The organism is Pseudonocardia aurantiaca, from assembly GCF_039526725.1.
GTDB lineage: Bacteria > Actinomycetota > Actinomycetes > Mycobacteriales > Pseudonocardiaceae > Pseudonocardia > Pseudonocardia aurantiaca.
In genome coordinates this window covers 957255-1014147 of sequence record NZ_BAAAJG010000008.1, presented here as the reverse complement: position 1 = coordinate 1014147, position 56893 = coordinate 957255, and the positions used below count along the sequence as shown (strand labels likewise).

Annotated in this window: 53 protein-coding genes (2 of these 53 only partly in view); 24 read left to right on the top strand and 29 right to left on the bottom strand. The window is 73.0% G+C overall.

Annotated features, from left to right (window positions below):
• The 4 genes from ABD143_RS14760 to ABD143_RS14745 all read right to left on the bottom strand — a co-directional run.
• Positions 1-73, bottom strand: the beginning of a protein-coding gene (locus ABD143_RS14760; RefSeq protein ID WP_343977227.1) for a four-carbon acid sugar kinase family protein. 1400 nt of this gene lie to the left of the window's left edge; 73 of the gene's 1473 nt are visible here — the first part of the coding sequence; its start codon is at positions 71-73; its stop codon lies off the left edge, out of view.
• Positions 74-381: 308 nt separating this feature from the next.
• On the bottom strand, positions 382-1134 hold the full coding sequence (locus ABD143_RS14755) for an SDR family NAD(P)-dependent oxidoreductase (protein ID WP_343977454.1): 753 nt from the start codon (positions 1132-1134) through the stop codon (positions 382-384).
• Entirely contained in the window at positions 1131-2063 is a 933-nt protein-coding gene (locus ABD143_RS14750) for a DMT family transporter (protein WP_343977224.1), read from the bottom strand. The genes ABD143_RS14755 and ABD143_RS14750 overlap by 4 nt, the downstream gene beginning before the upstream one ends.
• A gap of 28 nt (positions 2064-2091) precedes the next feature.
• Positions 2092-4542, bottom strand: coding sequence for a WS/DGAT domain-containing protein (locus ABD143_RS14745; protein ID WP_343977221.1), 2451 nt, complete (start codon positions 4540-4542; stop codon positions 2092-2094).
• Between the two features lie 29 nt (positions 4543-4571).
• Between ABD143_RS14745 and ABD143_RS14740 the strand changes: the two genes are divergently transcribed.
• Positions 4572-5708 carry an MGDG synthase family glycosyltransferase gene (locus ABD143_RS14740; RefSeq protein ID WP_343977217.1) on the top strand — a complete coding sequence of 379 codons (1137 nt, stop codon included), beginning with the start codon at positions 4572-4574 and terminating at the stop codon, positions 5706-5708.
• Here the strand turns inward: ABD143_RS14740 and ABD143_RS14735 are convergent.
• From ABD143_RS14735 to hpnC, 8 genes are all read right to left on the bottom strand, one after another.
• Positions 5705-6427 carry a VC0807 family protein gene (locus ABD143_RS14735; RefSeq protein WP_343977214.1) on the bottom strand — a complete coding sequence of 241 codons (723 nt, stop codon included), beginning with the start codon at positions 6425-6427 and terminating at the stop codon, positions 5705-5707. The genes ABD143_RS14740 and ABD143_RS14735 overlap by 4 nt on opposite strands.
• A gap of 71 nt (positions 6428-6498) precedes the next feature.
• Entirely contained in the window at positions 6499-7503 is a 1005-nt protein-coding gene (hpnH, locus tag ABD143_RS14730) for an adenosyl-hopene transferase HpnH (protein ID WP_343977210.1), read from the bottom strand.
• A gap of 3 nt (positions 7504-7506) precedes the next feature.
• A complete protein-coding gene (ispH, locus tag ABD143_RS14725) occupies positions 7507-9000 on the bottom strand; it encodes a 4-hydroxy-3-methylbut-2-enyl diphosphate reductase (RefSeq protein ID WP_343977207.1) in 1494 nt (497 codons plus the stop codon).
• On the bottom strand, positions 8997-10892 hold the full coding sequence (gene shc / locus ABD143_RS14720) for a squalene--hopene cyclase (RefSeq protein WP_343977204.1): 1896 nt from the start codon (positions 10890-10892) through the stop codon (positions 8997-8999). The genes ispH and shc overlap by 4 nt, the downstream gene beginning before the upstream one ends.
• Positions 10893-10911: 19 nt before the next feature.
• A complete protein-coding gene (locus ABD143_RS14715; RefSeq protein WP_343977201.1) occupies positions 10912-11949 on the bottom strand; it encodes a polyprenyl synthetase family protein in 1038 nt (345 codons plus the stop codon).
• On the bottom strand, positions 11946-13376 hold the full coding sequence (hpnE, locus tag ABD143_RS14710) for a hydroxysqualene dehydroxylase HpnE (protein WP_343977198.1): 1431 nt from the start codon (positions 13374-13376) through the stop codon (positions 11946-11948). Before hpnE ends, ABD143_RS14715 begins: the two co-directional genes overlap by 4 nt.
• Positions 13373-14266 carry a presqualene diphosphate synthase HpnD gene (hpnD, locus tag ABD143_RS14705; protein WP_343977196.1) on the bottom strand — a complete coding sequence of 298 codons (894 nt, stop codon included), beginning with the start codon at positions 14264-14266 and terminating at the stop codon, positions 13373-13375. Before hpnD ends, hpnE begins: the two co-directional genes overlap by 4 nt.
• A complete protein-coding gene (gene hpnC / locus ABD143_RS14700; protein WP_343977193.1) occupies positions 14263-15162 on the bottom strand; it encodes a squalene synthase HpnC in 900 nt (299 codons plus the stop codon). Before hpnC ends, hpnD begins: the two co-directional genes overlap by 4 nt.
• A gap of 126 nt (positions 15163-15288) precedes the next feature.
• Here hpnC and ABD143_RS14695 point away from each other — a divergent pair, with 126 nt between their 5' ends.
• Positions 15289-16494: a PucR family transcriptional regulator gene (locus tag ABD143_RS14695; protein WP_343977190.1), complete on the top strand. Its 1206-nt coding sequence runs from the start codon at positions 15289-15291 to the stop codon at positions 16492-16494.
• A 67-nt stretch (positions 16495-16561) separates the two neighbouring features.
• Positions 16562-16777 (top strand): hypothetical protein, encoded by a 216-nt coding sequence (locus tag ABD143_RS14690; RefSeq protein ID WP_343977187.1) that lies wholly within the window; start codon positions 16562-16564, stop codon positions 16775-16777.
• A gap of 152 nt (positions 16778-16929) precedes the next feature.
• Here the strand turns inward: ABD143_RS14690 and fahA are convergent, their stop codons facing one another.
• The gene (gene fahA / locus ABD143_RS14685) at positions 16930-18177 is read right to left on the bottom strand and encodes a fumarylacetoacetase (RefSeq protein ID WP_343977184.1); all 1248 of its coding nucleotides are present in this window, start codon (positions 18175-18177) and stop codon (positions 16930-16932) included.
• A 67-nt stretch (positions 18178-18244) separates the two neighbouring features.
• Here fahA and ABD143_RS14680 point away from each other — a divergent pair, with 67 nt between their 5' ends.
• The gene (locus tag ABD143_RS14680) at positions 18245-18745 is read left to right on the top strand and encodes an Lrp/AsnC family transcriptional regulator (RefSeq protein WP_343977182.1); all 501 of its coding nucleotides are present in this window, start codon (positions 18245-18247) and stop codon (positions 18743-18745) included.
• A 10-nt stretch (positions 18746-18755) separates the two neighbouring features.
• Here ABD143_RS14680 and ABD143_RS14675 read toward each other — a convergent pair whose 3' ends face one another.
• On the bottom strand, positions 18756-19928 hold the full coding sequence (locus tag ABD143_RS14675; RefSeq protein WP_343977180.1) for an oxygenase MpaB family protein: 1173 nt from the start codon (positions 19926-19928) through the stop codon (positions 18756-18758).
• 95 nt (positions 19929-20023) lie between these two features.
• Here ABD143_RS14675 and ABD143_RS14670 point away from each other — a divergent pair, with 95 nt between their 5' ends.
• Positions 20024-20647, top strand: coding sequence for a TetR/AcrR family transcriptional regulator (locus tag ABD143_RS14670; protein ID WP_343977451.1), 624 nt, complete (start codon positions 20024-20026; stop codon positions 20645-20647).
• On the opposite strand, the gene ABD143_RS14665 is transcribed toward ABD143_RS14670, so the two are convergent.
• Positions 20627-22678, bottom strand: coding sequence for an ATP-dependent Clp protease ATP-binding subunit (locus tag ABD143_RS14665; RefSeq protein ID WP_343977177.1), 2052 nt, complete (start codon positions 22676-22678; stop codon positions 20627-20629). The genes ABD143_RS14670 and ABD143_RS14665 overlap by 21 nt on opposite strands.
• Before the next feature lie 137 nt (positions 22679-22815).
• Between ABD143_RS14665 and ABD143_RS14660 the strand changes: the two genes are divergently transcribed.
• Genes ABD143_RS14660 through ABD143_RS14650 form a run of 3 tightly spaced genes read left to right on the top strand, consistent with a single transcriptional unit; the run spans position 22816 to position 26002 of the window.
• On the top strand, positions 22816-23835 hold the full coding sequence (locus ABD143_RS14660; protein WP_343977174.1) for an isopenicillin N synthase family dioxygenase: 1020 nt from the start codon (positions 22816-22818) through the stop codon (positions 23833-23835).
• Positions 23832-25169 (top strand): O-acetylhomoserine aminocarboxypropyltransferase/cysteine synthase family protein, encoded by a 1338-nt coding sequence (locus ABD143_RS14655; RefSeq protein WP_343977171.1) that lies wholly within the window; start codon positions 23832-23834, stop codon positions 25167-25169. Before ABD143_RS14660 ends, ABD143_RS14655 begins: the two co-directional genes overlap by 4 nt.
• Positions 25166-26002 carry an alpha/beta fold hydrolase gene (locus ABD143_RS14650; protein ID WP_343977168.1) on the top strand — a complete coding sequence of 279 codons (837 nt, stop codon included), beginning with the start codon at positions 25166-25168 and terminating at the stop codon, positions 26000-26002. Before ABD143_RS14655 ends, ABD143_RS14650 begins: the two co-directional genes overlap by 4 nt.
• Before the next feature lie 18 nt (positions 26003-26020).
• Here ABD143_RS14650 and ABD143_RS14645 read toward each other — a convergent pair whose 3' ends face one another.
• Both ABD143_RS14645 and ABD143_RS14640 read right to left on the bottom strand, forming a co-directional pair.
• Entirely contained in the window at positions 26021-27124 is a 1104-nt protein-coding gene (locus tag ABD143_RS14645) for a Gfo/Idh/MocA family protein (protein ID WP_343977165.1), read from the bottom strand.
• Entirely contained in the window at positions 27121-27864 is a 744-nt protein-coding gene (locus ABD143_RS14640; RefSeq protein ID WP_343977163.1) for a sugar phosphate isomerase/epimerase family protein, read from the bottom strand. Before ABD143_RS14640 ends, ABD143_RS14645 begins: the two co-directional genes overlap by 4 nt.
• A gap of 125 nt (positions 27865-27989) precedes the next feature.
• On the opposite strand from ABD143_RS14640, the gene ABD143_RS14635 reads away from it, so the two are divergent.
• Entirely contained in the window at positions 27990-28973 is a 984-nt protein-coding gene (locus ABD143_RS14635) for a LacI family DNA-binding transcriptional regulator (protein WP_343977160.1), read from the top strand.
• Positions 28973-30496, top strand: coding sequence for a mannitol dehydrogenase family protein (locus ABD143_RS14630; RefSeq protein WP_343977158.1), 1524 nt, complete (start codon positions 28973-28975; stop codon positions 30494-30496). The genes ABD143_RS14635 and ABD143_RS14630 overlap by 1 nt, the downstream gene beginning before the upstream one ends.
• Before the next feature lie 102 nt (positions 30497-30598).
• On the opposite strand, the gene uxaC is transcribed toward ABD143_RS14630, so the two are convergent.
• Both uxaC and ABD143_RS14620 read right to left on the bottom strand, forming a co-directional pair.
• Positions 30599-32050 carry a glucuronate isomerase gene (gene uxaC / locus ABD143_RS14625; RefSeq protein ID WP_343977156.1) on the bottom strand — a complete coding sequence of 484 codons (1452 nt, stop codon included), beginning with the start codon at positions 32048-32050 and terminating at the stop codon, positions 30599-30601.
• Positions 32051-32090: 40 nt separating this feature from the next.
• Positions 32091-33428, bottom strand: coding sequence for a Gfo/Idh/MocA family protein (locus tag ABD143_RS14620; RefSeq protein WP_343977154.1), 1338 nt, complete (start codon positions 33426-33428; stop codon positions 32091-32093).
• Between the two features lie 185 nt (positions 33429-33613).
• On the opposite strand from ABD143_RS14620, the gene ABD143_RS14615 reads away from it, so the two are divergent.
• The 4 genes from ABD143_RS14615 (at position 33614) to ABD143_RS14600 (ending at position 37449) form a co-directional block, all read left to right on the top strand.
• On the top strand, positions 33614-34930 hold the full coding sequence (locus ABD143_RS14615; RefSeq protein WP_343977152.1) for an ABC transporter substrate-binding protein: 1317 nt from the start codon (positions 33614-33616) through the stop codon (positions 34928-34930).
• 70 nt (positions 34931-35000) lie between these two features.
• A complete protein-coding gene (locus tag ABD143_RS14610; protein ID WP_343977149.1) occupies positions 35001-35930 on the top strand; it encodes a carbohydrate ABC transporter permease in 930 nt (309 codons plus the stop codon).
• Positions 35930-36832, top strand: a complete 903-nt coding sequence (locus ABD143_RS14605) for a carbohydrate ABC transporter permease (protein ID WP_343977146.1) — start codon at positions 35930-35932, stop codon at positions 36830-36832. The genes ABD143_RS14610 and ABD143_RS14605 overlap by 1 nt, the downstream gene beginning before the upstream one ends.
• A complete protein-coding gene (locus ABD143_RS14600) occupies positions 36829-37449 on the top strand; it encodes a YesL family protein (protein WP_343977143.1) in 621 nt (206 codons plus the stop codon). The genes ABD143_RS14605 and ABD143_RS14600 overlap by 4 nt, the downstream gene beginning before the upstream one ends.
• A 205-nt stretch (positions 37450-37654) precedes the next feature.
• On the opposite strand, the gene ABD143_RS14595 is transcribed toward ABD143_RS14600, so the two are convergent.
• Positions 37655-38236 (bottom strand): M23 family metallopeptidase, encoded by a 582-nt coding sequence (locus tag ABD143_RS14595; protein ID WP_343977140.1) that lies wholly within the window; start codon positions 38234-38236, stop codon positions 37655-37657.
• Positions 38237-38674: 438 nt separating this feature from the next.
• Here ABD143_RS14595 and ABD143_RS14590 point away from each other — a divergent pair, with 438 nt between their 5' ends.
• A complete protein-coding gene (locus ABD143_RS14590) occupies positions 38675-41347 on the top strand; it encodes a LuxR C-terminal-related transcriptional regulator (protein WP_343977136.1) in 2673 nt (890 codons plus the stop codon).
• Between the two features lie 130 nt (positions 41348-41477).
• Here the strand turns inward: ABD143_RS14590 and ABD143_RS14585 are convergent, their stop codons facing one another.
• The 3 genes from ABD143_RS14585 to ABD143_RS14575 form a co-directional block, all read right to left on the bottom strand.
• Complete coding sequence (locus tag ABD143_RS14585; protein ID WP_343977133.1) at positions 41478-42089, bottom strand: superoxide dismutase; 612 nt, start codon at positions 42087-42089, stop codon at positions 41478-41480.
• 66 nt (positions 42090-42155) lie between these two features.
• Positions 42156-42476: an STAS domain-containing protein gene (locus ABD143_RS14580; protein ID WP_343977131.1), complete on the bottom strand. Its 321-nt coding sequence runs from the start codon at positions 42474-42476 to the stop codon at positions 42156-42158.
• Entirely contained in the window at positions 42473-44080 is a 1608-nt protein-coding gene (locus ABD143_RS14575) for an ATP-binding SpoIIE family protein phosphatase (protein ID WP_343977128.1), read from the bottom strand. The genes ABD143_RS14580 and ABD143_RS14575 overlap by 4 nt, the downstream gene beginning before the upstream one ends.
• 134 nt (positions 44081-44214) lie before the next feature.
• Here ABD143_RS14575 and ABD143_RS14570 point away from each other — a divergent pair, with 134 nt between their 5' ends.
• Positions 44215-44445: a hypothetical protein gene (locus tag ABD143_RS14570; protein WP_343977125.1), complete on the top strand. Its 231-nt coding sequence runs from the start codon at positions 44215-44217 to the stop codon at positions 44443-44445.
• Complete coding sequence (locus ABD143_RS14565; protein WP_343977122.1) at positions 44345-44797, top strand: aromatic-ring hydroxylase C-terminal domain-containing protein; 453 nt, start codon at positions 44345-44347, stop codon at positions 44795-44797. The genes ABD143_RS14570 and ABD143_RS14565 overlap by 101 nt, the downstream gene beginning before the upstream one ends.
• On the opposite strand, the gene ABD143_RS14560 is transcribed toward ABD143_RS14565, so the two are convergent.
• Positions 44784-45656 (bottom strand): LysR family transcriptional regulator, encoded by an 873-nt coding sequence (locus ABD143_RS14560; protein ID WP_343977119.1) that lies wholly within the window; start codon positions 45654-45656, stop codon positions 44784-44786. The two genes, ABD143_RS14565 and ABD143_RS14560, sit on opposite strands and share 14 nt — an antisense overlap.
• 95 nt (positions 45657-45751) lie before the next feature.
• The gene (locus ABD143_RS14555) at positions 45752-45922 is read right to left on the bottom strand and encodes a hypothetical protein (protein ID WP_343977116.1); all 171 of its coding nucleotides are present in this window, start codon (positions 45920-45922) and stop codon (positions 45752-45754) included.
• 16 nt (positions 45923-45938) lie between these two features.
• Between ABD143_RS14555 and ABD143_RS14550 the strand changes: the two genes are divergently transcribed.
• Genes ABD143_RS14550 through ABD143_RS14535 form a run of 4 tightly spaced genes read left to right on the top strand, consistent with a single transcriptional unit; the run spans position 45939 to position 48849 of the window.
• Positions 45939-47129, top strand: coding sequence for an MFS transporter (locus ABD143_RS14550; RefSeq protein ID WP_343977113.1), 1191 nt, complete (start codon positions 45939-45941; stop codon positions 47127-47129).
• Positions 47130-47187: 58 nt separating this feature from the next.
• Entirely contained in the window at positions 47188-47973 is a 786-nt protein-coding gene (locus ABD143_RS14545) for a hypothetical protein (RefSeq protein ID WP_343977110.1), read from the top strand.
• Positions 47974-48007: 34 nt separating this feature from the next.
• Positions 48008-48214: a hypothetical protein gene (locus tag ABD143_RS14540; protein WP_343977107.1), complete on the top strand. Its 207-nt coding sequence runs from the start codon at positions 48008-48010 to the stop codon at positions 48212-48214.
• The gene (locus ABD143_RS14535) at positions 48211-48849 is read left to right on the top strand and encodes a PHP-associated domain-containing protein (RefSeq protein ID WP_343977104.1); all 639 of its coding nucleotides are present in this window, start codon (positions 48211-48213) and stop codon (positions 48847-48849) included. Before ABD143_RS14540 ends, ABD143_RS14535 begins: the two co-directional genes overlap by 4 nt.
• Before the next feature lie 95 nt (positions 48850-48944).
• On the opposite strand, the gene ABD143_RS14530 is transcribed toward ABD143_RS14535, so the two are convergent.
• The 3 genes from ABD143_RS14530 to ABD143_RS14520 are packed head-to-tail and all read right to left on the bottom strand — an operon-like array spanning position 48945 to position 53211.
• A complete protein-coding gene (locus tag ABD143_RS14530; protein ID WP_343977101.1) occupies positions 48945-49838 on the bottom strand; it encodes a DNA/RNA non-specific endonuclease in 894 nt (297 codons plus the stop codon).
• Position 49839: 1 nt separating this feature from the next.
• Positions 49840-50904: a S1 family peptidase gene (locus ABD143_RS14525; protein ID WP_343977098.1), complete on the bottom strand. Its 1065-nt coding sequence runs from the start codon at positions 50902-50904 to the stop codon at positions 49840-49842.
• 21 nt (positions 50905-50925) lie between these two features.
• Positions 50926-53211, bottom strand: a complete 2286-nt coding sequence (locus ABD143_RS14520; RefSeq protein WP_343977095.1) for a hypothetical protein — start codon at positions 53209-53211, stop codon at positions 50926-50928.
• Positions 53212-53355: 144 nt separating this feature from the next.
• Between ABD143_RS14520 and ABD143_RS14515 the strand changes: the two genes are divergently transcribed.
• The 3 genes from ABD143_RS14515 to ABD143_RS14505 all read left to right on the top strand — a co-directional run bounded on the left by ABD143_RS14515 (position 53356) and on the right by ABD143_RS14505 (position 56160).
• On the top strand, positions 53356-54480 hold the full coding sequence (locus ABD143_RS14515; RefSeq protein ID WP_343977092.1) for an LLM class flavin-dependent oxidoreductase: 1125 nt from the start codon (positions 53356-53358) through the stop codon (positions 54478-54480).
• The gene (locus ABD143_RS14510; RefSeq protein WP_343977089.1) at positions 54477-55094 is read left to right on the top strand and encodes an FMN reductase; all 618 of its coding nucleotides are present in this window, start codon (positions 54477-54479) and stop codon (positions 55092-55094) included. The genes ABD143_RS14515 and ABD143_RS14510 overlap by 4 nt, the downstream gene beginning before the upstream one ends.
• 523 nt (positions 55095-55617) lie before the next feature.
• Positions 55618-56160, top strand: coding sequence for a dihydrofolate reductase family protein (locus ABD143_RS14505; RefSeq protein WP_343977086.1), 543 nt, complete (start codon positions 55618-55620; stop codon positions 56158-56160).
• 22 nt (positions 56161-56182) lie between these two features.
• Here the strand turns inward: ABD143_RS14505 and ABD143_RS14500 are convergent, their stop codons facing one another.
• Positions 56183-56893: the 3' portion of an acyl-CoA dehydrogenase family protein gene (locus tag ABD143_RS14500; protein ID WP_343977083.1), read on the bottom strand. 471 nt of this gene lie beyond the right edge of the window; the window shows 711 of its 1182 coding nt (coding positions 472-1182); its start codon lies off the right edge, out of view; the stop codon is at positions 56183-56185.

Below are 56893 nucleotides of genomic sequence, written 5' to 3'. Positions count from 1 at the left end.
GTCGGACGGGCGGGAAGCCCGCGGTGAGCTCATCGAGCGGCACGGCCGTCACGTGTGTCCCTCGGCCTGCCACCCGACCTCCTCGGCGGATCGACCTCAGATATCTGATGTGTTGGCAGTGAACCGTGTGGGAGCCTCCGCCGTCAAGTCGATCAGCAGCCGCCGCGCGGGCCCGGCGCGGTGGGTAGGTGGAACGCACCCTCGTTGCAGGCCGCGCGGGTACCAAGCGGGTCACCCGGCTGGAGGAGAACGCCGCTGCAGCCGACCTCACGCTGAGCGGCGAGCAGCTGGCCCGCCTGGACGCGGTCCAGCCGCCGGTTGGCGACCGCTATGCCGACATGAGCCCCGTGAACCGCTCACGGTGTGAACCGGTAGCCGCGATCACCGGGCGGGTGGGTCGAAACGGCGCGACAAGCGGGCGAACGTCGCCGGTGCCGCTCCGTGCACCCGCGCGCCCAGCGTCAGCCAGCGGGGCACGAACACCTCGGCCTTGCCCCCTTCGACGGCCCCGACCAGCCCGGCCGCGACCCGCTGCGGCGGCACCATGCGGGGGAACCGGCGGTGGTAGGCCGTGCCACGGCGGCGGAAGTACTCGGTGGCGACCACTCCGGGGAGGACGGTGGTGACGCCGACGCCTGACTCGAGCCGTACAGCGTCGGCGAAACCGCGCAGTCCCGCCTTCGTGGCGGCGTAGACCGCCTCGTTCGCCACGCCGATGGCGGCGATCGACGCCACGAACACCACGTGCCCGTCCGCTGCGCGCAGGGTGGGCAGGAGAGCCCGGGTGAGCTGCACGGGGGCGCCGAGATTCACCGCCATCAGCTCGTCGACGGTCGTCGCCGGGGTGTCGGCGAGCGGCCCGGCCCAGCCGATGCCTGCCACGTGGATCAGCAGCTCCACCCAGTCAACGGCCGCCTCCGCCACCGACTCGACGCCGCGGGCCGTGCCCAGGTCGGCGACGACAGCGCGACCTCCGGTGCGGGCCCGCACCGCGGCGAGGCGGTCCCGGTCGCGCCCGACGAGCACCAGCGGGCAACCCATCGCGGCGAGCCGCTCGGCGACCGCGGCTCCGATGCCGGACGACGCGCCGGTGACGACCGCGTTGCGTCCCGCGACCCGCGTGCGGCGGCTCAGCTGGGCGCCATTCGGATGCGCTGTGCGCCGGGCATCTGCTCGGACTCGTCGAGCCGGTGCAGCAGGTAGGTGCCACGGGCGCAGATCAGTGCGATCCCCGCCACCACGACGGCGGCTCCGATCGCCGCTCCGGCCAGATGTGCCGGGGAGGTGTCGATGCGCTCGCCGATCCAGCTCACCCCGACGAGCACGCCGACCACCGGGTCGGCACTCGTGATCACGGCGACCGCAGGCGAGACGAGCCTGCCCTGCTGGAAGGTGTTCTGGCTGAGCAGGAAGCCGATCGGCCCGATGATGCAGACGACATAGAGCACGGGGTGGCGGAACGGCTCGTCGAGCCCGATCCGCAGCTGCCCGGTGACCACCTTCATGAGCCCGGCGGTGACGCCGTAGAGGATGCCGGTGGAGAGGGCGAGCGCGAGCACCCGCGACGGGTGAGTGACGATGGACGCGTAGATCAGGCAGCCGACCGCGACAACCGCGAGGCCGATCGCGAGCGGCATCCCGGACGCGATGTCGATGTCGGTGTCGGGCCCTACGGCGACGGGCCGCGCGAGCAGCAGGAACATCGAAAGGCCCGCCGCGCAGAAGAGGGCACCGAGCATCGTGAGGAGGTCGGGGCGGCGGCGGGACATGAGAGCCGTGAAGACCGCGGCGAACGCCACCCCCGTGACGAGCAGCGGCTGCACGACCGCGAGCGGCCCGAACGCCAGCGCCACGAGCTGCAGCACGAGCGCGCCGATCGTGGCCACCAGCCCGATGAGCCACATCGGGCGTTTGGTGAGGTCGACCAGCAGTCGCGGGCTCAGCGTCGGGGCGAGCTCCACCTCTTTGGTGGCCCGCTGCTGCGCGGCGCTCGCGAGTCCGAAGCCGGCGGCGCCCAACACGGCGGCCGGGACAGCGATCGCCAGCGTCGTCCCCGGGTCCATCCGCCACCTCCGCCCGATTGCTCGTGGGTCAGCCTCCCCGCGGAGGATTCCCGTCCGTCACTTGCGATACAAGCGCCAAAGACGCCTTTATGCGATCGGGTATTCCCTCGATCTCGCGTAGCAGGCGAACGTCACCAGTAATGCCGATCGCGGTTGTGCGTCCCCAGTGCATCGCGCCGATGGCCAGGCCGACGCCGTCCGCCAGCGGCAGTACGGGGTGCACCTCGACCATTGGCATCCCCCTGACGTGCAGTTTTCGCCGCACACCGGGCATGACGGATGCGAGGAGGTGGAAGAACCGGTGCCCGTATATGCGGCGCACCAGAAGGGCTTGCAGGCGTCCCGGCAGCAGGCCGAGCAGTGTGAGCACAGCCGCTGCGCCCTCGGGCTGGCCGGCGGAGGCTCCGTCGGCCAGCGCGCTGGCGACCCTGGTCACCCGCTCTGCGGGTGGCATCGCTCCGGTCGGGAGCTCGACCGACACCGCGGCCGTCCGGTTGCCCGGGGTCCGGCTGTCGACGTCGGGGCTGGTCCGGGTGGTCAGCGGCACCATCGCGCGCACGCCGGCCGGAGCGTGTCCGCGCTCCGCCAACACCCCGTGCAGCGTCTCGGCCACGACCGCGAGCAGCAGCACCGTCGTCCCGACGCCGTGCGCGCGCGCCGCCGCCCGCACCCGCGCACCGTCGAGCAGCACGCTCATTCGCCGGTGCGCCGGGTCCACGATCGGCCCGGTGAGCGGCGACCCGCCGGCCGCCCCGGCCAGCGCCAAGCTCCCGATGCCACGGACCACCGTGAACGCCTCCCGGGCCCGGTTCCGCCGCGCGGCGCGGGCCCGGACCGGTGCCGGGACAGCGCCGGCGCCGCACTCGTCGGCGAGCAGCCGGACCAGCGCGTCGGTGACGGCGAGCCCATCACCGAGCACGTGGTGCACCTTTGCGAGCACACCCGCCCGCCCCGCAGGACACTCCCGCGCGATCTGCAGTTCCCACCCCGTCGTGAACGGATCGACGGGGTCGGCGAAGAACGCGGTGACGGCGTCGTCCCACGTCTGGTGGTCGCCCTCCGGGCCGATCTCGACGACCCGGGCGCGCAGGTGCCGCCGGGGATCGGCGCCGTCGGTCCGCCAGCGCAGCGCATGGCCGGGGCGCGGGCGGGCGAGCCGCCTGTTCAGCAGCTCGATGTCCGGCACCCGGGTCCGGATCAGCTCGGCGAGGTGCGCGGGCAGGTCGTCGGCCGCGCCGGGGGCCAGGACGATCCGCGTGCCCACCTGCTGAGGCACGGCCGGGGTCGCGGCGTGCAGGAACAGCGCGTCCTGCGCGCGTAGCCGGGGACCGGACGCCGCCACGGGGGGCGCGAGGTCGCCGAGCGTCGCCAGGTCGGAGGCGAGGTCCGTGCCTGCGAACCGGTCCCGCAACCGGCGGGAGACGGCCGCGCGGCGGGCCGGGTCGGTCAGGGCGGCCACCTCCGCGGCGAGGTCGGCGGGGGCCGGGCAGATCCGGGCGAGCCCGGCGTCGGCGAGCAGGGCGGCGTTGGCGCGGCCGTGCCCGGGGATCGGTGCGAACAGAAGCAGCGGGCGCGCGCAGGCCAGCGCCTCCAGCGCGGTGGCGCCCCCGGCGTTGGTGACGACCACGTCGCACTCCCGCGTCGCAGCGGCGGGGTCGTCGACCCAGTCCACCACCCGCATCCGGGCGCCGAGCGGGTGGCTGCTCGCCACGCGGTCGAGGCGGGCGCGCACCCCCGTGTTGCGTCCCGCGCTCACCAGCACGTCCGCGCCCGCGTCGAGCACCGCGGCGCAGGCCGCCGGGACGTCGCCGAACGCGAGGGACCCGCAGGAGACGTACACGAGCGCCCGTTCCCGGGCCGGCCCCGGCGGCGGCGGGGCGAAGCTGCTGACGACGGGCAGCGCCGTGACCTTGGCCGCTGCGCCCGGTGCGGCGCGCTGGAGCATCCTGGCCGCCGCCGATGTGGTGACGAGGTGCAGGTCCAGCGCCGCGTCGGCCCACAGCGGGTGCGGCGCGGGGTCGGCGACGAGCGCGACCGCCGGTACCGGGAGTCGCCCGCGCCTGCGCAGCCACCCGAGCCCGGTGATGCCCTCGGGGAACGTGGCGACGACCAGGTCGGGCCGGTGCGCGGCGATCTGCCGGGAAACGCCCCGCCCGCTCCAGGCGCCGATCACCGCCCGCGTGCCGGCGCGGAACGGGCGGACGTGCCAGAGCAGCCGGAAGTACAGCTCGTAGAGCAGGGGCAGCCGCCGCGTGCAGGTGGCATAGACCGCCGCGAACAGCTTGCCGGTGCCCGGGCCCATGCCGTCGAGCGTGTCGGTCCACGTGACCTCCACGCCCGGCCACAGCACGCGCGCGCGTTCCTCGACGGCCCGGGCCGCGGCGTGGTGGCCGGCGCCGAGGCTCCCGGTGACGAGCAGGATCCGGCGGGGCCTGACCGATCCGGTGGTGGCGGTGGGCAGGGCAGGACCGGTCGTCATGGTTGTTCCTCGGGCGGTAGTTTTCCGGCGTGGACGGACGTGCCGGGCACCCCGGCCGGGTGCTGGTGCTGTCGGCGTCGGTCGGAGAGGGGCACGTCGCAGCGGCCCGCGCGGTCGCGGCTCGGATGCGGCGGCTGTGGCCGGACGCGCAGGTGCGCGAGGTCGAGGACACCGGGCGCGGCCACGAGCGGCGCGACCGGCTCCTGCGCACCGCCTACGAGCTGACGATGCGGATCACGCCGGGTCTCTACGGCGTCGGCTACGACATGCTGGTGCGCCACCCGCGGTTCGCGGACCTGTGCAAGCGGGTCACGGCTGCCCTGCTGGGCCGGGCGCTGGCGCCGTTGCTGGCGGCCGAGCGGCCCGACCTCGTCGTGTCGACGTACCCGATGATCTCCGGCGGTCTGGCGTGGCTGCGCCGCCGCGGCCGGCTGCCGGCCCGCGCGGTGGCGCTCGTCACCGACGTCGCCGTGCACCCGTACTGGGTCTGGCCCGACCTGGACGAGACCTGGACCCTGCTGCCCTCCTCCCGTGACCAGGCCAGGGCACAGGCCCCGCTGGCGGACGTGCGGGTGGCACCTGCGCCGGTCGCCCCGCGTTTCCGCCCCGGCGACCGGCAGAACGCCCGCAACGCGCTGGGACTGCGGCCCGACGCCATGGTCGTGCTGGTCACCGGTGGGTCGCTCGGCTTCGGTGGGCTCGACCGGCTGACGGCCGCCGTGCTCGCGGCGGGCGACGAGGTGCAGGCCGTGGTGCTGTGCGGGCGCAACGCCCGGCTGCGCACGCGGCTGCTCGCGCGCAGGCTCCCGGGGTTCAGGCTCGTGGTGCGTGGGTGGACCGACCGCGTGGCCGAGCACATCACCGCCGCGGACGTCGTGCTGACCACGGCCGGAGGGATGATCGCGACCGAGTCGCTGGCCGTCGGGCGTCCGGTGCTGTTCGCGGCTCCGGTGCCCGGGCACGGCCGCGCCGGGGCGGAGATGACGGCGGCGGCGGGGCTCGCGCTCGTCTGCCCCGAGCCCCCCGACGTCACGACGGCGGTGCGCCGCTTCCTCGACGATCCGCGTGAGCTGGCGCGGCTCAGCCGCCGGGCCGCCGAGTTCGGCGGCCGGGACCTCGACGCGGAACTGGCCGAGCTGGGCGCCAGGGCCCGCGTTCGGCCCTAGACCGCCACCGGCGCCGGGGGCGTGCCCATCCGCAGCCGGATGCCGAGCCCGGCGAGCGAGCGCCGGAACCACCAGAGCGAGAGGCCGATGCCCAGCGCCACCACCGAGTACGACCCGGCGGTGGAGACGATCAGGTAGTTGCCGACGGTCTGCGTGGTGAGCACGGCGAGGGTGGTGGCGCCGTTCACCGCGAACACCAGTGCCCAGAGCAGCGACACCCGGCGGAAGAACCGCTGGATGCCGGGGTGGCCCGTGACGGTGTCGGGGAACGGGCAGAAGTCGTCGGCGAGCTTGGCCAGGAGCGGGCGCTTGAGCCCGAGCGTGACCAGGAGCAACAGGGCGAACACGAAGTTCTGCACGGTGGGCTGCAGGAAGTACAGGAACGCGCTGCCGGTCCAGAGCCCGATGACCGTCCGGGCGGTCAGCAGAACCGTGCTGAGCACCAGCACAGCGGGGACCCGGCGCCGCCGTGCCACCCGGCTGCCCAGCGCGAGCACCGACCAGCCCAGTGCTCCGCACAACCCGGCGTCGAAGCCGGCCTGCGTGAACAGCACCCAGAACAGCGCGAGCGGGATGAGCGTGGACTCCAACAATGGCCGCCCCGCGTGCCGCACCAGCGACCCGATGGAGGGGATGTGGATGGTCATGCGGTGCTGCATGCGGCTGTCCTGCTCCTCGGGCTCGGCGCGGCGTCGACGCAGTGTACTGACGGCGGTCACGAGGAGATAACGGCTCGTGTGTCCGACGCTGTCCGCTTCCGAGGCCCCAGGCCCCACTTCCGGGCACGCGCTCAGCTGCCGGCGGCCGCCCGGATCGTCTCCCGCAGGGAGCCGAGAGTCGCGAAGACCGCTGAGGGTTCGTAGCCACAGTGGGCCATGCAGTTGGCGCACCGTTCGTCCCTGCCTCGACCGAACGCCGACCAGTCGGTGTCCTCGATGAGTTCCCGGTAGGTCTCAACGTACCCGTCATCGAGTAGGTAACACGGGCGCTGCCAGCCCAGAAGGGAGTACGAAGGGATAGCCCAAGCGGTGCAGTCGAAGTCGACCTTTCCCTCGAGGAAGTCGAGGAACAGCGGGGAGTGGTTGAGCCGCCACTTGCGACGCCGCCCGCTGGAGAAGGCCTTCCGAAACAGCTCCTTCGTCTGCTCCACGCCAAGCCAGTGCTCCTGGTCGGGTGCCTTCTCGTAGGCGTAGCCGGGGGAGATCTGCATGTTGTCGACGCCGAGCTCGTCGTTGAGATAGTCCAGCACGTCGACGACGTCCTGCGGAGTGTCGGTGTCGAAGAACGTGGTGTTGGTGTTGACCCGGAAGCCCTTCTGCTGCGCCAGCTGGATGGCGGCGACGGCCTGGTCGAACACCCCGTCCTTGGCCACCGACTCGTCGTGCCGCTCGCGCAGCCCGTCGATGTGCACCATCCACGCGAAGTTCTTGTGCGGGGTGAACCGGTGCAGGTGCTTGGGCAGCAGCACGGCGTTCGTGCAGAGGAAGACGATCTTCCCGCGGTCCAGCAGCTGCCGCACGATCTCGTCGATCTGCGGGTGCATCAGCGGCTCGCCGCCCGCGATCGAGACCATCGGTGCGCCGCTCTCCTCGATGGCGCCCACGGCCTGCTCGACGGGCATGCGTTGCTTCAGCAGGGACGCAGGCTGGGCGATCTTCCCGCAGCCCGCGCACTTGAGGTTGCAGGCGAAGAGCGGTTCCAGCTCGACGAGCAGCGGGAACTTCTCGACGCCCTTGATCTTCTGCTTGGCCAGGTAGGCGGCGAGCCGGATCGACTGGCGCAGTGGCATGGCCACGGTTTAGCTCACTTCCTTGGGAAGGGTGAATCGGACGTCCTCGGTGCCGGTGGTCGTCGTCGTGACGGTGGCAGGGCCGAAGCCGGACAGGCAGGTGACCAGCTCGTCGACGAGGTGGTCGGGGGCCGACGCGCCCGCGCTCACGCCGATGCGGCGCACGCCGGCGAGCCAGGACAGATCGAGCTCGCCCACGTCGTCGAGCAGGTGTGCGGTCGCACCCTCACGAGCGGCGACCTCGGCGAGCCGCTTCGAGTTCGACGAGTTGCGGGAGCCGACGACGAGTACGAGGTCGGCGCCTGCGGCGACGGCGCGAAGCGCCCGCTGGCGGTTCGTCGTCGCGTAGCAGATGTCGCCGCGGCGCGGCGCGGTCAGCGCGGGGAAGCGCCCGCGGAGCACAGCGGCGATCTCCTCGGCCTCGTCCACGGCGAGGGTGGTCTGCATGGCGTACGCGACGCGGGCGGCGTCGCGGGGCTGGACCGTGGCGGCGGCCGCCGCGCTCTCCACGACCACCACGTCACCGGGGGCCTCACCGACCGTGCCCTCGACCTCCTCGTGGTCGGCGTGCCCGATCAGGAACACCGTGTCGCCTCGGCCGGAGTAGCGGCGCACCTCGGCGTGCACCTTCGTGACGAGCGGGCAGGTCGCGTCGATCACCGCGAGGTCCCGGGCCGCCGCCTGCGCCCGCACGGCGGGGGCGACGCCGTGCGCGGCGAGCACCACCCGCGCTCCCCGCGGCACCTCGTCGATCTCCTGGACGAACACCGCGCCGCGCTCCTGCAGCCCGCGCACCACGTGCGCGTTGTGCACGATCTGGCGCCGCACGTACACCGGGGCGCCGTAGCGGTTCAGCGCCCGGTCCACGATGTCGATCGCACGCTCGACGCCCGCGCAGAACGAGCGGGGCTCGGCCAGCTCGACCGTGCGCTCCCCGGTGGCGGCGAGCCAGTCGCGCAGCGCGGGTGCGGCCCGGCGCAGGGCGCGCAGGGCGACGATCCCGCGCACCGGGGTGCCGGGGCGCGCGAGCGGGCGCTCCGGGGTGTCGACGATCGCGCGGACCACCGCGAATGGCCCACCGGCGGCCGCGGGCGCGAGCCACGCGGACTCCATGTCGGCGGCGAGCGCCCCGCCGGCGCGCGCCGCCTCGCCGGCGGTACCGGAGACCAGCGCGGGGCTGGAGACCACCGCCCCGACGTGCACGGTGAGCCCCAGCCTGCGCAGGGCCGCCGCGAGCGGCACCGCCGTGGGCACGGGGACGGTCCCGTCGGGCCCCCGGACCTCGTTGGCCACCACGACGTCACCCGCCCGCAGCCCGGGTGCGAGCGCCCCGGCCACCCCGGCCACCAGCACCGCGCGGCTGCCGCCCGCGCCCAGGTGGGCCGCCGCGGCCGCCGAACGCTCCCGGCCCATCCCGGTCGGCATCACGGGCACCGGCCCGACCCGGCCCCGGAGCGCGTACCGCTCCACAGCCAGTGGCGCGCAGACGACCGTGGGCCTCACCCGTGGGCCCCGTTCAGATACCGCCCGAGCGCCGAGACGGGGAAGACCATCCGGTACAGGTGGTAGTTGATGTAGAAGGCGCCGGGGAAGCCGGTGCCCGTGTAGAGGGGCTCGTCCCACGACCCGTCGGGCTGCTGGGTGCGCATCAGGTACTCGGCCCCGCGGTCGACGGCGGGGGTCCGCTCGCCCGCCGCGAGCAGCGCGAGCAGCGCCCACGCCGTCTGCGACGCCGTGGACTCGCCGCGCCCGACCCAGGCCTTGTCGTGGTAGCTACGCAGGTCCTCTCCCCAGCCCCCGTCGGGGTTCTGAGCCTGCTCCAGCCAGCGCACCGCCCGCCGGATCACCGCCGACTGCGGGTCCGTGCCCACGGCCACCAGCGCCGGGACCACCCCGCCCGTCCCGTAGACGTGGTTCGCGCCCCACCGCCCGAACCAGGAACCGTCCGGCTCCTGGGAGTCGAGCAGCCACGCCACCCCGCGCCGGCACGCCTCGGTGTCGGCGAGTCCCTCGGCGGCCAGCATCTCCACGACGTGCGCGGTGACGTCGGCCGACGGTGGGTCGATCACCGCGCCGAAGTCGCAGAACGGGAGCGTCGTGATCAGTTGGCGGGTGTTGTCGGCGTCGAAGGCGCCCCAGCCGCCGTCGCGCGACTGCATGCCGACGGTCCAGGTCACGCCGCGGTCGACCGCGCCGCGCAGCCGCGCGGGTTCGGGATGGGCCACGCGGCGCAGGGCGAGCACGACCTCTGCCGTGTCGTCGGTGTCCGGGTAGCCGTCGTTGTCGAACTCGAACGCCCAGCCGCCCGGCGCGAGGTCCGGGCGCTGCACGGCCCAGTCGCCCCGCACCGTGACCTCCTCGCCGAGCATCCAGTCGGCGGCCCGGACCACGCCGGGGTCATCGGCGGGGACGCCCGCGTCGAGCAGCGCGGTCACCGCGAGGCAGGTGTCCCACACCGGCGACTGGCAGGCCTCCAGCCTGCGCACCCACCCCTCCGGGGTCTCCTCCCGCACCAGGAACCCGTCGAGCCCCGTGATGCCCGCCTTCACCGCGGGGTGGTCGAGCGGGTAGTCCAGCACGTGCAGCGCGAGCAGCGAGTACACCCACGGCGGCTGGATCCCGCCCCACGAGCCGTCCGCCTCCTGGCGCGCGAGCACCCACTCCGCCGCCCGGTGCATGGCGAGCCTGCGCAGCGCCCGGACCGGCCGGCGGGCGTAGCGGTGGAGCGCGCCGTCGAGGCGCTGGAAGGCCCCCGCCCACGAGCGCAGCGGCGCGCGCGGCGGGGGAGCCGCACCTGAGCGCAGCTCGTCGATCCCGAACGGGAGCGGGCGGGCCGGGCGGAGGGTGGCCACGACGGTCAGCGGCACGACGGTCTGGCGCGCCCAGCACCCCCAGTCATAGACGTTGAGCGGGAACCACTTCGGTAGGAACACCAGCTCGGGAGGCATGTTCGGCAGGTCGTCCCACGACCACAGGCCGAACAGGGCGAGCCAGATCCGGGTGAACACCCGCGTGCGTTCCACGCCGCCCCACGCGAGCACGAACCGCAGCGCGCGCCGCATGTGCTCGGCCTCGGGCTCGTCCCCGGCCAGCCGCAGCGCCACGTACGCCTCGACGGTGGTCGACAGGTCGCCTGGGCCACCGCGGAAGGTGGCCCACGTGCCGTCAGCGCGCTGCTGGGAGCGGATCCAGCGCGCGGCCTCGGCGGTCTCCTGCTCGGTGCGGATGCCCAGGAACTCCCGCAGCAGCAGGTCCTCGGCGTCCATCGTCACGTTGGTCTCGAGCTCGCCCTTCCACCAGCCCTGCTCGTGCTGCAGCGAGCGCAGGTGCGCGACGGCGGCATCGAGCGTGGCCCGTGGCGTACTGGCCGTGACGTCCGGCGCGGTGAGCGTCATCGAAAGAGCCCTCCCCACACTAAAACTCGCGGTCGGTCAGGTAGCGGCCGAGCGCGACGAGCTCGGCCAGTGGTCGCTCGGGTAGCTCCGCCCCGGCCAACGCCTTCTCCGCGAGTGCCATCCGCCGTCGCGCCTCGGCGGCGGCCCAGTCCCGCCCGCCACCGCTCTCGACGAGCGCGGCGGCCCGACGCAGCTCCGCCTCGCCTGCCTCGCCCGTGCCGGCGAGCCAGCCCGCCAGCTCGCGACCGTCCGCGCCGCCGTGGTGCACGGCGTAGGTCACCGGCAGCGACTTCTTGCGCGAGCGCAGGTCCGACAGCACCGGCTTACCGGTGACGGCCGGGTCGCCCCAGATCCCCAGCAGGTCGTCGACCAGCTGGAACGCCGCTCCGACCTCGGCGCCGAAGGTGTGCAGCGCGGCGGTCAGCGCCGGCGGGGCCCCGCTGAGCACGGCACCCATCGCCGCGCTCGTCGCGAGCAGCGAGCCCGTCTTGCCGGCCGCCATCGTCAGGCACTCCTCCACCCCGACGTCCGAGCGCTGCTCGAACGCCACGTCCTCGACCTGGCCGCGCACCAGTTCGCGGACCGTCGCCGCGAGCTGCATGGCGGCTCGCGGCCCATGCGGGGACGGGGCCTCCAGCAGCACCTCGAGGGCCAGCGCGAGGAGCGCGTCGCCGGAGAGGATCGCCGCGGCGGTCCCCCACTGCGCCCAGACCGTGGGCCGGTGCCTGCGCTCGCTGTCGCCGTCGATGAGGTCGTCGTGCAGGAGCGAGAAGTTGTGCACCAGCTCCACGGCGACCGCCCCCGGCAGGGCCGTCGCCACGTCGGCACCCGCGGACTCGGCGGACAGCACGGCCAGCGCGGGCCGCACCGCCTTGCCGCCGCCGGTCGGGCACGGCGAGCCGTCCAGCTCGGTCCAGCCCAGGTGGAACGCGGTCTGCTCGCGGCTCGCCGGGTCCAGCCGGGAGACGGCCGCGGCCAGCGCCGGGGTGACGGCGTCCTTGCAGCGGCGCAGCACGGCCCCGGCGTCGGGCAGGGCGTCGGGCACGGTGGCGGTCACGCCGCCGCCCCCGCCCGCGCGCCTGCCGTGGCGAGCAACGCGTCGGCCGCGGACTCGCCGCTGCGCACCGCGCCCTCCATCGTCGCGGGCCAGCCGGTGGCGGTCCACGCTCCGGCGAGGAAGAGCCCGGGCAGCTCCGCGACGGGCCCCGGCCGCAGCGCGCCGCTGCCAGGAGCGCCGCGGAAGGTCGCGTGCGGTTCACGGGTGACGAAGAAGTCCAGCACCCGCGCGTCGTGAGCGGCAGGCAGCAGCGCGGCGAGCGCGGGCAGCATCCGCTCGCGCAGCCGGGCCACCGGCGTCCCCGCGAGGTCCACGGCGGGGTCGTCCGCGGCCGAGAGCGACACCGCCACGTACTGCGCGCCCTCCGGGAACACCCGGCGCAGGCCGGACTGCTCGGTGCGGTCGAACACCCACTGCAGCGGCGAGTCGACGGCAGCGACGAACGGCGCGTCGAGGACCCTCCGGTCGTAGACGACGTGAACGTTGACGATCGGGGTGCTGCCCAGCTCCGCCGCCCAGCCGGGGGCGCGGGCGAACGCCTCGGGGGGCAGCACCCGTTCCGCGGCCGTCGGCGGCACCGCGCTGACGATCCGGTCGACCATGAGCGTGTCCTCCTCTGCTGCCTCTCGCGGGTCTGCTTCTTCCGGCCCGCTTCCCACCTGGACCCGCCATCCCGCCCGGTCCGGCCGCAGCCGGCGCACCTTCGTCGACGTGCGCACGTCCACGCCCGCGGCGCGCAGTGCCGAGAACGCCGCTACGCCGTGAATTCGTCCGAGGGGCACCGTCGCCCACCCGATGTCGCCCGCAGCGGCGTCGGTGAGCAGCCCCAGCTGGAAGACGGTGGCCGCGAGCGCGAGCGACGCCCGCTCGGCCCGGGCGTTGAGCGTGGCGATCCCCACGAGATCCCACAGCCGCTCCACCGCCGGGGCGCTCTGGCCGTGGGCGGCGAGCCACTCGCCGAAGCTGCGCGCGTCGGTGGCCGGGGCCGTGCGGTCGACGCCGCGCAGCGCGAGCGCGGCCCCCACCAGCCGCAGTCGGTCGGGCAGTGGGAGGTGCCGGTAGCGCAGCAACGCACCCGCGAGATGCAGCGGCGCCGGCAGGCCGGTACGGCGCAGCCGTGCGGGCGGGGCGCCCGGGGCGTGGACGGGGATGTCGAGCCGGTCCTGCAGCCGCACCTCACCGGCGACGCCGAGCCTGCTCAGCAGGCCGCGATAGGAGGTGCAGCAGCGCAGGAAGACGTGCTGGCCGTTGTCGACGTCCAGCTCGCCATGCTCGTACGCCCGGGGGAACGAGGTGGCGAGCCCGCCCAGCCGCGCACGGCCCTCGAACAGCACGACGCCCAGACCGGCGTCGGCGCAGCGCAGGGCCGCGGTGATCCCGGCGAGACCGCCGCCGACCACCCCGACCCGCAGCCCGCGAACGATCATGCGATCCGGCCCATCCCCGCGAGCGCCTTCGCGGCGACCCCGGCCTTCTGCCAGCCGGAGAGCGATCGGCGCTGGTGGTAGACCGACGCCGGGTCGGCCGCGATCTCCTCCAGCAGCCGCCGGTAGATCCCGGCCATCGCGAGGGTGCAGGCCGCGCTGCGCCGGTCCAGCAACGGCACGAGCCGCAGCCCTTCGGCGTACCAGTCCCTGGCGCGCTCGGCGGAGAACCGGATCAGCTCGGCCAGCCCGCCCGACTTGTCCACCAGCACGCCGTGCTCGTCGAGCACGAGCTCGGCCTGGAACTGCTCCAGCTCCTCCCGAGGCAGGTAGACGCGCCCGTTCTGCAGGTCCTCGCGGACGTCGCGCAGGATGTTGGTCTGCTGCAGCGCGATGCCGAGCGCGTCGGCGTACCCGGGAGAGTCCGGGTGCTCCATGGAGCCGAAGATTCCCAGGCAGAGCCGCCCGACGGAGCCCGCCACGCTGCGGCAGTAGCCGGCCATGTCGTCGAACGTCGCGTAGAACCCGGTGGTGACGTCGGGGTCGGCGTCCATCCGTACGTCGGCGGTGACCCCGTCGACGAGCTCCTCGAACGCGCCCATCGGGATCGGGTAGTGGGCCGCGGCGTCGGTGACGGCGACCATCACCGGGTCCGCCGGGTCCGCCGCCCCGTGCAACGCAGCACGCACGGCGGCGAGCGCAGTGGCCTTCTCCGCGAACGGCCCCTCCTCGTCGCCGATGTCGTCGATGCGCCGGGCGAGCGCGTACACCGCGCACAGCGCCGAGCGCTTCTGCGGCGGCAGCAACCGGATGCCGTAGTAGAAGTTCCGGGCCTCGCGACGGGTGATCGCCTCACAGGCGGCGTAGGCGTCCTCGAGCGAAGGCCGGATCATGAGGTGCTCCGCATCCTGGTCGGGAAGACGAGACGGGTGAGGAGGTGCCGGGCGACGTCGGAGCGCCGGGTGCCGGGGCTGCCGCCCAGCACCTCGTAGCCGGCCCGGCGCAGCCCGTCGGCGGCCGCGTACCCGCCCGCGACGTACCCGGCGACGGCGAGCCGCGCCCAGCCGCGAAGCCTGCCCACCAGCGCGGCGCCGTCGTCGAGCATCGCCACGGCGCGTCCGGTCTCGTGGGCCATCAGCGCGCGCAGCGCGGGGGAGGAGGCCGGGGCGTCGATGGCCGGGGCGTCGATGGCCGGGGCGTCGAGCGCCGACTCCGGCACGCCGAACGCGGCCAGGTCGGCAGCGGGCAGGTAGACGCGGCCCCGCCCCCGGTCCTCACCCACGTCCTGCCAGTGCTCGAGCAGTTGCAGAGCGGTGCACACGGCGTCGGACTCCCGCTCGATGGCCGAGCCGGCCGGGGCGGGCACGCCGAACACAGCGAGCACGAGCCGCCCGATCGGCACCGCGGACAGCTCGCAGTAGCCGAGCAGCTCGTCCCAGGTCTCGTACCGGCCGACCCGCTGGTCCTGCAGGTTCGCCGCGATCAGCCGATCGAAGTGCTCCTGCGGGAGGTCGCAGTCGCGAACGGTGGGCACGAGCCTGCGCAGGACGGGGGAGCGCGGTGGCGACCCTGTCCAGACGGTCGCGAGGTCGGCGGCGAAGTCGCGTAGCTGGGCGGTGCGGTCCCGGTCGGCCGCCCCGGTGTCCTCGTCACCGAGGTCGTCGATGACCCGCACGACGTCGTAGACCGCCACCAGATTCCTGCGGTACCGCGCCGGCAGCACCCGCAGGGCTACCGGGAAGTTCTCCGCGCGTTCGGCTGCACGAAGCCGGGCTTGCGGGGCTTCCATGGGCGTTGATGCTTGTCGGGTCGGCAATGGATCTCTGCACTCGACCGGTTAAATCTCAGGGCCGTTCTTATCACTTACCGACAAATCGTCTTGGCCACCGCGCAAAGGAGGCGTAGGAATTCGTACGTGGATCCTCAGGACCCGTCCCTGGTGGCATTGGTCCCGGCTCTGATCGAGCGGATGCCCGAGCTGCTCGACGAGGTGCGGGCGGCGCTGGACCACGACTGGCCGGACTACGCCCGGTTCCTGGCCGACAACCGCGACGAGGTCGGCGCCGCCGCGGACCTGGCCGTCCGGCGCCTCGTGACGCTCGCCGAGGCCAGCGAGACGGCCGACGAGCTGGAGCACGAGCTGTTCGAGGAGATCGGCCGCATCCAGTGGCGGCAGGGCCGCGACCTCACGGCGCTGCTGGCCGCCTACCAGCTCGGGGCCAGGGTGTTCTGGCACTCCGTCTCGGCCATCGCGGTCGAGCTGCAGGTCCCGCCGCGCACGCTCGCCGCGCTCGCCGAGGCCGTGTTCCTGTTCGTCGACACGCTCTCCTCGTCGTCGGCCCGCGGGTACGTCATGGAGCAGTCCGAGGCAGCCGCCACCCGCGAACGCCTGCGCGACGAGCTCGTCGGGCTGCTGCTGTCCGACCGCGCCGACGCCGACGCCGTGCGCGCCGCGGCCCGGCGCGCCGGGTGGCCGCTCCCGGAGACGGTCGCGGTGGTGCTCGCCCACCCCGAGAACCCCGAAGCCCACACCGTGCTCGCGCGGATGGACCCGTCGCACCTCGTGTTCAGCAGGCCTCCGCTGATGGGCGCGATCGTCCCCGACCCCACCCGCCCCGGCCTGCGCCAGCGGCTCGCGAGCAGCCTGCGCGGCGCCCAGGCGGTGGTCGGGATGCCGGTGGCGCCCGAGGGGCTCCCGGCCAGCCTGTACGTCGCGGAGATCGCCGCCCGCCTCCAGCAGACGGGAGTGCTCTCCGACGACCCGGTGTTCACCGACGAGCACCTCGACGCGATCATCGTGCACCGCGACGCTCGCCTCCTCGACGCGCTGCGCGCCCAGGTGCTCGGTCCGCTCACGGCGACCACCCCGGCGTCGCAGGAGCGGCTGCAGGAGACGCTCGCCGCCTGGCTGCGGCACATGGGCGACCGGCAGGCCGTCGCAGCCGAGCTGCACGTCCACCCGCAGACGGTCCGGTACCGCCTCGCGCGCCTGCACGAGCTGTTCGGGCCCGAGCTGGATGACCCCGGCACCCGCGCCCGGCTCGCTCTGGCGCTCACCTGGGGCGCTGGGGCGCACCGGACACTGGCCGCGCCCGTCCACCTCACCGGAGAACGGGCCTGAACTGCGGGGGAGCGAGGTCTTGCCGCGGGGCGACCCACCGGGTGATGATCACCTACCTACCGGCCGGATGTACACGGTCGCTGACAGTGAGGTGGCGGGGGACATGGTGTCGTCGGATCAGGACTACTCCGGTGACTACGGGTACGACCTCGTGCACGAAGCGCGCGTCATGCGCATCCCGGCCCAGCGCACCCGATCCACTCCGGTGGTCGGCGTGCGCGGTGTGCCGTTCGAGTACGACCCGGACGGCGACTTCGGCTACGACCAGGCGCACGAGCGGTGAGCGTCGTCGTGGTCCTAGGAGCGCCCTGAACAACTCGGCCCTACTGCGCGCCGCCCAGGCGGGCACCTCGCGGCGTTGGACGATCGGGCCGATACAACAGCGGTATCGGCCCGATCGTCCGCCTTGCGATGCACCCACCTGGACGCCGCTCGCTACGGGCGGAGTTGTTCAGGACCCTCCTGGTCCGATGTCTGCGGGGTCGGGAGGATCCGTCCCCGCACCTCGCCGAAGCCCACCCGCGTGCCGCCCGGGCCGGGTGCCGACCCTGAGATCACGACCTCGTCGCCGTCCTCGAGGAACGCGCGGGTCTCGCCGCCCGGCAGGGTGAGCGGCTCGGCGCCGTTCCACGTCAGCTCGAGCAGGGAGCCGCGCTGGCCGGGCTCCGGCCCGCTGACCGTGCCGGACGCATAGACGTCCCCGGTGCGCAGCGGGGCGCCCCCCGATGTCAGGTGCGCGAGCTGCTGCGCGGGCGTCCAGTACATGCCCGCGCCGGGCGGCTGCGCGATCGGGTGGCCGCCCAGCCTCACCTCCATCGCGAGGTCCAGGCCGTCGGTCCGCCCGGTGTCGTCGAGGTAGGGGAGCGGGCGTGGGTCGCGCGGCGGCGGCGCCACCCAGGCGTGCTCCAGCGCGGCCAGCGGCACCACCCACGGCGAGACGGATGTCCCGAAGGACTTGCCGAGGAACGGCCCGAGTGGCGTGTACTCCCACGCCTGGATGTCGCGGGCGGACCAGTCATTGAGCAGGCAGACCCCGAAGACGTGGTCGGCGAACTCGCCGAGCGCCACGGGCCGCCCCGGAGTCGACGGGACACCCACGACGTAGGCGATCTCGGCCTCGATGTCGAGCCGGGTCGACGGGCCGAAGACGACCTCGCCGTCGGCCGTGCGGCGCTGGCCCGCCGGGCGGACCACCGGCGTCCCGGACACGACGACCGTGCCCGCGCGGCCGTGGTATCCGAGCGGCTGGTGCTTCCAGTTCGGCGGCAACGGGTCGGACCCCGGCCGGAAGATGCGGCCGACGTTCGCGGCGTGGTGCTCGCTGGAGTAGAAGTCGACGTAGTCGGCCACGGTGAACGGCAGCAGCAGGCTCACCTCGGACGCCGGCACGATCAGCGGTTCCACGGCGGCGCGGTGGCGCGGCTCGGTGAGCCACTCCGTCACGGCGGCGCGCACCGCCGCCCAGACCGGCGGGCCCGCCGCCAGCAGTGGGTCGAGTCCACCCGCGGCGAACAGGCCGGCCTGTTCGGGGAGCAGGGTCGCGGCGGCGGCCGTCAGGTCGAGCACGTCGTCGCCGATCGCGACACCGACACGCGGGACGGGCCCGTCCGGGGTGGTGAAGCTCCCGTAGGGGAGGGTCTGGATGCCGAACGGATGGGTGCGGGGAACGTCCAGCCACGTCACGAGGCCATCGTGCCGTACGGCCGGGCGCCGGGTCCGTGGTACTAGTGAGCCCGACAGAGGAGGACCAGTGGACGCGCTCGACGCGCTCGACGTCGATCTGCTGCGCGCCCTGCGCGAGGCGCCGCGGGCCGGGGTGCTGGAGCTCGCGCGCACGCTCGGCGTCGCCCGAGGCACCGTGCAGGCCCGGCTCGACCGGATGGAGCGCGCCGGGATCGTCACGGGCTACGGGCCCGACGTCGACGTGGCCGCCGCCGGGTTCCCGGTGCAGGCGTTCGTGACCCTGGAGATCGCCCAGGGCGCCCTCGAGGACGTCAGCGCGGAGCTCACCGCCATCCCCGCGGTGCTGGAGGCCTACGCCACCACCGGCTCGTCCGACGTGGTCTGCCGGCTGGCGGCGTCCTCGCACCAGGACCTGCAGGACGCCCTGCTGGACCTCAACCGCTCCCCGACGATCGCCCGCTCGACAAGCGTGGTGGTGCTGTCTGTGGTGGTGCCGCCACGGGTGCTCCCACTCCTGGAGAGCCAGCACCGCGCCGGCCCGAGCCGAGCCCCCGCGTACCGCGACTGACCGCGCCTCGTCAGGCCGTCCGGAAGGCCGGCGGTTCGCCGGGTTGCTCGAGCAGTCCGCGGGCTGCGGCCATGCCGGTCTCGTGCACGCGCCGCCAGGCGTCCGGGTCGGCGCGCCTGCGCCGGTGGTCCCACCGGACGGCGGCGATCGCGGGGCCGAGCAGCGCGTCGGCCGCCGTCGCCCTGGGCAGGCCCAGGTCGTCGCCGAGCCCGTGGCCGTGGAAGCGGCGGGTCAGCGCGTCGAGGGCCGGGCGGCCGATCCGGACGGGGACGCCGACGACCTCGTGGAGCGAGCGCGCGATGCTCGCGAGGCTCGCGTCCGCGAGTGCCGCCGAGACGGGGCTCGCCGGGCCGGTCACGGCCTGCAGGAGCGCGTCGACGCCGGCGGCCTGCTCGTGCGAGGAGACTCCATCGGTGAGCCGGGGGTCGAGGCCGAGCAGGTGCGCGAGGTGCCACCAGTACCGGTAGGCCGCAGCGACCTCGGACGGCGTGCGGTCGAAGCCCATCGCCTGCTCGGCGCGGTAGCTGGTGACGGTGAAGTCCATCCAGGTGCGGGCGAGGTCGATCTGGTTGATCGGAGCACCGTGCGCAGCCTCGTCGAACCCGCGAGCACGGGCATGCCGACGAATGTGGGCGTGCATCATCCGCACCTGCAGCGTCGCGACGTACCCGGCCGCTCCGCGGCGCAGCCCGCCGGGCAGCATCGCGGCGTTGAGCCACATGCCGGTCTCCAGGAGCCGCCGGTCGGCGGCTTCGACCAGGCGCCCGGTGGTGTGGAGGACTGCGGCGATCGAGGGCGAGCTGTAGGTGCGGACGAGCGCGCCCGCGCTCAGCGCGATCATCCGGGAGGCCGGGTGCGAGCTGAAGTAGGGGCGGCACCCGGCGTCGAGGAGCGCATCGTCGGCGTAGGCGGGGGTGGCCTCGGTCTGGGTGAGAAGCGCGGCGACCGCGGGCGGCGGATCGGTGACGGCGGCGAGCCCGTCGCGGATTGCGGTGGTCAGCGCGCTGCGGACCGGCCCTCCGCCCGCGTGGATCTCCGCGACCACAGCGTCCGCGAGCGGGTCGCCTGTGGTGAGCGCCCAGCCCGCGAGGTCCGTCCTGGCCTCACCGAACTGCGCGAGCACGGCCGAGCGGGTGCTCCGCTCGTGTGGCCACGCCGTCGAGGCGGGGGACACAGTGCCCACGGCTTGATCCTTTCGTCGACGGTCTGACAGCTGTCAGAGTACGGCCGGTCTGACAAGTGTCAAGCCTGGTCCGGGGCGGGTAGGGTGCTGGCGTGATGGAGGCGCGGCGCACGAGCACCCCGCAGGACCGGGAGGTGCTGCAACGCGGGCTGGAGACGTTCGCCGAGCTGGGCTACGACCAGACCACGGTTCGCGAGCTGGCGCGGCGGCTCGGGGTGAGCCACAACTTCGTCAACGACCGCTACGGCTCCAAGCTGGCGTTCTGGCGGGCGGTGGTCGACTACGCGTGCGCGGAGTCCGGCCCACTCGCCGAGGAAGCCGACCAGGCGCGCGACGATGACGCCCTCCTCGCCGCCATCGTCCACCGCTTCTACCGGGCCGCGGTCCGGCATCCGCAGCTGCAGCGGCTGATCGCCGACGAGTCCGCCAGGGAGTCCGAGCGCATCGCCTACCTGTACGAGGCCTACATCGGGCCGACGCTCGCGACGGTGGCGCCCAGCGTCGCGCGCCTCGCTGCGGCCGGGCGACTGCCCGACGTGCCGCTGCATCTTCTCTACTTCGCCGTGATCGGCCCGATCTCGGGGATGATCCAGAACCCGCTCGCCCGCCGCCTCGGCCGTCCGGAGGCGCCCGCCGCCGCGGAGCTCGAAGCGTTCGCCGACGGCCTGGCCGGTCTCATAGTGGGCGGCCTGGTGCGCTCAGCCTGTGGTGAGGGTTAACTCGCCGTCGCTTACATCGGCCACCACCTGGCTCCCCGTCGCCAGATCGCCCGCGATGATCATGCGGGAGAGCTTGCGGTCCAGCTCGCGGGCGATCGTGCGCCGCAGCGGGCGCGCCCCCAGCTCCGGCTGGTGGCCCAGCTCCGCGAGTCGGTCGACCGCCGCGGGCGTGACGTGCAGGGTGATGCCCTGGGCGCGCAGCCGGTCGCCGGTCTCGGCGAGCAGCATCTCGGTGATCCGGCGCAGCTCGTCGCGGCCGAGGGCATGGAACAGGACGATGTCGTCGATCCGGTTGAGGAACTCCGGCCGGAAGTGGAGGCGCATCGCGGCGAGCACCTGGTCGCGCACCTCATCCACCGGACGCCCCGCCGCGGCGGCGGCGAGGAGGCGGTCGGCGCCGAGGTTGCTCGTCATGATCACGACGGTGTGAGTGAAGTCCACGGCGCGGCCGTGGGCGTCGGTCAGCCGGCCCGCGTCGAGCACCTGCAGGAGGGTGGACGTGACCTCCGGGTGTGCCTTCTCGATCTCGTCGAGCAACAGTACGGCGTACCGGTTGCGGCGTACCGCCTCGGTGAGCTGGCCCGCGTCCTCGTAGCCGACGTGCCCGGGTGGCGCCCCGACCAGCCGCATCGCGGTGGCGCGGTCGGCGTACTCGCTCATGTCGAAGCGCAGCAGCGCGTCGGTGGTGCCGAAGAGCGCCTCCGCGAGCGCGCGCGCCAGCTCGGTCTTGCCGACGCCGGTGGGCCCGAGGAAGAGGAACGAGCCGGTCGGGCGCCCGGGGTGCGCGAGCCCGGCCCGCCCGGCGCGCACCGCGTCGGCGACGGCCTCGACCGCGTCGTCCTGCCCGACGACACGGCGGTGCAGCAGCTCCTCCAGCTCCAGCAGCCGGTGCCGCTCGCCCGCGCTGAGCCGGGCGACCGGGATGCCGGTGCTCTGCGCGACGACCTGCCGGATGTCGTCGACGGTGATCTCCACGGCCGCGTCGTTGTCCGCGGCGCGGGCCGGTCCCGCTGTCGCCTCGGAGGCCTCGATCTCGCGGGTCAGTACGTGGGCGCGCTCGAAGTCCTCGGCGTCCACCGCGACATCACGGGCGCGGCGCAGCTGCTCCACGCGCTGTGCTGCCGCGGCGTCGGGGGTGTGCGCGGTGGCGCGGCCGGCCCGGATGCGGCCGGCCGCGCTCGCGCGGTCCAGCAGGTCGATGGCCTTGTCGGGCTGGAACCGGTCGGTGAGGTACCGGTCGGACAGCTCGACGGCTGCGACCACGGCTGCGTCGCTGATCCGCACCCTGTGGTGTTCCTCGTAGCGCTCGCGCAGGCCGCGCAGGATCGTGATCGTGACGGCCACGGTCGGCTCGGCGATGCGCACGGGTTCGAAGCGCCGCTCCAGCGCCGCGTCCTTCTCGACGTGCTTGCGGTACTCCTGCGCGGTCGTGGCCCCGATGAGCTGCAGGTCGCCGCGGGCGAGCGCGGGCTTGAGCATGGTGGCCGCGTCCATCGGCGCGCCCTCGGCGGACCCCGCGCCGACAACGGAATGCAGCTCGTCGATGAACAGCACGATCGACCGCTCCGCCGCCACCACCTCGTCGATCACGCCGGTGAGGCGCTGCTCGAAGTCGCCCCGGTAGCGGGTGCCCGCCACCATCCCGGCCAGGTCCAGCGCCACCACCCGGACGCCGAGCAGCGCCTCGGGCACGGTGCCGTCGGCGACCCGCTGCGCGATCCCCTCGGCGATCGCGGTCTTGCCCACGCCCGGGTCGCCGACCAGCACCGGGTTGTTCTTCGTGCGGCGCGCGAGCACCTCGAGGACCTGCTCCACCTCGGCGTCGCGGCCGATCACCGGGTCGAGCCTGCCCTCGGCCGCCGCAGCTGTGAGGTCGCGCCCGTAGCGGTCGAGCCGGGGTGTGCGCGTGCGGGCGCCGGACGGGGCCTGACCGGGGCGGGGCACCGCCTGGCCGAGCGTGGACTCCAGGTTGCCGATGAGCCGCTCGAACAGGTCGTCGAACGGGCCGGGCGTGGGGCGGTCCTGCGGCACGGGCACCTCCGGGGTACTGCATTCGATGGTAGGCGCGTGTGGCGCACGTCCGCTTTACGTCTCGTGCTGCACGAACGATAGTCGGATACCGGACGATCGTGATTCGATCGTCGGACACCGTCTGCGAAAGGGAGCCGATGACCGAGACCCGGTCCCTGCCGATCGTCGACCTGTCCCGCTTTCGCGACCCGGACGCCGACAGGGAGCAGTTCCTCGCCGACCTGCGGTACGCGGCGCACGAGGTCGGGTTCTTCTACGTCACCGGCCACGGCGTGTCGTCCGGGGTCACCGACGGGATCATGGCCGCCGCGCGCGAGTTCTTCGCGCTGCCGGTGGCGGACCGGCTGGAGATCGAGAACATCCACTCCCCGCAGTTCCGCGGCTACACACGCGTCGGCACGGAGCAGACGGCAGGGGCAGCCGACTGGCGGGAGCAGATCGACATCGGGCCGGAGCGGGTGCCGATCGACGCCGGCCCCGGCGACCCGGACTGGATGCGCCTGGTCGGCCCTAACCAGTGGCCCTCGGCGCGGCCCGGCCTGCGCGACGCGGTGCTGACCTGGCAGGACGAGGCGCTGCGGGTCAGCCGCGAGGTGCTCCGCGCGCTCGCCGCCGCGCTCGGGCAGGAGGAGAGCTACTTCGACGCCTGGTTCGACGAGGAGTCGTCGCTACACGTCAAGATCGTGCGGTACCCGGGCCGGAAGACGCCGGTGGACGACCAGGGTGTCGGCGTGCACAAGGACTACGGCTACCTCGCGCTCCTGCAGCAGGACGAGGTCGGGGGGCTGCAGGTGCAGGCGGGCGACGGCGGCTGGATCGACGCCACCCCGGTGCCGGGGAGCTTCGTGGTGAACATCGGCGAGATGCTGGAGATCGCCACCCAGGGCTACCTGACGGCGACGCGGCACCGGGTCGTGAGCCCGCCCGTCGGCGTGGACCGGTTCTCGATCCCGTTCTTCCTCGGCCCGCGCCTCGACGCCGTGGTGGAGCCGCTGCGGCTGCCGCCGTCGCTCGCGGCGGAGGCGAAGGGTGTGAGCGACGACCCCGACAACCCGCTCCACGCCGCGTTCGGGGAGAACGCCGTGGTCGGCTGGCTGCGCTCGCACCCGCGCGTGGCCGAGAAGTGGTGGGCGGACGTGCTGGCCCGGCGCGCGTGACGGCCGCTCCCGCCAGGTGGTCGTTCGCCACCAGGCAGCTGCACGCAGGGGCAGCGCCGGACCCGGCGACCGGGGCCAGAGCGGTGCCGGTCTACCAGACCACCTCATACACGTTCCCCGACGCCGCGCACGCCGCCGACGCGTTCGCGCTGCGTGACCTGACCGCACACGCCTACACGCGCCTGTCCAACCCGACCACCGCCGTGGCCGAGGAGCGGATCGCCGCGCTCGAAGGCGGCAGCGCCGCCGTCGCCGTGGGGAGCGGGCAGGCCGCCACCGCGCTCGCGCTGCTCAACCTCACGAAGGCGGGCGGCCACGTCGTGGCGTCCGCGGCTCTCTACGGCGGCACGCACACGCTGCTCGCCCACACCTTCGCCGACCTGGGCATCGGCGTCACCTTCGTCGACGACCCGGACGACCTCGCGGCCTGGCGCGCGGCCATCACGCCCCGGACGCGGGCGCTGTTCGGCGAGACCGTCGGCAACCCGCTGGGCAACGTGCTCGACATCGCGGGCGTCGCTGCGGTGGCGCACGAGGCCGGGCTGCCGCTCGTCGTCGACAACACCGTGCCGACCCCGTACCTGCTGCGCCCGCTGGAGCACGGCGCCGACGTGGTGGTGCACTCCACCACGAAGTTCCTCGCCGGGCACGGCACGGCGATCGGCGGGATCGTCGTGGACGGCGGCCGGTTCGACTTCGGCGCCGACCCGTCGCGCTGGCCCGGTCTCGTCGCTCCCGACCCCACCTACCAGGGGCTCTCGTTCTGGGACGCGTTCCACGCCGACGGTCTGGCGTTCTCGATGCGGCTGCGCACCCGGCTGCTGCGCGACCTCGGCCCCGCCGTCTCGCCGTTCAACAGCTTCCTGCTCCTGCAGGGCGTCGAAACGCTCGACCTGCGGCTCGCCCGGCACGTAGCCAACGCGACCGCGGTGGCTCGGTGGCTGGAGCGCCACCCCCGCGTCCTGCGGGTGCACTACCCGGGGCTGCCGTCGAGCCGGTGGCACGCGGCGGCGCAGCGCTACCTGCCCCTCGGCGCCGGGGCCGTGCTCGCGTTCGAGGTGGACGGCGGGCTCGGCGCCGGCCGGGCCGTCGTCGACGGCCTGCGGCTGTTCAGCCACCTCGCGAACATCGGCGACGTCCGCAGTCTCGCCATCCACCCCGCATCCACGACCCACGCGCAGCTCGACCCCGACCAGCAACGCGCCTCCGGGGTGAGCCCCGGGCTGGTGCGGCTGTCGGTCGGGATCGAAGGGATCGACGACCTGCTCGCCGATCTACGAGCGGCCCTCGGGCCGTCGTCGCCGGGTGGGCAGGACGCGAGAGGAGTGACGTGATCGAGGACTGGTTCACGGGGCGGAAGGGGCGGGTCCGGTACCGGCGCTGGACGCCGAACGGACGGCCGGCAGCGCAGCTCCTGTTGCTGCACGGGCTCGGTGAGCACGGCAGGCAGTACGCCCAGCTGGCCGAGACCGCGGCGGAGACGGGTGTCGAGACGTGGGTCCCCGACCAGGCCGGGCACGGCCGCAGCGACGGCGAGCGGGTGCTCGTGGAGCGGATCGACGATCTCGTGGCCGACGCGGAGACGCTGCTCCTGAAGGCGTCCGCCACGTCGCCGCGGGTGCCGATCGTGGTGGTCGGGCACTCGCTCGGTGCGACGGTCGCAGCGCTGCTCGTCGGGGAGATCCGGGTGGCCAGCGGCGTGGACCCGGCTGCCCACGTGGCCGGGCTGGTGCTCTCCGGCTCGTCGCTGCTGGGCGCCGGAGAGGGCCTCGCGGCACTGCTCGCCTCGGGGGTGGACCCGATGGCCCTGCGCAAGGACCCCAGCGAGCTGGTGCGTGACCCGGAGCAGGCCCAGCGCGTGCGGGACGACCCGCTCGTCTGGGACGGCGGGCTGCGCCCGCAGACCCTCGCGGCACTCACCGCGGCGGGCGCCCGCACCCGCGCGCTCGTGCGGGAGGGCGCCCTCGACCACCTGCCGGTGCTCCTCCTGCACGGCGCCGACGACGACATGGCCCCGGCCTCGGAGGCGCGGGAGGTCGCCGAGCGGCTCCCGCGGGCGCGGATCGTCGTGTACCCGGAGGACCGGCACAACGTGCTGCACGAGCTGGACCGCAAGGAGGTGCACGCGGAGCTGCTGCGCTTCGCGGCCCAGGTGTCGGGCGCCTGAACGGGGCCCGTCGCCGGCTCAGCAGGACAGCGTCCGGGCCAGCGGATCCCAGCCCTCCGGCAGAACCGGCGCCACCTGCACGGTGCTCGCCACGTCGACCGGCGTGCCGCGCTCGGCGGCCTCGATCGTGGCGAGCATGGTGTCCAGCACGTGGAACGCCAGCTCGCCGGAGGCTCGTTCGGGCCGCCCGGCGCGGACGGCGCGGGCGAGCTCCAGCACGCCGGTGCCGCGCGTGCTGGGGGCCGCGGCCGCCTCGATCGTGTCGACCTCGCCGTCGAGGTGGTGCAGCAGCACGTCACCGGTGAACGTGTTCGGGTCGGGCACCACGAGCGTGCCATCCGCACCGGTCACCTCGAACTGCCTGCGCCGCAGGCCCGAGTCGAAGCTGAACACGGCCACCGCGCTCGTTCCGGCCGCGAGCTCGTAGATCGCGCTCACCTGCGTCGGCACGGTCACCTCGAACCGCTGGCCCGCGCGGGGGCCCGTGCCGACCGTCCGGACCGGTCTCGCCTGCGAGCTGACGGCCAGCACCCGCGCGACCGGCCCGAGCAGCTGCACGAGCGTCGTGAGGTAGTAGGGGCCGATGTCGAGCAGCGGGCCCGCGCCGTCCTGGAACAGGAAGTCGGGGTTGGGGTGCCAGGACTCGGGGCCCGGGCTCTGCATGAGGGTCAGCACGCTCTGCGGCGCGCCGATCGCACCCGACTCCAGGAGCCGGCGGGCCGTCTGGATGCCCGGTCCGAGGAACGTGTCCGGTGCCGCCGCCACCCGCACCGCCGCGGCACGGGCCGCTTCCAGCAGCTCACGGCCGCTCTTGCGGTCCAGCGCGATCGGCTTCTCGTTCCAGACGTGCTTCCCCGCGGCCACCGCGCGCAGCGCGACGTCCACGTGCGCGGCCGGGACCGTCAGGTTGACGACGATCTCGACCCCGTCGTCGGCGAGCAGCGCTCCGACCGGTCCACCGGCGGGGATGCCGAACTCGGCGGCCCGCTCGCGCGCCCGCTCCTCGTCGAGGTCGGCGACGAAGCGGACGTCGAGATCGGGGAAACTCGTGAGGTTGCGCAGGTACTGGGTGCTGATCACCCCGGCGCCGACCACCCCGACGCCCACCGGGCCGCTGGTCACGCGAGCCCCTCGGCGGTCAGCCACGCCCGGCTGTCGGCGATCGCCTCGAACCGGTCGCCGCGCGTGTCGTCCAGCTCGATGACGCGCAGCGCGTGCGGGGCGGCCGCGATGATCTCGCGGATCGGCAGGCGGCCCCGGCCGACGGCCACCTGGTCCTGCGGGTCGGCGGTCGCCGGCCCGTCCTTCACGTGGATGGCGGCCACCCGGTCGCCCAGCCGCCGCAGCAGCGCCACCGGGTCCTGCCCGCCCACCGCCGCCCAGTACACGTCGACCTGCAGCGCGACCCCGTCGGCGAGCCGTGCGGCGAGCACCTCCAGCGCCGTGGTTCCGTCGAGGACGATCTCCAGCTCCTGGGCGTGGTTGTGGTAGCCGACGCGCACGCCGTGCTTCGCGGCGAGCTCGGCGGCCGCGTTGAGGTCCGCGGCGATCGCCTCGACGTCCGCCGCCGACCCCCAGCGCGAGCGGTCGACGCGCGGGTCGATCACCAGCCCCACCCCCAGCCCGGCGGCCGCGGCGAACACGGCCTCGGCGTCGTCCTCGCCGACGAAGTGCTGATGGGCGGTGGGGGCGGAGAGCCCGCTGGCGGCGAGCGCCGAGCCGAGCGCGGCGCCGTACCGGGTGAGGGCGTACGGCTCGACATGGGTGAACCCGAGGGCGGCGAGCCGGTCGAGCGTTCTCGGCAGGTCCTCCGTGAGCGCCTCACGGACGGTGTAGAGCTGCACAGACAGGGCTGCGGTCACATGCCGGAACATCACCACCTGGCGGGCGGCACGGCAAGCGCTGTCCCACCCTTCTGGACATGCGAGCTGCTTGACTAACTCTGCAATGGTTTGCAGAGTTGACGCATGATCCGAGGGGTGAGCCGATGGCGGTGACCATCCACGAGGTGGCCAGAGGCGCCGAGGTTTCGGTGTCGACCGTCTCCCGGGCGTTCACGGTGCCCGAGATGGTGCACCCCGAGACTCGGCGCAGGGTTCTGCAGGTGGCGGGGGAGCTGGGCTACCAGCCCAACCGCGCCGCCCGCGGTCTCGTCACCGGGCGCACCGGCAACATCGGGGTGGTCGTCCCCGACGTCGCCAACCCGTTCTTCTCCGCGGTGCTGAAGGGGTGCGCCGCGCGGGCCAGGGAGGCGCGCCACGTCGTCTTCCTCGCCGACGCCGCCGAGGATCCTCGGGTCGAGGCGGAGGTCGTCGGCGCGATGGCCAAGCAGGTGGACGGCATCGTGCTGTGCTCGCCGCGGGAGGACCTGGCGCAGCTGGAACGGCTCGCCGGCATCGCGCCCCTGGTGCTGCTCAACCGCGATGTCGAGGGCGTGCCCTCGGTGCTGATGGACAGCGCCGACGGCGTCCGGCAGGCCGTGGAGCACCTCGGGGCGCTCGGGCACCGGCGCGTCGCGCACCTTGCTGGGCCGGCCACGTCCTGGGCGGGCAAGGAGCGGCTGCGCGGGCTGCGCGCCGCCGCGCCCGCCAACGACGTGGAGGCGGTGGAGCTGGGTCCGTTCCCGCCGACGTTCCAGGGCGGCGTGCAGGCCGCCGACCTCGCGCTGGCCCGCGGCGTCACGGCCGTGCTCGCGTTCAACGACCTCATGGCGCTCGGCGTGCTGAGCAGGCTCGCCGCCCGCGGCGTCGCCGTGCCGCGGGACATGAGTGTGGTCGGCTTCGACGACATCGAGATGTCGGGCATGACGCCCGAGCCGCTCACCACCGTGCGGATGCCGATGGAGGCGGCCGGGCGGGCCGCCGTGGACATGCTGCTCGACGAGCAGACGACGGAGAGCGAGCTGCAGCGGTGGCTGCCGACCCAGTTGATCGTCCGCTCGACGACCACGCCGCCCGCGGAGGTGCGGTGATGGACAGACCTTCCCGCGGAGGCGGGTTCTCCGAACGACTGAGCTTGGCTTCGCTGGCGCAGGTCGACCCCGAGCGGCGCCCGCGGGTCGACCCCCGCTCGCTCGGCGTCGGCATCGTCCACCTCGGGATCGGCGCCTTCCACCGCGCCCACCAGGCCGTCTTCACCGAGGACGCCGTGGCCGCCGCCGGGGGCGACTGGGGGATCTGCGGTGTCACCCAGCGCAGCCGCGACGTGCTGGAACAGCTCGGCCCGCAGGACGGGCTGTACTCCGTGCTGGAACATGGAGGTTCTGACACCGGCACTGACACCGGCCTGCGGGTCGTCGGCGCGGTGCGCGACCTGCTCTTCGCCGAGGAGGAGGGCGAGCGCCTGACCGCATCGATCGCGGCGCCGGCCACCCGGATCGTCACACTCACCGTCACGGAGAAGGGCTACCGCCACGATCCGGCCACCGGCCGGCTGCGGCTCGCCGATCCCGGTGTGGCCGCCGACCTGGCGGGAAGAGCACCACGCACGGTCGTCGGGCAGCTCGTGCGCGGGCTGCAGGCCCGCCGCTCCGCCGACGCAGGCCCGATCACGCTCCTGTCCTGCGACAACCTCCCGGCCAACGGCGCCGTGCTCCGCGACCTGGTGGCCGACTTCTGCGCCGCCCTCCCGACAGCCGAGGGCGAGCAGCTCGCCGAGTGGATCGCGGAGTCGGTGCGCTTCCCGTCCTCGATGGTGGACCGGATCGTCCCCGCCACCACCGACGACGACCGCGTCGAGGCGGCGAAGCTGCTCGGGCTCGACGACCGGGGGGTCGTGGTCACCGAGCCGTTCCGCCAGTGGGTGGTGGAGGACGACTTCGCGGCCGGGCGCCCGGCCTGGGACGCGGTGGGGGTCGTGCTCACCGCCGACGTGGCGCCGTACGAAGCGATGAAGCTGCGCCTGCTCAACGGAAGCCACTCCACGCTCGCCTACCTCGGCGCGCTGGCCGGCCACGCGCACGTTGCCGACGCCATGCGCGACGAGGGCATCGCCGCCGTGGTTGCGCACCTGATGGCCGACGATGTCGCTCCCACGCTCGCGGTGCCCGACTGCTTCGACGTGGCCGCCTACCAGCGGGAGCTGCTCGACCGGTTCCGTAACACCGCGCTCCGCCACCGCACGGTCCAGATCGCGATGGACGGCACGCAGAAGCTCCCGCAGCGCCTGCTCGGCACCATCGCCGACCGGCTCGCGGCAGGCGCCCGCCCGCGGCTCGCGTGCCTCGGCGTCGCGGCCTGGATGCGGTACGTCTCCACCGCGCAGGCGGAGGACGGCAGCCCCCTCCCCGTGGACGACCCGCTGGCCGGCCGCCTCGGCGAGCTGACGGCGGCAGCGGACACCCCCGCCGCCGTGGCGGACGCCCTGCTGTCGCTCCAGGAGGTGTTCGGCCCGGAGCTTCCCGCCGACCCGGTGTTCCGCGAGCTGGTCGTCGACGGCCTCGAGCGCCTGACCGCGGAAGGGGTGGCCGCGGCCACCAGGGATGCAATCCGTTGACGCGTCCCGTCAGCCCGCCGGACCGCCCCGCCTCGCCGAGCACGCCGACTGCGGCGGCGAGATCGAGCACACGCTCGGGTGCAGGCGGCGTCCGGGCCCGACTCACGCTCCCCGCGGCGCGTAGGCCTCCCGCGGGATAGTGACGGTGAGGTCGACCGCCGTCTCGATCGCTTCGTCGATCCGCAGCTGGCCCTCGGCCACGAGCTGGGCGAGGAACCCGCTGTCGACGCGCCGGGCCACGTCGTGGCGCGCGGGGATCGAGGCGAAGGCCCGGGTGTCGTCCACGAACCCCGCCGTGTTGTAGAAGCCCGCGGTCTCGGTCACGGCCTCCCGGAAGCGCCGCATCGCCAGCGGGCTGTCCAGGAACCACCACGGCACACCCAGCCGCATGGCCGGGTACGCGCCCGCCAGCGGCGCCAGCTCGCGCGAGTACGTCGTCTCGTCCACGGTGAAGACGACACAGCGGAACCCGGGGTCGGTGCCGAACGCGGTGAGCATCGGCCGCAGACCGCGCACGAAGTCGACGGGCTGCGGGATGTCGAAGCCCTTGTCCGGGCCGAAGCGCTCGTGCACCGCGGGGTCGTGGTTGCGCAGGACCCCCGGATGGATTTGCATGACGAGCCCGTCGTCGCGGCTCATGCGGGCCATCTCGAACAGCATGTGGGCGGCGAACGCCTCCGCCTCGGCCGGCGTGACGGCGCCCGAGAGCGCGGCGGCGTAGATGCGCTCGGCGTCTACCCGCTCCAGCGGTGTGGTGTCGGCGGTGAGGTGCCCGTGGTCGGTGGCCCGCGCGCCGAGCCGCACGAAGTGCTCCCGGCGCTGCCGCAGGGCGTCGAGGAAGCCCGCGTAGCCGCTGACGTCCCGCCCGGCGACCGCGCCGAGCTCCTCGACGTCCTGCTTCCACGTCGGCCGGGCCAGGTGGACGAGGGCGTCCGGGCGGAACGTCGGCACCACCACGCCGCCCCAGCCGGACGCGGCGATGAGCGCGTGGTCGTCGAGGGCGCTCGCCGGCGCGTCGGTCGTGGCGAGGATCTCCAGGCCGAACGAGTCGAAGAGCGCCCGCGGCCGGAAATCCGGACGGCCGATGCAGTCGAGGATCTGGTCGTAGATCGCGTCGGCCGTCTCGGCGGAGGGCTGTACCCGCACCCCGAAGACATCGTGCAGCTCCTGCTCCAGCCAGAACCGCGACGGCGTCCCCCGGAACAGGTGCCAGCCCGAGCAGAACAGGCGCCAGATCGTGCGCCCGTCCCGCTCGACGGGGCCGCCGTCGCGCCGGGGCACGCCCAGGTCCTCCAGGCGGGCGCCCTGGGAGACCAGCATGCGGGTGACGTAGTGGTCGGGCACGACCAGCAGCTGCGCGGGGTCGGGGAACGGCTCGTCGTGCGCGAGCACCGACGCCTCGACGTGCCCGTGCATGCTGATCAGCGGCAGGTCGCGGACGGCGGCGAAGATCTCGCGCGCGATCGCCCGCACGGTGGGTTCGGTGGGCAGGATGCGGTCGTCGTCGAGCTCGAGGGGGCGCGAAGGCGATCCAGGCTCAGGTGATCCAGGCACGGGTGATCCAGGCACGGGCGATCCAGTCATGGGTCGGGGCTCAGAGCGCGAGCACGTCGTCGACGTGCACGGGCAGGCCGGTCTCGAAGGAGCGGTTGGCCGCGAGGCCGGTGAGCAGCGACAACGCGCCATCACGATGGCTGGACGCGCGGCCGAGCGGGTCCACGGGGCGTGCCGTGCCATCGACTCTGGGGCCGAAGATGTCCGCGAGCATGCGCGCGTCGCCGCCGCCGTGGCCCTCGCCGCTGGTGTCGGGCAGGTCCAGCTCGACGGGCTTCTCCCAGTGCCGGCGCACCGTGAGCCGGGACGAGCGGTCCGGCGTGCCCTCGACGCCGTGCAGCGCCTCCCCGGGCGCCTTGCCTGCGGTGCCCGGGTCGACGAAGGAGTTCTCGACGACGTCGAGCTCGAGCCGCCCGGCGCTGCCGTTGAACGCCACGTGGTAGCCCTCCCACGGCGAGTAGGCCGTGAGGTGGTAGCTCATCGTCGCGCCGCTGCGGTAGCGGACCGCCACCGTCATGTCGTCCTCGATGGTGATCCCGTCGCCGAAGACGTTCTGGTCGCGGTGGTAGCCGTCCTCGTGCTCGGCGTCCAGGTAGAGCGCGCGCAGGGTGGGGGAGCCCGCCAGGTCCAGCGCGAACGGGTCGCCGGACGCGGCGTCGGCGCCGTGCGCCCGCGCGTAGGGCCGGGCGATCCCGCGCTGCGCGCCGTTGTCCGACCCGTAGAAGAAGAGCTTGCCGAGGCCGAACACGACCTCGGGCGAGGAGGCGATCCACCAGTTGACCAGGTCGAAGTGGTGGGTGGCCTTGTGGACCATCAGCCCGCCGGAGTTGGCCTTGTCGCGGTGCCAGCGGCGGAAGTAGTCGGCGCCGTGGCGGGTGTCGAGCAGCCACTCGAAGTGCACGGACCCGATCTCGCCGATCGCTCCGGAGGCGATCACCTCGCGGACCTTCGCGTGCACGGGGTTGTAGCGGTAGTTGAACGTGACGGTGATGTCCCGCCCGGTCTCGGCCTGCGCGGCCAGGATGCGCTCGCAGCGCTCGGCGTCGGTGGTCATCGGCTTCTCGGTGACCACGTCGCACCCGACCCGCAGCGCCGCGACGATGTACTCGTCGTGCGTGCGGTCCATCGTCGTGACGACGACCCGGTCGACGCGCTCGCGCTCCAGCATCGCCGTGAAGTCGGCGGGCGCGTAGGTCGGCACGGGCGGGAGGCCGAAGGCCTGCACCGCCCGGTTGTGCACCTCCATCCGCGTCCGGTTCGAATCGCAGAAGGCGACGAGCTCGTTGTGCTCGGCGTGGGTGCCGGCCAGGGCGCGGACGAACATCTGCGCCCTGCTGCCGAGTCCGACGATGGCGTGGCGGGGACGGGACACAGCCATGGGTCTCCCTGCTGTCGACGACCTGCAAACGATTGCGGTCACGCAGCTCCATGATGCAAACGCCTGAAAATTTCCGCAAGGAGTTGTTGACGTGAGGCTCCCGCCTTGACGTAATGGTGCGCGACGCAGCGGTGTGCCCCTGGCCACAGCGGCAGCCGACAGTGAGAGACCGAAGGAGTTCCCTCATGACTCGTACCGGTAGGTGGTTACCCGCCGCCGCTGCCGCGCTGGCGCTCCTGGCCACCGCGGCCTGCGGTGGCGGCGGTTCGCGCGCCGAGCAGCAGGCCGGCGCCCCGCCCGTCACCGACCAGCCGGTACAGCTGGCGGTGACCTGGTGGGGCGGCCCCGCGCGCGCCGAGCTCACGCAGAAGGTGCTGGACCTCTACACGCAGAAGCACCCGAACGTCACGTTCACCACGCAGTGGCAGGGCTACTCCGGCTACTACGACAAGGTCAACACCACGGCGGCGGGGCGCAACGCGGCCGACATCATCCAGATCGACAACCGGGTGCTGCGCGAGTACGCGAACAAGGGCCTCATCGCCGACCTGGGGCCGTGGGTCGGCGGCACGCTGAAGACCGACGGGATCGACCCGAAGCTGATGGGCACCGGTGAGGTCGACAACGCGCTCTACGCGGTGCCGCTCGCGTCCAACACGATGTCCTTCGTCGTGGACAAGACGGTTGTGGAGCCGCTGGGCCTGCTCCCGCCGGAGACCGGCTGGGCCAGCTGGGAGGAGTTCGGCACCTGGGCCGAGCAGGTCACCAAGGCCACCGGCGGGGCGCCGTGGGCCGCCCGCGACGAGAGCGCCAACATCAGCGTCTTCGAGCCATGGCTGCGCCAGAACGGCAAGGAGCTCTACGACGGCCAGAAGCCGGGCTTCACGGTCGAGGACGTGACGAAGTGGTTCGAGATGTGGGCCGGGTTCCGCGCGACCGGCGCTGCCTCGCCCGCCGAGGTCGCGCAGCCGTCCAACGGCGGTGACATCTCGAAGAACACCGTGCTCACCAAGCAGACCGCGGTGACCTTCAACTACGACAACCAGCTCACCGAGCTCACCAAGGGCACCGACCACGAGCTGGTGCTGGTGCCCCTTCCCGGGCCCGGGAAGGGCGCGTACGCCCGGCCGTCGCAGTTCTTCACCGCCTACGCCCACGGCGACAACGTGGGCACCGCCGTGGACGTCATCAACTTCTTCGCGAACGACCCCGAGGCGGGCGCGATCCTGGGCACCGAGCGCGGCCTGCCGCCCAACCAGCAGGTGCGCGACGTGATCTCGCCGTCGTTCGACGACCAGCTCAAGTACGTGCTCGCCTTCGACGAGCGCGTCGTCGGCCAGGCCGGCAACACCCCGCCGGTACCGGCGCAGGGCGACTCGCAGGTCGGGCGGCTGCTCGCGGCATCCGCGGAGAACGCCGGGTTCGGCCGTCAGTCGCCTGCCGACGCCGCTGCGGAGTTCGTCGCACAGGTCACGGGCGAGCTCGAGCGCGCCGCGAGCTGATCGGAGCAGCCCAGTGGTAAATACAGCGCACGGCACGACCCGGAGGTCGGCTCGGAGGTCGGCTACTGACGTGGCCGACCGCCCGGGGGCCGGTCGGGGGAACCGGCGGGAACGCACGCGGGAGGCCGTGGCCGGTTACGTCTTCCTCAGCCCGTGGTTGCTCGGACTATTCGGCATCACGTTGTTGCCGATGCTGTACTCGCTCTACCTGAGCTTCACGGACTACGACCTGCTGCAGGACCCCGAGTGGGTGGGTGCGGAGAACTACGTCCGCATGTTCACCGACGACCCGCAGTTCTGGAACTCGGTGCGGGCCACCCTGCTGTTCGCGCTGGTCTCGGTACCGCTCAAGCTCGCGGTCGCGCTGGGCGTCGCGCTGCTGCTCTACCGCAACCGGCGCGGGATGGGCCTCTACCGGTCGCTCTACTACGTGCCGTCGCTACTCGGCGGCAGCGTCGCCATCGCGATCGTGTGGCAGACGCTGTTCGGCGGGGGCGGCGCGATCAACGAGGTGCTCGGCTTCTTCGGCATCGCGGGCCGCAGCTGGATCACGAACCCGTCCACGGCGCTGGGCACGCTGGTGCTGCTCGCCGCGTGGCAGTTCGGGGCCCCGATGGTGATCTTCCTGGCCGGGTTGAAGCAGATCCCGGCGGAGATGTACGAGGCCGCGGCGCTCGACGGGGCCGGGCGGTTCACGCAGTTCTGGCACGTCACTCTGCCGCTGCTCTCGCCCGTGCTGTTCTTCAACCTCGTGCTGGAGACGATCGCGGGCTTCCAGGGCTTCACGGCGGCGTTCGTGATCAGCGGCGGCACCGGCGGCCCTGCCGACTCCACCCTGCTGTACACGCTCTATCTGTACCTGCGCGGGTTCGGCGACTTCCAGATGGGCTACGCGTCCGCGATGGCCTGGGTGTTCCTGGTGGCGCTGGGCATCGTGACCGCGCTGGTGTTCCGCAGCGGATCGCTCTGGGTCCACTACGCCGACGAGGGGGACCGCTGATGGGCGTGCCGACCGCCGTGGCCCCCGTGTCGCCGAACCTGGAGACGCCCCGGCCCGCGACCAAACGGCGCCGCTGGTATGACGGTGCCGCCGCGCACGTGGTGCTGATCGCGCTGCTGGTGGTCGCGCTGTATCCGATCGCCTACATGTTCGGGACCTCGCTCAAGTCACCGCAGGAGATCCTCAACAACCTCAACATCTGGCCCGAGGAGTTCACCCCGGGCAACTACGCCGAAGGCTGGTCGGGCATCCCCGGCATCACGTTCGGCCGGTTCTTCCTCAACAGCACGGTCGTCGCCGTGGGCGTGGTGATCGGGAACGTGGTGTCGTGCGCGCTCGCCGCGTTCGCGTTCGCGCGGCTGCGGTTCCCGCTGCGCGGGGTGTGGTTCGCCCTCATGATCGGTACGCTCCTGCTGCCGCACCACGTGCTGATCGTGCCGCAGTACGTGCTGTTCAACAGCCTGGAGTGGATCAACACGCCGCTCCCGCTGATCGTGCCGAAGTTCCTCGCCACGGACGCGTTCTTCGTCTTCCTCATGGTCCAGTTCATGCGCGGCATCCCGCGCACGCTCGACGAGGCGGCCGAGATCGACGGCTGCGGGCCGTACCGCCGGTTCTTCCACGTCGTGCTGCCGCTGACGAAACCCGCGCTCGTCACCACGGCGGTGTTCTCGTTCATCCAGACCTGGAACGACTTCTTCTCCCAGCTGGTGTTCCTCAACGACCTGGAGAGCTACACCGTGCCGATCGGCCTGCGGCTGTTCCTCGACTCCAGCGGCCAGAACGCCGTCGCCCCGATGTTCGCGATGTCGGTGCTCTCGCTGGTGCCCGTGTTCCTGTTCTTCCTGTTCTTCCAGCGGCTCATCGTCGACGGGATCAACACGAGCGGGATCAAGGGATGACCGCGCGGGCGCTTCGGCGGCGGGCGCCGGAGCCGACGGGGTCGGGGCGCGGGTGGAAGGAGCAGACGCGCCGGGTGTCGGAGCTGTGCCTGCTCGGCATCGTGGCCACGGTGCTCTGCCTCCCCGTGCTGACCGTCGGCGCCGTGGTGGCCACGCTCTCCACCGTCGTGGCGCACTGGATCGACCACGACGACCTCCCGCCGCTGCGGGACATGGGCGCGGAGTTCGTGCGGCGCCTGGCGCCGGGCGCGGTGGCGAGCGCGGCAGGCGGGCTGGCGACGCTGGTGGTCGTCCGGCAGGTGCAGTGGCTCGCGAGCGGAGCCGTACCGGGGGGTTCGCCCGTGCTCGTCGCGCTGCTGGCGGCGGCCGCGGTGCTGCTGACCGTCGTGCTGCTGGCAGTGCCGCGGCTGGCGGGCGGCGGCACCTGGCGCACCGCCGTGACCGGCGGCTGGCACGCCCTGCTGGGCAGGCCCGCCGCCGGCGGGGCGGCGCTCGGCGTCACGCTGGTGGCGGGGCTGCTCGCGGTGTTGCTGCCTGGAACGGTGCTCCTGCTGCCCGCGCTGCTGGTACTGGCCCTGCACGCGGTGCACCGGGCGCTGGTCCCAGGAGCGCCCTGAACAACTCGGCCCTACTGCGCGTCGCCCAGGCGGGCACCTCGCGGCGTTGGACGATCGGGCCGATACAACAGCGGTATCGGCCCGATCGTCCGCCTTGCGATGCACCCACCTGGACGCCGCTCGCTACGGGCGGAGTCGTTCAGGACCCTCCTAGCGCGACCCGCCTGACCGCCCCTCGCCCCGCGGGGGCCGGTCGTCCGGTTGATCAGATCTTCACGCCGTTCCGGCGGAGCCAGCGGGCCGGATCGACTTTCGTGCCGTCCTCGTCCCAGATCTCGAGGTGCAGGTGCGGCCCGGTCGAGTTTCCGCGGCTGCCCACCTCGGCGATCTTTTCTCCGGCAGAAACGCTGTCCCCCGCGTCCACGAAGCTTCGGTTGATGTGTCCGTAGACGGACGTCGTGCCGTCCCAATGACGAAGCACGACCCACATTCCGAATCCGGCTGCCGGACCGGATTCCACGACCTTCCCCCCGGATACCGCCAAGATCGGCGTTCCCTTCCTGGCGGCGATGTCGATGCCGTAGTGGAACCTCCCCCACCGGGGCCCGAACGGTGAGGTGATGCGCCCGACCACGGGCAATTTCGCCACGCCGCGAACGTGTTGGGCGGCGTCGCCGTTCCCGGTGTTGTCGGCGCAATTTTCTTGATCCTCGCTGTAGTTGCACGACGACTGGCTCTGGTGCGTCGCGTACCCGCCGTCGGCCAATGCTGGCGGCGGGAGGAAGATCATGGTGGCCGGGACGGCAGCGGTCGCAACAGCCCGCGAGAGAGTGCGCGTGATGGTCATGGTGGACGGTCTCTTCCCCATCGAATCGATGTCCCCTGAACCCAACTAATTTGCGCGGAAGCAGGTTCAACCCGCAACCACTCGCCGTACTCACTTCCGAAGTCGACCCACCGTCCTGCGAAACGACTCCTACTGACTACGGGCCGGCTCATACGTAGGCCGGCGCTCGTGCTACTTACGGGGCTCATCCCTAATGCGGCCGAATGCGTCATCTGTCGTCCGGGACGGCGGCGTACGCTGCCCGTGCCACCTGTTCCACGATCTCACGAGAGGCGCAGTCCGCTGCGCCAAATGGTGCCGACGCCCCCAGGCGGATAGCGGATGCAACACGGCTGTCCGACCTACCGAGTAGCAGAGGGGCGTCGGCCGGTCCATTGATCGAGATTTCTCCCGAAGGGGGCACGCAGCATGGACGTTCGCGTTTTGGTCGATCAGATCATGACTCCGACCAGCACGCTCGTCGATCCCCATACGTACACGATCGGGGCGCCGTGGGCGCTAGTGGGGCGAGAGCGCGAGATCGCGACCATCCACGACTGCGTCATCGGGAACGGGCCGGGGGCGATCGTCCTCGCCGGCCAGCCGGGCGTGGGGAGGACGAGGCTGGCACGGGAGGCGATCCTCGCCGCAGGACGCCGCGAGCATCCCACGGCGCATGCGAGGGCGACGCGAGCGATGTCCAGCGTCCCGCTCGGTGCCCTCGCTCACCTGGTGCCGGTCGGCGCTTCCGAGTCGAACCCCGCGGCCGTGCTGCAGGCGGCCATCACGGCCGTCACCCGTGCGCCCCACGAACAGTGGCTCGTCGTGGCCGTCGACGACACGCACCTCCTGGACGAGCTCTCCGCGTGCCTTGTGCACGCGCTCGTCCTGACCGGTGCCGCTTCTGTCGTGCTCACGGTGCTGAGCGGCGCCCCCGAACCGGAAGCGGTAACCGCGATCTGGAAGGACGGGTTGGCGCCCCGGCTCGAGCTGGCCCCGCTGACCCGGCCGGATCAGGACCGGCTGCTCGGCTCTGTGCTCGGCGGCGTTGTCGATAGCCGGACGTGTGAATACCTCTGGCGGATGACGGCCGGTTGCCCACGGCTCCTGCGTGAGGTGGTCGAGGCCGGGCAGGAGATGGGCAACCTCCAAGTCGCTGACGAGGTCTGGCGCTGGCACGGACCGCTCGCGCCGACCCGGCGTCTGTCGGACTTGGTGCTTGCCCGGGTGGGCGAGCTGCAGCCGACCGAGCAGGTGGCGGTCGAGCTACTCGCGGTCGGTGAGCCGCTCCCCCTCGCTGAGCTGATCGCGATGACGTCTGCTGAGGTGGTCGCCTCGCTCGAGAGGCGTGGGATCATCACAGCCGAGTACGCCGGTCGGCAGATCGAGACTCGGCTCGCGCAGCCGGTGCACGCCGAGGTGCTGCGCGCGCACATGCCGCTGACCACCGCCCGTCGACTGCGCGCAGCGCTCGCCGCTCGAGTTGCAGCGTGCCGGCCTCGCGATCTTGTACAGGCCGGCGCGCTGCTTGCGGACAGCGAAGGATCGACATCGGAGGCCGGCCTGCTCGTCGCAGCGGCTTCGACAGCCAACTCTCGCGGGTTGCATGTGGCAAGCGAGCGGATTGCCGGCGCCGCGATCGAGCACGGCGCCGGCTGCGATGCTCAGATCGCCTTGGCCGAGGGGCTGCGGTGGCAGGGCCGGTCGCTGGACGCGGAGAACGTGGCAGCTCACGCCACGACCCTTGCTCGGACGGATGACGAGCGGGCGGGGCTGGCAGCCACTCGGGCTCTCAACCTCTTCTACGGCCTCGGACGCGCCCAGGACGCCGTCGCAGTGCTCGACGAGGCGAACGAATCGGTCGGGCCGCAAGCGTCGGCCAAGGTGACCGCGGTCCGTAGCATCCTGTCCTTCTCTGCTGGGCGCCCACGGGAGGCGGCGGAACTGGGCCGCAGCGTGCTCGCCGCGGGTCTGGCCGACGACGGCACCGCCACGATCTGCGCTTGCGCCGCGGTGACAGCCGCTCAGGCGGTGCTCGGCGCCCCGGGCGACGCTCTGAGGTTCGCCGAGCACGGGCGGGCCGCGGCGGCACGAGGCCGAGGAGATCCCGAGATCTTCTCCGCCCGATGGGCGCTGGCACACAACGAACTGCTCGCGCTCAACCTGGCAGGCCGTGTCGGAGAGGCCGAACAGCGAGCGGCCGAGCTGCACCGGATGACCATGGCCGAGGCGGCGTCGGTCGGAGATGGACTGGCGGCGCTGCAGGTCGGCTCGGCGGCGCTGGCGGCAGGACGTGCTGCGGTCGCTGTGCGATGGCTCACAGAAGCGACGAGCAAACTCACCGAGAGCGATCCGATCGGCTGCCTGCCCCTGTGCCGGGCGTACCTGACGCAGGCTCATGCGCAGCTCGGCGATCCGGTCGCTGCCGGGAAGGTCTCCGCCGCTGAGATGGTGGAGGGGCCCGGCGCCGTCCGGATCTACGAGCCGCAAACGGTGCTGGCCCAGGCCTGGCGCGCCGCCGCCGAGAAGCGGATGACGGACGCGGGCGACGAGGCGATCCGAGCGGCCTCGATCGCCGCCACGATGACGCAACCGATGATCGAGGCCCTCGCTCTGCACACCGCCGTCCGATTCGGCAGGGCTGACGAGGTGTCGGGTCGGCTCAGGGAGCTCGCCGAGTACGTCGACGGGCTCGCACCCACCTACGCCGCACATGCCGAGGCAGTCGCCCGTTGCGACGGCGAGCGATTGGACCACGTGGCAGACGAGTTCGACACGTTCGGCGCCGCTTTGCTCGCGGCGGAGGCGGCCGCGCAGGCGGCGGACGCCCACGACCGCGAGGGGCACCGGCGCCGGGCGCGCGCCTCGACCGGCCGGGCGGTCGGCTTGGCACGGGACTGCGGGGGCGCCCTGACACCCGCTCTGATCCGTTCGTCCCCGCCGCCGCCGCTCACCGCCCGCGAGCGAGAGGTGGCCGCGCTGGCCGCGGCGGGCCAACACAGCCGGGAGATCGCGTGCCGGCTCGTGATCTCCGTGCGGACGGTCGAGACCCACCTCGCGAACGCGTTCGGCAAGCTGGGGATCCACCGCCGTGCGGAGTTGCGCGCCGCGCTGGGCGAGTGTCGGGAGTGAGGGCCCGAGCGAGGCGCGCCGACCCGGCCGCGTGTTACCGCGACCCGCCTGACGGCCGGCCGCCCGCCGGCTCGCCGGTGGTGGCGGAAGGCGTCCCGGAGGGCGTCCGCGAGCGGCCCGGGAGACGCGATCATCCCGCTCGGACGCCCGTGGCCTGCTCGAAGCGCTGTGCGGCGTCCGTCCAGTTGACGACGTTCCACCAGGCCTTGACGTAGTCGGGCTTGACGTTGCGGTACTGCAGGTAGAAGGCGTGCTCCCACATGTCCAGCATGACGACGGGGACCTGGCCGGCAGGGAGGTTGGCCTGCTGGTCGTAGAGCTGGTGGATCAGCAGGCGGCTGCCGACGGTGTCCCAGCCGAGAACGGCCCAGCCGGAGCCCTGGATCGTGGTGGCGGCCGCCGTGAAGTGGGCCTGGAAGGCGTCGAAGGAGCCGAAATGCTCGTCGAGGGCGGCGCCGAGCTCACCGTGGGGCTTGTCGCCGCCGTCGGGGGAGAGGTTCTTCCAGAAGATCGAGTGGTTGACGTGGCCGCCGAGGTTGAAGGCGAGGGTCTTCTCCAGTCCGACGATCGAGCCGAAGTCGCCGTTCTCGCGTGCGGTCGCGAGCTTCTCCAGGGTGTCGTTGAGGGCGTTCACGTAGGTCTGGTGGTGCTTGCTGTGGTGCAGCTCCATGATCTCGCCCGCGATGTGGGGGGAGAGGGCGCCGTAGTCGTAGGGCAGGTCGGGGAGGGTGTAGACAGCCATACCCGTACCTTCGAACCTCAACCCGCGTTGAGATCAAGCTCGGGATGGCGCAGCTCACCCCTCCGTTCAGGGCTGGACGACCGCCACCGATCCGATGCCGGAGAGCTCGATGACCCGCCGGGGCGGCGAGCCCAGTGGCACGACCAGCCGGAACCGGATTTGGAGTGCCTCCAGCCGGGTGCCGAGGGTGAAGAGCACCCGCAGCCCCGCACTGTCGACGTAGGTGACCGCGCTGAGGTCGACCACGACCTCGGAGAGCTGGTTGGAGATCGTATCCAGCATGTTCTGTTCCACCGCGGCGACGTTGGAGAGGTCGATCTCGCCGCGGATCGTGATGCGCATCGTGCTGTCGGGCAGTTGCTCGACGTCGAGGACAGCCTCGGTCATCCCGCCTCCTTCGCCAGGTTCTTCCGCAGCGTCACGCGGGTGCCGTCGTGCAGGTGCTCGATCTCGACGCCGTCGGTGAGGCCGTGGATCAGGGTGGTTCCCCGGCCGCGGTTGTAGCCGCGGGCGGCACGCCACCGGCCGTTGTCGCTGATCACCGCGACAACGGCAGGCGGTTCGCGGGACAGCTGCACCGAGAGGATGCCACCGCCCGGTCCATAGGCGTGCTCCACGACGTTGGCGCAGGCCTCGCCGATCGCGACCACGAGGTCGTTCGTCTCCTCCACCGTGGCGCCGATCGACGCCGACCAGCGCCGGACCCAGGTGCGGATGCGGCGCAGCGCGCCGGGTTCGGCGCGGACCCGCACGGCGAGCGGTTCCGTCCCGTCCGTTGGCGTCCGCGACAGCATCAGGAGCGCGATGTCGTCGGTGGCCTGGTCGCCGCCCAGCAGCTCGGACATCACCCGGACGCACACCGCCTCGGACGGCCCGGGTTCCACGACCTCGCACAGATGATCGAGCCCGACGTCCAGCGAGACGCCCCGGCGCTCGACGAGGCCGTCGGTGTAGAACAACAGGCCGTGCACGGGGAGCAGCGGCACCTCGGTCGTGCGGCGCGGGCGCACCGGGTCGACACCGATCGGCAGGTCGGCCGGCAGCTCGACGAGCTCGGCGGTCCGTCCCGGGGTTGCCGAGACCGGGGGTGGGTGGCCGGCCGACGAGATCAGCATCCGGTCGTAGCCCGGGTCGATCAACGCGAGCAGCACCGTCGCCATGATGTCGGGTTCGAAATGGTGCACGTGCACGTCCAGCGCGTGGAGGACGTCGGAGGGGTCCTGCACCTGCAGCGCGTACGCCCGCAGAGCGCTGCGCAACCGGCCCATTGCGTCGGCGGCGGGGAGCCCGCGCCCGACGACGTCGCCGACCACGACGCAGAGCCAGCCAGACGGCAGGTCGAACACGTCGTACCAGTCGCCGCCGACCTTGCCGCCGCCCCCGGGCACGTACCGCGCGGCCATCTCCAGGCCAGGCAGCTCGGGGAGCCCCGCAGGCAGGAGGCTGCGCTGCAAGGAGGCGGCTGCCGCGCTGGCCACCTGGGTCAGCCGCGCCTGCGTGGCGAGCGCAACCCGGTCGCCGACGAGCTGGAGCAGCTCCGTGTCCTCCTGGGTGAACTCGCGTGGGGTGAGGGTGCCGACGTGCAGCACGCCGATCGCGTTGCCGCCCGCGATCAGCGGGACGCCGAGCAGCGAGCAGATCCCCTTCTCCCGCAGGATCGGGTTGAGGACGTTGGAGTGGTCAACCTGGGCGAGGTACACAGGCTGCCGAAGGGCCGCGATGCGGCCGGCGAAGCCCTTCCCGAGCGGAATCCGGACGCCCTGGCGGACCTCTTCCTCGATCCCTCGGGCCGCGGTGGCGATCAGGAACTTCGCAGACGTGTCCAGCAGGAGCACGGCCGCCGTGTCGACCGAGAGCAGTTCGCGAACACGGTCCAGCAGCTCGACGAGCAGTTCCTCGACACCCATGTGCGCGAGTGCCGCGTCGGTGACCGCCTCGATGCGACGGAGGCGGTCGCCCGGAACGGCAAGCGCCAGGTCATCCGTCGTCATGAGAAGGAGCGTAACCACACGGCGGGTAGTCGGCAGGGACCGAGGGGACGGCCCCCGACCCACCGGTGTGCCACGCCACAAAGCGGGTACGCCCCCGAGCGTCCGAACGGTTCCCGAGGAAGGAGCGATCGCAGATGTCGACCACCGAGACCGGCCAGGTGACCGGAACCAAGGACAAGGACTACGACCTGATCTGGTTCACGGAGGCCTGCCTCAGCAACACGCTCCGTCTGGAGACCTACATCCAGGACGCCGAGCGCGACGGTGACAACGAACTCGCCGAGTTCTTCCGCCGGGCGCAGGGTGAGAGCCGCAAGGGCGCCGAGCAGGCCAAGGGGATGCTCCGGCAGCGGCTCTCCGGCTGATCCCGCACCGGGCACCCGTCGTGCACGGCGATCCGGACGCCCCCGGCCGTCAGCCCGACGCACCCGGTCCACGGTCGACCTCGCCGGCCCGGGGTGGGCGCTCGTCGTCGCCGGGGACGTGCAGCCGTGGGAGCACGGAGTGGCCGGCGCCCCGGTGTCGGTGCCCGCCCATCGGCTCGACGCCGACTGTCTCCCGGCCGGGAGCGCGCTGCTGCTGCGGCCCGATCAGGTCGTCGCCTGGCGTGGCACCGATCCCGCGGCGCCGGCCGGGGTCGTCCGGACGCTGCTGGGCTTGACGGGTAGGCACGATGATCGGATCGGGACCTCGAGCGGTCGGATCAGGATGCCGTGAGGGTCGCCGGCCCGCTGGCCAGCACCGCGGCTGCCAGCGCTTTCGTGGCCGGGCGCTGCTCGGTGCGGGGGTTGGTCAGGAGTACGAGATCGATGTAGCCCAACTCAGGGAGGCGATGCTGCGGCCCGAGTGGTGTGAGCTGCACCGGCACGAGGCTGCTCGCGAGCGCCGAGATGCCGATGCCCGCCGCGACGGCCGCGATCAGCCCGTTCACGCCCCGGCAGACGCAGGCGCTCCGGTAAGCGGTGTTCGCCCGCTCCAGCGCGTTCTGCATCGCGGTGCGGCTCAGGCTGGGTGCCGGGTAGACGACCAGCGGTAGCGGCCTGCTGAACTCGAGCCGCGTGGCGGCGTTGCCCACCCACACCAGGCGGTCGCGCTTGACGAGCTGGCCACGGGACTCGCCGCGCGGGCGCTTGCCGACGAACAGGTCGAGGCGGTCGTTCTCCAGCCTCCGGTGCAGTGTGCCGCTCTGGTCGACGGTGAGATCGAGGTCGACGAGCGGGTGGTCGCGGCGGAAGTCGCGCAGGATCTGCGGCAGCCGGGTGAGCGCGAGGTCGTCGGACATGCCGATTCGCAGCCGTCCGTGCGGGCGCTCCCCGCTGAAATAGCCCGCCGCCTGCTCATGGGCGGCCAGGATGGACCGCGCGAACCCGATCATGGCCTCGCCGTCGGGGGTGATCGTGACGCTGTGGGTGTCGCGCTGCACGAGCACCCGCCCGGTGGCCTCCTCCAGTTTGCGGATGTGCTGGCTCACGGTGGGCTGGCGGATGCCGAGCCGCGCGGCGGCCTGCGTGAAGCTGCGCGTCTGCGCGACGGCGAGGAACGTCCGGAGCCGGTCAGGGTCGAGCGACACAGTCATAGCGCTCCGCAATAGCAGTTAGTCAGCTGATCGGGGTTCAGAATAGCCCCGGCGCCTCCGAAGATGGATCAGTAGAATTTCAGCGACGAGGGGCGCTACGTGACAACGGCCGCGGCCGACATACCGGGCAATACCGAAATATCCAGCAATACCGAAATCTCCAGCAGCACCGAACCTCCCAGCAGCACCGAACCTCCGAGCAGCACCGAACCTCCGAGCAGCACCGAACCTCCGAGCAGCACCGGCACCCGGCGCCGGGGGAACACGTTCGCGGCGCTCCGGGTGCGGAACTTCCGGATCTACGTCTCCGGCCACGCCGTGGCCAGCACCGGCACCTGGATGCAGAGCATCGCCCTCGACTGGCTGGTGCTGGAGCTCTCGGGCAGCGCGTCGGCAGTGGGCATCGCGATGGCGTGCCAGTTCCTGCCGATGCTGCTGCTCGGCATGTACGGCGGCATGATCGCCGACCGCTACCCCAAGCGGGCCATCCTGATGGTCACCCAGACCCTGAACGGCGCGCTCAGCGCCGGGCTGGCCGTCCTCACGCTCACCGGGCACGCCCGCGTGGAGTACGTGTACCTGTTCGCGCTGGCCGCGGGCCTCGTGTTCGTGGTCGACAACCCCACCCGCCAGGTGTTCGTCAACGAGGTCGTCCCCGCGCGCTACGTGCGCAACGCGATCGCCCTCAACGCGGCGGTGTTCCAGAGCAGCAGGCTGCTCGGGCCTGCCGTGTCCGGCGTGCTGATCGGCACCGTCGGCACGGGCTGGGCGTTCGCGGCCAACGCGGCGTCCTACCTCGCCCCGCTGACCGGGCTGATGTTCATCCGCTCGGCCGAGCTTCTGTCCGTTCCGCCCGCCGCGCGGGCACCGGGTCAGCTCCGCTCAGCCCTGCGGTACGTCGCGGCGCGCCCGCACGTCGCGTGGACGATCTTCCTGGTCGGGGTGGTCGGGACCTTCGGGCTCAAGTTCCCCGTGGTGCTCACGGCGATGGCCGACTCGACCTTTCACGGCGGCGCTGACCTCTACGGGCTGTTCAACGTCGTCATCGCGGTCGGGTCGGTGGCCGGGGCGCTGGTCGCGGGCGCGCGGACGCACGTCCGGTTGCGGACGATCGTGGTCATGGCGGTGGCGTTCGGCCTCTCCCAGACCGCAGCCGCGTTCGCGCCGGGGCTCGGCATCTTCCTCGCCGCGCTGGTGGTGATGGGCGTGAGCAACCTGGCCTTCCAGGCGATGGCCAACTCGTCGGTGCAAACCGCGGTCGACGGGGGTGTGCGCGGGCGGGTGATGGGGCTCTACATGCTCGCGTTCGTGGGCGGCACGCCGCTGGGCGGTCCGGTGATCGGCTGGATCACATCGATGTGGGGTGCGCGGGCCGGGATGGCCGCCTGCGGGATCGTGCCGGTGGTCGCCGCGCTCGTGGCGGCGGTCGCGCTGCGTCCCCGGCGACGGGCCGCCGTACGCCCTGCGCGGTAGCCGCAGAGCCTCCCCGGGACGGACGTCCGGGCGGGTCCAGCGCCCTAGCCTCGCCGATGTGGACGTGATCCCAGCGCGGACGTTCGGCGCGGCGCTGCTGCACGCCCGGACCGGCGGACGGCCGGTGGAGCGGGTCGCGTACGTCCTCGGCGTGGTGCTCCTCGCGAGTGGACTGGTGCACCTCGGTGTGCTGCTCGTGACCGGAGCGACGTGGTTCGGCCCGGTCTCGATGCGCAAGCCCATGACGTTCGGGCTGTCGTTCGGGCTGACGCTCGCGACGGTCGCTTGGGTGACCTCGCTGCTCACGATGGGTCTGCGGACCCGGACGGTGCTGCTGGGCGTCTTCAGCGCGGTCAGCGTCGTGGAGACCGCGCTGGTCACCATGCAGGCGTGGCGCGGCGTGCCGTCCCACGTGAACTTCGAGACCCCGTTCGACACGGGTGTCTCGATGGCGTTGGCCGGGGGCGGCGGCGTGATCATCGTGACCGTGCTGGCGTTCGCGACGGCGGCGCTGCGGGGCGCGGGTGGGTTGGCGCCGAGCATGCGGCTCGCGGTGCGATCGGGGTTCGCGCTGCTGGTGGTCGGGCTCGCCGTCGGCGCCGTCATGATCGCCACGGGGGTGGGGGAGGCCCGCAGCGGCGACCCGCTGCTCGCCTACAGCACGCTCGGCACGCTCAAGCCGGTGCACGGGGTGGCCCTGCACGCGGTGCTCGTGCTCCCCGCGATCGCGTGGCTCCTCGGCGCATTGGACTGGAGTGAGCGGCGCCGGGTGCGGGTGATGCGCTCAGCCGTCGTCGGATACGCCCTGCTGGTGGCGGTGACGGGGGCCGTCTCCGTCCTCTGACGGGTTCGCAGGCGTCGGTTGGCACGATGAGCCCGTGGGGGGGACGGCGTGGCACGGGGCGGGTGACGAGTCCGCCTTCGGCGAGCTGGTGCAGCGGTACCGGTCCGAGCTGCTGGTGCACTGCTACCGCATGCTCGGGTGGCTCCCGGTCAGGTGGCCCCCGGTCCGGGAGCCCAAGCTCACCGGGCGGGTCGCCTACTCCCAGGACCTGCTCGCCGAGCTCGGGATCGCCGTTCCGTGAGACGGGTTCGCGTCGACTGCCACGTGCACACCGCCGTCTCCGGCGACGCCGTGCTGCGCGTCGAGCAGCTTGCGCACCGTGCCGTCGAGCTGGGGCTCGACGTCGTCTTCGTGACCGACCACAACGAGACCTCGGCCGCGCTGGCCGCGCAGGGGCGCGACCTCGGCGTCCGGATCGAGGTCGGAGAGGAGATCCGCACCGCCGACGGCGAGGTGCTCGGGCTGTTCCTCACCGAACGCATCCCGTACGTCCTCCCGGTGCGGGAGGTCGTGCGGCGCATCCGGGACCAGGGCGGGCTGGTCGGCCTCCCGCATGCCTTCGACCCGCTGCGGGCCGGGGCCGCAGCGGTCGCCGACGCCCTGTGCGCGGAGGGCGCCGTCGACTTCATCGAGGTGTTCAACGCGAAGGTCCACGACCCGAGGCACAACGCCGCTGCCGTACGTCTCGCGGAGCGGTACGGGCTCCCGGGCACGGCCGGATCGGATGCGCACGACGTCACCGGCCTCGGGGCGGCGTACCTCGAGATGCCGGCCTTCGGCTCGGCCGGCGAGTTCCGCGCCGGGCTCTCCGCCGCCGACGTCGTGGGCGAGCTGCGCCCGCACGCCCCGCGGTACCCGCCGGCCGCTCCCGGCTGACGTCGCCGAGGCCTGCTTCGTCGAGGAACGCGGCGATCGCCTTCGTCTCGGTGTCGTCGAGCGGGAAAGCCCACCGCACCGGGGCCGGCTGCCGGTCAGGGCAGGGCGTTCGTGTAGTCCTCCCCGATCGGCAGCCTGGCCGCGCGTGCCCGCAGCCCGGCTGCCGTCAGCGGCAGCTCGAACTCCTGCAGGTAGCTGAAGTCGAGCCCGGTGCGCTCGACGAGGTGCTCCACCGGGACCCGGTAGGCGCCCGGGTCGAACACGGCCCTGCGGCGCAGGAGGTCCTCGATCAGCTGCGCCTGCTCCAGCACGTACGCCGCCGTGGCGGGTGTGCCGTCGGCCTGGTCGTAGGCGATGATCTTCCAGTAGGCGAGTGGGAGCCGCACGCCCTTGTAGATCGGGTCGTCGTCGTCGAGCACCGGGCCGGTGAACACGGTGATCCGGCGGTCGCGCGCCTCGGCGTTGTCGAGGATGTAGTTCTCCAAGCCCTGCCAGCGGTCCTGGCCCTGGTTGAACCGCTCGTGCTGCGGCGAGCAGTTGGTGAAGTGGAACGTGTCGTCGGCAATGCGCTCGGGGTCCGACCCCCACACAGGGTCGAGCCTGCGCACGAGGTGGCCGCGGTCGAGGGCGTTGCGCCGGTAGAGCTCCTCGCCGATCTGCTCCGACTGCGCGATCCGCGGGTCGAAGTACCAGCGGTCGGCGTCGCGGGGCAGGTCTACGAGATGTGCCCCGTCGATGTTGACCACCGTGTACCAGGCGAGCTGGCGCGGGCGGTGCACCACGACGCTGAAGTGCGTGTACGGCAGCACGACGGGGTCCTCGTCCGGCCCGGCGTCCGGGCGGGCCGCCGCCACCCGTCGCTGCTCGTCGGTGAGCACCGGCAGCGGGACGGGCGTGCCCAGGAACTCGGGGTCGTAGCCGCGGTAGCCGTCGTAGTACGACACCGGGTGGACGGCGCCCGCCGCATCGGCGATCTCGGGAGCCGTCATGTCAGCCCCACATCCCGCCGGGGACGGAGCGGACCCAGTCCTCGTGGAAGGCCACCCGCGTGTAGATGCCGCCGTCGCCGCACGGGCGGACGGAGCTGTTGGTGGCCCGGGACGTGGCTCCGGCGAGCTGCCAGTCGTCGCCGACCGCCACGTAGGCGGGGCCGCCGCTGTCGCCGTTGCAGCTGTCCCGGTCGAGGAAGGGCGCACCGGCCACGAACTCGCTGCGGAAGTCGGCGCCGTACTGCGGGTCCTCACCCGCCACGGGCACGTCCACCAGGCGGCGCCTGCCGTACCCGCCGGTGGAGTTCACGTCGGTGTTGCCGTAGCCGACGAGCCGCACGGTGGCCGCCGCGTCGACGGTGGCCTTGTCGGCGATCGTGCGGGGCGTGACGTTCTCGACCGGCGCGCCGAGGATCAGCACCGCGATGTCGCTGGTCGGGTCGGGCGGGCTGTAGTCGGGGTGCGCCACCGCCGTGCGCACGGCGACGACCTGGCCGCCGCTCGGGTCGTCGACGTCCTCCCCGACGAAGATCCGCTGCGCGCAGTCCGGGACGCAATGCGCGGCGGTGACCACGACGTTCGGCGCCACGAGCGTGCCCGTGCAGCACCAGCCGCGCCGATGCCCGACCGCGACGCAGTCCGGGAAGTCGGAGGTGGGTACCCCACCGATGATGCGGGCAGCGCTGCGGATCAGCTTGCGGGAGTTCCGCTGGAAGACCGGGTCGGTGTAGATGCTGGCGGCGGGCGGCGCGGCCCCGTTCGGTGCTGCCGCGTTCGATGCTGCGACGGCTTCCACGGCGGCCCGCTTGCTCCGGCGCGACCGCGTCCTCGACCTCTTGAGGTGCGGCGCCGCGGTGCGCATGAGCACCGAGCGGGCGTGCTGCACGCCATCGTCGACGTCGCGCACGAGGAAGTCGTCGATCTGGTTGGCGAGGGCCTGGAACACGATGAGGTGCCGCTGCTCGTCGCCGTCGGCGATGAGCGCGGCCAGGCGGTCGATGGCCTCCATGTGCTCCTGCAGCGGGTCGTTCTGAGCGGCGGTCTCCGGTCCTCGGGTCGTGGTCACGCTCGTTCTCCTTCCGGGAGATCAGGTCAGGGGCTGCGCCAGCTCGTGAGCGAGCTTGCGCAGCCGGGAGTGCCATTGCGTGTCCTGCTCGGGCGCTTCGGCGAGCCGCGAAACCGCATCCTGGACGAGCCGCCGCGCGAGGGTGGCGTCGGCGTCGCGTTGCGCCTCGGCGCGTTCGACGAGGAACGCCGCAGCGAGCAGCGGGAGGTCGCCCGTCGCGGCGGCGACGGCGGCCAGCTCGTCGTGCCTGGGCGCAGTGCGGCTCACGGGCGGGCCCAGCCGGTCGAGCGTCGCCCACCAGGCGCGGCGGGCGAGCGGTGAGGGCAGCGCGCCACGGACGAAGGCCAGCGCCGCTTCCGCCTCCGCGCGCCGATCGCTGAGCCGGTCCAGCTCCGCGAGCGTGAGGGTGAGCAGCGCCCGGTCGCCCGGGGCGAGCCCGGGGTCGTGGTCGGCGTCGCGCACCAGGTCGTGGAGCTCCGGGAGCGGGCCGGCAGGCAGCGCGGGTACCCGGCGGAGCCCGGCGAGCAGCACCACGCGTGCGGCCGGTGGGGTGACCCGTCGCAGCTTCGCGACGACCAGGCCGAGCAGCTCTGCCCGCTGGTCCGGCCGGCAGACCGCGAGGGCGTCGACGGCTGCCCGCACGAGCCTGCGCGGCGGGACGCCGGGGGACTCGCGCAGCGCGTCGAACATTGCTGCGACCGCGCGCCCGGCGTCCGCGGGGCGGCCCTGCCGGTGGAGCAGCTCCAGGTGCGCCGCCGCCCGCCGGACCCACGCGGACGAGCCCACCGGGACCTCCAGCCGCGCGGCCTCGTCGAGGTGCTCCGCGGCGTCGGACGTCCGGCCGCGCTCGCGCATCCCCAGTACGGCGGCGCGTGCGTGGCAGCGGACTGCGCCCTCGGCGACGCCCCGGTCGAGCCACGCGTCCGCGGCCGCGTCGACGAACCTGTCCGCCTCGTCGAGCAGCATCAGCTCGGCTGCGGTCGCCCCCGCCAGCTCCAGACCCTGCGGCGTGGCGGCATCGGCGCCCGTGGTGGCGATCCGCATCGCGTCGCCCGGCTCGGGTCCAGCGAGTGCGGCCCGTACCCGCACGACGGTGACCCGGTGGCCGTCCGTCGCACCTCGGACGCTCGCCACCGCCCTGGCCAGCCGGCCGCACCGCAGGGCGACTCCGGCCTGCAGCAGCCGCAGCTCCGGGCCCTGTCCCGAATGCGGGGCAGCGAGCAGGCCGTCCAGCTCGGCGCCGGCCTCACGGAGGCGGTCGAACCGGGTCAGTGCGCGTGCCAGCTCCACGAGCTGTTCGGCGCGGTCCGCGGGTGCCGGGCCGTCGTGGACCGGGACGTGCTGGCGGGGGATCCGATCGAACCGCAGCACCTGCTCGGGCGGCACCCGCACCGTGAGGCTCGGCAGGAAACCAGGATCAGATGTCAGCGGGGTGGCCTTACTGACGTTGAACGTCAGCGGGGCCACCCCGCTGACGTGTTCAGCGCCTTCCACCGCCTCCAGCGCGTGCGCTACCGCTACGTCCACCGGCTCCTCGGCGGCCAGGGCCGCGTACAGCTCAGCGGCGAAGGCTGCTCCCGTCGCGCCGTCGGTGCCGGCCGGCACGGTGAGGACGGCACAGGCGCGGGCGTCGAGCAGCGTTCCGGTGAGGTGCCGCTCGGTCTCCGGGTCCGGCCCCCGATCGAGCACGACGAGCCGTGGGGCCGGGGCGCGGAGCGCGCCGAGCAGCCTCGTGTCGCACCCGACGGCGTGCAGGACATGCGGGCGCATGCGTCCGTGCACGGCCTGCAGCGCGTCCGCGGTCGGGGTTATCAGCACCTCGGCGTCGACCCGGCCACGCGCCGCGGCGATCGCGCGTTCGATCCCGCGTTCGGCCGCGGGCAGCTCGGCGAGGTCGCCGACCACGGCGAGCACGCGCAGCGGGAGCTCGAGCCGGACGTCGTCGCGGTCGAGACCGCGGGCGCGGACCACGGGGTGGATGCGGTCGGGGAAGGCCGTGCGCGCCAGCGCCATCCACTCCCAGTTGAGGACCTGCAGGTCGGGCGGGTCCACCTGCACGAGCGTGCGCATCCCGTACGGGCTCGCGTCGCGCAGCTCCTCCCAGGCCCTGCGGGTGTCGTCGCGCAGCAGCAGTCCCGTGAGGTGCTCGCCGGCCGCGGCCGGGCCGCCCGCGAGCGCTGTGCGGTCCGGCGGGGCGTCGGGCAGGTCGTGGCCCGCCAGCGTCCGCCAGGTGCCCGCCACGAACTGCCGCAGCTCGCAGCGGGGCCCCGTAGCGCCGGGGGTCACGTGGAGGAGCACCGTCAACATCGGCCGGACCTCGCGGCAGGGGGGTGGGAACGTATCGATGAGACGTCGGCGCCTCTCCCTGATACAGCAGGGGGGCTCCGGGCATAACGACGACGGCAACCGCGTTGATGCAACTGATTGATGCAGCAACTATCGGAGGCAGACATGCAGATCGGCGTCTTCACCGTCGGGGACGTCACGCCCGACCCGACGAACGGCCGCACGCCGAGCGAGGCGGAGCGGATCAAGGCGATGGTCACCATCGGGATGAAGGCCGAGGAGATCGGCCTCGACGTGTTCGCGACGGGTGAGCACCACAACCCGCCTTTCGTGCCGTCGTCGCCCACCACGTTGCTCGGGTACCTCGCCGCGCGCACCGAGCGGCTGCTCCTGTCGACCGCCACCACGCTGATCACGACGAACGACCCGGTCAAGATCGCCGAGGACTATGCGATGCTGCAGCACCTCTCGGGCGGCCGCGTCGACCTGATGATGGGGCGCGGCAACACGGGCCCCGTCTACCCCTGGTTCGGCAAGGACATCCGCGACGGCGTCGCGCTCGCCGTGGAGAACTACGCGCTGCTGCGGAGGTTGTGGCGCGAGGACGTCGTCGACTGGGAGGGCCGCTTCCGCACGCCGCTGCAGGGCTTCACGTCCACGCCGCGGCCGCTCGACGGGGTGCCGCCGTTCGTCTGGCACGCCTCGATCCGGAGCCCGGAGATCGCGGAGCAGGCCGCCTACTACGGTGACGGCTTCTTCCACAACAACATCTTCTGGGACAGCGGGCACGTGCGGCGGATGGTGCAGCTCTACCGGCGGCGCTTCGAGCACTACGGCCACGGGGCCGCCGACCAGGCGATCGTCGGGCTCGGCGGGCAGGTGTTCATGCGCAAGAACTCGCAGGACGCCGTGCGCGAGTTCCGCCCGTACTTCGACAACGCGCCCGTCTACGGCCACGGCCCGTCGCTGGAGGACTTCAGCGAGCTGACGGCGCTCACCGTGGGCAGCCCGCAGCAGGTGATCGACAAGACACTGTCGTTCGCCGACAACGTGGGCGACTACCAGCGCCAGCTGTTCCTGATGGACCACGCCGGGCTGCCGCTCAAGACGGTCCTGGAGCAGATGGACATCCTGGGTTCGGAGGTCGTGCCGGTGCTGCGCAAGGAGTTCGCCGCGCGCAAGCCCGCGCACGTGCCCGAGGCGCCCACACACGCGAGCCTCAAGGCCGCGGCCGAGGCCGCCCGCGAGAACGTGACCGAGGACGTCACCGATGAGGAGGTCGTCGCATGACGACACGGAAGCTGGCGGTCGTGAGCGCCGGGCTGGGTGTCCCGTCGTCCAGCCGGCTGCTCGCCGACCGCCTGACCGCCGCCGTCACGGCCGCCCTGCGCGAGCGCGGGGTCACGCCGGAGGTGGAGGTCGTCGAGCTGCGCGAGCACGGCCACGAGCTCGTGGACGCCGTGCTCACGGGCTTCCCGGGCGGTGGCCTGCGGCAGGCGGTGGACAGCGTTGTCGGCGCCGACGGCCTGATCGCCGTCACGCCGATCTTCTCGGCCTCCTACAACGGGCTGTTCAAGCTGTTCTTCGACTCCCTGGAGGACAGCGTGCTGACCGGGAAGCCGACGCTCATCGGGGCGACCGGCGGCACCGGCCGCCACTCGCTCGCCCTCGAGTTCGCCGTGCGCCCGCTCTTCGCGTACCTGCGCGGGGTGGTCGTCCCGACCGCGGTGTTCGCGGCGCCAGAGGACTGGGCGGGCGGCGCCGCGGGCGTGCCCGCGCTGACCGAGCGCATCGCCCGGGCAGCCGGCGAGCTGGCCGACCTCATGACGGACCGCAGCGCCCCTGCACAGGCGGACAGGTACGAGGACCCGATCCCCTTCGAGCAGCTCCTGAAGGGCGAGTGACGCGCGCGGCGCCGTCCCCTCCATAGTGGTTCGACCCGGCTGAGCAGGGTGTCCTCGCCGACTCCGTGGGCCTCGCGTTGCTGGTCGTGCTGGAGGCGCCGCTCCAGGCTCTGCACACACCCGCGCACCGGGCGCCGCCGCGAGATGAACATCAGAGCGATCCAAGCAAGATCAAACAGCTCTGACGTGCACCTCACGGCCGCCTGGCGAGTGGGGTGGACGCGTATGTGTGTGCAGAGCCTGAGGCCGCGTCCGGCCGGGCCCGCCGCTCCTGGCTTTGCACACACCCGCGCACCGGGCGCCGCCGCGTGGGGTGGACGGCGCAGCGTTCGCGGCTCTCGTCGAGCCGCGCCGGCGGGAGCTGCGGGTGCACTGATACCGGATGCTCGGCTCGTTCGACGAGGCCGAAGACCTGGTGCCGGAGACGTACCTGCGCGCGTGGCACGCATCGATGGCTTCGCCGATGAGGTTCCGCGCGTGCGGCCGTCTAAACGAGGGTCAACACTCTCGACGGAGGTGGATCATGGCGAAGGTGCTGTACACGGCCGCGATGTCGCTCGACGGCTACATCGCGGGCGCCGGGGGCGACATGTCCTGGATGGCAGGGCACGCCGGGCCGAACCCGGTGGCGGGCGAGCTGATCGCGACGACCGGGGCGCTCCTCGTCGGCGCCCGCACGTTCGGCGGCGACGACCCGCACCGGGGCACCGAGGCGGAGGGCAAGGCGTTCGGCGGGGGATGGGACGGACCGCAGTTCGTGCTCACCCACAACCCGCCCGCCGAGCCGATCCCGGGTGTCACGTTCTTCGGCGACCTCGACACCGCGCTCGCGGCGGCGAAGGCGGCCGCGGGGGAGAAACACGTCCTCGTGCTCGGCGCCGAGACCGCCCGCGGGTGCCTGGAAGCCGGCGCGCTCGACGAGGTGGTCGTGAGCGTCGTGCCCGTGCTGCTCGGCGACGGGGTGCGGCTTTTCGAGCACCCCGGCGGGACGAACGTGAAGCTGGAGCGGATCAGCCTCACCTACACGCCGCAGATCACGAACATGTGGTTCCGCGTGCTCGGCTGACTGTGAGGATGGTCAAGCCGCGTCAGCCGTGCTCCGGCGCGGTGGCCACGCCGAGCGTGTCGGCGCCCACCAGCCGGCGCGCGGCGAGGTTGCCCATCGGCATGATCGGCCCGGCCTGCACGTCGCGCCACATCCGCTCGAACGGGAACGCCCGCGTGAAGGCCGGCCCGCCCACCACGTCGACGAGCCGCTGCACGATCTGCGTCGCGTTGGTGGCGGCCACGTACTTCGCGGTCGCGCAGCGGGCGAGACCTTCCTGCACCCGGCCGGCGGAGATCCGGCCGTGCTGCACGTCGTCGACATGGCGGTGCAGCACGGCCCGGGACGTCTCCAGCGTGATCCGGCACTCGCCGATCACGTCCTGCAGCACGGGGTCGTCGGCGCGGCCGGAGCGGACCACCCGCTCGACCGTCCAGTCGAGCGCTCCCGCCGCGACCCCCGTGTAGACGGCGCCGAAGCACGGCATCGCCCACGACCACACCGTCTCCAGCACCCGGCGGTCCAGGCTGCCGACCGGCAGCGAGTGCACCACCCGCTCGTCGGGCACGAACACGTCCGTGAACTCGACGTCGTCGCTGCGCGTCGCCCGCATGCCCAGCGCGTCCCAGGTCGGGTGGATCTTCACGCCCTCCTGGGCCATCGACACCTGGCACAGCAGCAGCCGCGGCCCGCCCTCGGCGTCCTCGTAGCGGGCGGTCGTGGAGAAGTCGGTGGCCACGGCGCTGTTCGTCGC

Coding starts and splice junctions, on each gene's coding strand:
- ABD143_RS14750 (WP_343977224.1), bottom strand. CDS start 2,063: ATGGACCCGGGGACGACGCTGGCGATCGCTGTCCCGGCCGCCGTGTTG.
- ABD143_RS14745 (WP_343977221.1), bottom strand. CDS start 4,542: ATGACGACCGGTCCTGCCCTGCCCACCGCCACCACCGGATCGGTCAGG.
- shc (WP_343977204.1), bottom strand. CDS start 10,892: ATGACGCTCACCGCGCCGGACGTCACGGCCAGTACGCCACGGGCCACG.
- hpnE (WP_343977198.1), bottom strand. CDS start 13,376: ATGATCGTTCGCGGGCTGCGGGTCGGGGTGGTCGGCGGCGGTCTCGCC.
- hpnD (WP_343977196.1), bottom strand. CDS start 14,266: ATGATCCGGCCTTCGCTCGAGGACGCCTACGCCGCCTGTGAGGCGATC.
- hpnC (WP_343977193.1), bottom strand. CDS start 15,162: ATGGAAGCCCCGCAAGCCCGGCTTCGTGCAGCCGAACGCGCGGAGAAC.
- ABD143_RS14690 (WP_343977187.1), top strand. CDS start 16,562: ATGTACACGGTCGCTGACAGTGAGGTGGCGGGGGACATGGTGTCGTCG.
- ABD143_RS14670 (WP_343977451.1), top strand. CDS start 20,024: ATGGAGGCGCGGCGCACGAGCACCCCGCAGGACCGGGAGGTGCTGCAA.
- ABD143_RS14660 (WP_343977174.1), top strand. CDS start 22,816: ATGACCGAGACCCGGTCCCTGCCGATCGTCGACCTGTCCCGCTTTCGC.
- ABD143_RS14635 (WP_343977160.1), top strand. CDS start 27,990: ATGGCGGTGACCATCCACGAGGTGGCCAGAGGCGCCGAGGTTTCGGTG.
- ABD143_RS14630 (WP_343977158.1), top strand. CDS start 28,973: ATGGACAGACCTTCCCGCGGAGGCGGGTTCTCCGAACGACTGAGCTTG.
- ABD143_RS14620 (WP_343977154.1), bottom strand. CDS start 33,428: ATGGCTGTGTCCCGTCCCCGCCACGCCATCGTCGGACTCGGCAGCAGG.
- ABD143_RS14615 (WP_343977152.1), top strand. CDS start 33,614: ATGACTCGTACCGGTAGGTGGTTACCCGCCGCCGCTGCCGCGCTGGCG.
- ABD143_RS14605 (WP_343977146.1), top strand. CDS start 35,930: ATGGGCGTGCCGACCGCCGTGGCCCCCGTGTCGCCGAACCTGGAGACG.
- ABD143_RS14600 (WP_343977143.1), top strand. CDS start 36,829: ATGACCGCGCGGGCGCTTCGGCGGCGGGCGCCGGAGCCGACGGGGTCG.
- ABD143_RS14595 (WP_343977140.1), bottom strand. CDS start 38,236: ATGACCATCACGCGCACTCTCTCGCGGGCTGTTGCGACCGCTGCCGTC.
- ABD143_RS14590 (WP_343977136.1), top strand. CDS start 38,675: ATGACTCCGACCAGCACGCTCGTCGATCCCCATACGTACACGATCGGG.
- ABD143_RS14585 (WP_343977133.1), bottom strand. CDS start 42,089: ATGGCTGTCTACACCCTCCCCGACCTGCCCTACGACTACGGCGCCCTC.
- ABD143_RS14580 (WP_343977131.1), bottom strand. CDS start 42,476: ATGACCGAGGCTGTCCTCGACGTCGAGCAACTGCCCGACAGCACGATG.
- ABD143_RS14575 (WP_343977128.1), bottom strand. CDS start 44,080: ATGACGACGGATGACCTGGCGCTTGCCGTTCCGGGCGACCGCCTCCGT.
- ABD143_RS14570 (WP_343977125.1), top strand. CDS start 44,215: ATGTCGACCACCGAGACCGGCCAGGTGACCGGAACCAAGGACAAGGAC.
- ABD143_RS14560 (WP_343977119.1), bottom strand. CDS start 45,656: ATGACTGTGTCGCTCGACCCTGACCGGCTCCGGACGTTCCTCGCCGTC.
- ABD143_RS14530 (WP_343977101.1), bottom strand. CDS start 49,838: ATGACGGCTCCCGAGATCGCCGATGCGGCGGGCGCCGTCCACCCGGTG.
- ABD143_RS14520 (WP_343977095.1), bottom strand. CDS start 53,211: ATGTTGACGGTGCTCCTCCACGTGACCCCCGGCGCTACGGGGCCCCGC.
- ABD143_RS14515 (WP_343977092.1), top strand. CDS start 53,356: ATGCAGATCGGCGTCTTCACCGTCGGGGACGTCACGCCCGACCCGACG.
- ABD143_RS14510 (WP_343977089.1), top strand. CDS start 54,477: ATGACGACACGGAAGCTGGCGGTCGTGAGCGCCGGGCTGGGTGTCCCG.
- ABD143_RS14505 (WP_343977086.1), top strand. CDS start 55,618: ATGGCGAAGGTGCTGTACACGGCCGCGATGTCGCTCGACGGCTACATC.